Consider the following 56,171-nt stretch of genomic DNA (forward strand, 5'->3'; position numbering starts at 1 on the left):
CTTCTCAGCGCCGATGGTAGTTAGGGGCTGTCCCCTTGTGAGAGTAGGACGTCGCTAGGCAAATGAAAAGAGCACCTGTTAAGGTGCTCTTTTTTGTTTGTTTTTTCCTCATTTTCACTTCATTCATAGGTTTGAGAAATAAAAAATGGGGGAAAATTATAATACTTGTTCATTGCAACGTCATATATACTTATGTATAATTAAAGTCAAATATAGTCAAAGTCAGATTGGGGGGAGGAGTAATGAGAAATATTTCGGATATCATTGAGAATTATTTGAAGCAGGTTTTAGAACTGAGTGAAAGAGAACTCGTTGAGATAAAACGCAGCGAAATTGCCGATAAATTCCAATGTGTACCATCCCAGATTAATTATGTCATCAATACAAGATTTACAATTGAAAAGGGTTATGTTGTTGAAAGCAAAAGGGGCGGCGGCGGATATATTCGAATAATGAAGGTTCAATCTTATGATCATGCTCATTTAATTGAACAAATACTATCTTTAATTCAAGGCAGGTTAACACAGAATAGTGCGGAAGATGTGATATTTCGTCTTGTGGAAGAGGAAATTATTACCAAAAGGGAAGCGAAAATTATGCTCAGTGTTATTGATCGATCTGTATTATATATTGATCTTCCTTATAGGGACGAACTCCGTGCAAGAATGTTAAGAGCGATGTTAACGACTTTAAAATATAAATAAAACAGCGAGCTGGAGAGGTGAAAACATGATATGCCAGGAATGTAATCAAAGGCCTGCAACGCTGCACTTTACAAAAATAGTAAATGCTGAAAAGGCTGAGTATCATTTATGCGAGAAATGTGCGCAGGAAAAGGGCGATATGTTCATGCTTAGCGGCCCAGCGGGTTTTTCCATTAATAATTTATTAGCTGGCTTATTGAATATGGATCCTACAGTGCAAAAAAAAGAACAGGATACATTCCAAGAGGAAAAGGTTTTGCAATGTGATCAATGCTCTATGACCTTTCAACAATTTATAAAAATAGGAAGATTTGGCTGTGCGCATTGTTACAAAGCTTTTGAGGAACAGCTTAAGCCAATAATTAGAAGACTGCACAGCGGAAACTCATCTCACATTGGGAAAATTCCGGCAAGAATTGGCGGCAGCCTGCATTTGAAAAAAAATATTGAGGAATTAAAGTATCAGTTAAAGGACTCAATTTCTAAAGAGGAGTTTGAAAGGGCCGCAGAAATAAGAGATGAGATACGATTGCTGGAAAGCCAATTAAATACAAATCTTGGGGGAGGGAAATAGCTTGTCTTTAGAACGTTTTATTAACCAAGCTGTCAGCTCCTGGATGAGTGCGGAAGGTCCAGATTCAGACATTATCTTAAGTTCGAGAATTAGGTTAGCACGTAATATTAGCCAATTTAAGTTTCCAATCCTTTTTTCTAATGACGAGGCCAAGTCAGTCATTCATAAGATAAAAGAAAGAGTAGATGACACATCTTTTACAAGGCTTGGAAATATGGAGCTATTGTTAATGGATGAACTTCAGCCGCTTCAAAAAAGAGTTCTCATGGAAAAACATCTTATTAGCCCATATTTAGCAGAAAACTCATCTTATGGTGCTTGTTTGCTCTCTGAAAATGAGGAATTGAGTATTATGATTAATGAAGAGGACCACATTCGAATTCAATGCTTATTCCCAGGTTTTCAACTTTTAGAGGCGCTGGAAGTGGCTAATGAGATTGATGATTGGCTGGAGGAGAAGGTCGATTATGCCTTTGATGAAAATATCGGTTATTTAACAAGCTGTCCGACGAATGTAGGGACTGGGTTACGAGCTTCAGTAATGATGCACCTGCCTGGACTTGTTTTAACCCAGCAAATTAATCGGATTATCCCGGCAATTAATCAATTGGGATTAGTTGTTAGAGGGATATATGGTGAAGGCAGCGAAGCTTTAGGAAACATCTTTCAGGTATCGAACCAGCTGACACTTGGAAAATCAGAAATAGATATAGTTGAGGATTTAAAGAGTGTAGTGAGTCAGCTTATTTCACAGGAAAGATCGGCAAGGGAAGCATTAGAGAAAACTTCAAACATACAATTAGAAGATAGAGTGTTTCGCTCTTTCGGGATCTTGTCCAATTCACGTATTATTGAATCAAAAGAAGCGGCAAGATGCTTATCAGATGTGCGTTTAGGTATTGATATGGGGTACTTAAGCAATATTTCAAAGAATATTTTAAATGAGCTTATGATTTTAACGCAGCCTGGATTTCTTCAACAATATGCCGGAGGGCCATTAAGACCTCATGAGCGGGATATCCGAAGGGCTTCCTTAATAAGAGAAAGATTAAAAATGGAGAATCAATAGATAGGAGGATACTGATATGATGTTCGGTCGCTTTACAGAAAGAGCCCAGAAGGTTTTGGCTTTAGCACAAGAGGAGGCCATTCGTTTAGGTCATAATAATATTGGTACAGAACATATTCTTCTAGGTCTTGTGCGAGAAGGGGATGGAATTGCAGCTAAAGCCCTTTATGCACTTGGACTTGGCTCGGATAAAATTCAAAACGAAGTGGAGAATTTAATTGGCAGGGGGCAGGAGACAACCCAAACGCCGCATTATACACCTAGAGCTAAAAAAGTAATTGAACTTTCAATGGATGAAGCGAGGAAATTAGGCCACTCCTATGTAGGGACTGAGCATATCCTCCTTGGGCTTATTCGTGAAGGTGAGGGAGTAGCTGCAAGAGTGCTTAATAACCTTGGGGTTAGTCTTAATAAAGCACGCCAGCAAGTCCTTCAGTTATTAGGAAGCAATGAATCAGGAAATCACCAGGGCGGATCATCAGCTAATGCTAATACACCTACGCTTGATGGGCTAGCAAGAGATTTAACAGCAATTGCTAAAGAAGGAAGCCTTGATCCTGTAATAGGCCGCAGTAAAGAGATTCAGCGTGTAATAGAGGTGTTGAGCCGCCGGACAAAGAATAATCCTGTGTTAATTGGTGAGCCTGGTGTTGGGAAAACAGCAATAGCAGAAGGACTGGCACAGCAAATTATTAATAATGAGGTCCCAGAGACTCTTCGTGATAAAAGGGTTATGACTCTTGATATGGGAACGGTTGTTGCTGGTACGAAATACCGAGGTGAATTTGAGGATCGTCTGAAAAAGGTAATGGATGAAATCAGGCAAGCAGGTAATATTATCTTATTTATTGACGAGTTGCACACATTAATTGGTGCAGGCGGAGCAGAGGGAGCAATTGATGCATCAAATATTTTAAAACCTTCACTTGCCCGTGGCGAATTGCAATGTATTGGGGCCACAACACTTGATGAATATCGTAAATATATTGAAAAAGATGCAGCATTAGAAAGACGTTTTCAGCCAATTACCGTTGATGAACCGACAGCTGATGAGTCTATACAAATTTTGCAGGGATTAAGAGACCGTTATGAAGCTCATCACCGAGTAACGATCACTGATGCAGCTATTGATGCGGCTGTTAAACTGTCTGATCGCTATATTTCTGATCGATTCCTGCCAGATAAGGCGATTGATCTTATCGATGAAGCAGGTTCGAAAGTGCGCCTTCGCTCTTACACGACACCGCCTAATCTAAAGGAACTAGAAGTAAAGCTAGAGGATGTTCGTAAAGAAAAGGATGCTGCGGTACAAAGCCAAGAATTTGAAAAAGCTGCCTCATTAAGAGATACGGAACAGCGCCTTCGTGAACAGCTTGAGGAGACAAAAAAATCTTGGAAAGAAAAACAAGGGAAAGAGAATAGTGAAGTAACTGTTGAAGATATCGCTAGTGTTGTTTCTAGCTGGACGGGTATCCCTGTTTCTAAACTAGCAGAAACAGAAACACAGAAGCTTCTAAATTTAGAAGAGATTCTTCATTCAAGATTGATTGGTCAAGAAGAAGCGGTGAAAGCAATCTCCAAAGCAGTTCGCCGAGCACGTGCTGGGTTAAAGGATCCAAAACGTCCGATTGGCTCATTTGTTTTCCTAGGTCCAACTGGGGTCGGAAAAACAGAGCTTGCACGAGCATTAGCAGAAGCGATGTTTGGTGATGAAGATGCAATGATCCGTATAGATATGTCTGAATACATGGAGAAGCACTCTACTTCAAGATTAGTAGGCTCTCCTCCTGGATATGTGGGATATGAAGAAGGCGGACAGTTAACTGAAAAGGTTCGAAGAAAGCCATATTCAGTTGTTCTGCTAGATGAAATTGAAAAGGCACATCCAGACGTTTTCAACATCCTTTTACAAGTATTAGAGGATGGACGCTTAACGGATTCGAAAGGAAGAACTGTCGACTTCCGTAATACGGTTTTAATTATGACTTCTAATGTTGGAGCAGAGGCTTTAAAACGCAACAAATATGTCGGATTCAATATTCAAGATGGCGAACAGGATTACAAGGATATGAAATCCAAGGTAATGGAGGAAATGAAAAAGGCGTTTCGTCCAGAGTTCGTCAATCGTATTGATGAAATTATTGTCTTCCATGCACTAGAGAGGAAGCATTTAAAAGAAATCGTTACATTAATGTCTGATCAATTGACTAAACGGTTAAAAGAGCAGGATATCGATATTGAATTAACAGATGCTGCGAAGGAGAAAATTTCTGTCGAAGGCTATGACCCTGAGTATGGAGCAAGACCGCTTCGCAGAGCGATTCAAAAACATATCGAGGATCGTTTGTCAGAAGAGCTGCTTAAAGGAACGGTACTAACAGGTCAAAAGGTTGTTATTGATGTCCGTGATGGAGAGTTTGTTGTAGAAACAGGGGGATCGGCTAACATTACGGCTACTTTACAAAAATAATGAATGAGATAAAAGAAGAAGGTGCACGTGGATAATCGTGTACCTTCTTTGTAATCGTCAAGGAAATCATATAATCGGATGTTGCGAGATGATTTTGTAACGAGTTAGCTATGATGAACTTCACAATGAACACTTCAGCATCATAAAAATCGCACGAGTAGCTCATAGGAGGAGCACCTAACCCTCTCCAAGTTACAAGTCAATCCTCCGAGAAAGGTAAACCTCTCCGTAAGGTTTGGGCCTGCCTTGTGCTTGTCGGGGGTGCCAAGGTGCTAGCGCAATTGTTCTTACTATGTGCGAAACAGCGTATAATATAATTCTGGGTATATTTCCAATGAAGAATTAGAACTAATAAGGTAAAGGATTGATTAGAGAGGGAGAATAAGGTTATGGCCAAAAGAAAAACAAAGTTTATGTGCCAGGAATGCGGGTATGAGTCACCAAAGTGGATGGGGAAATGTCCAGGCTGTGGCGAGTGGAATAAAATGGTCGAAGAAGTAGAGAAGCCTGCTGCCTCAAGAAGGGGAGCATTTGCCCATTCCGCAGGATCAACTGTACTCTCAAAGGCGACACCAATTAACTCTATTGAGACAGTAAGTGAGCCAAGGATCTATACAGATTTAAATGAACTTAATCGTGTGCTCGGAGGCGGAGTAGTTAGAGGGTCTCTTGTGCTGATCGGCGGTGATCCTGGAATCGGTAAATCTACGCTGCTCCTGCAGGTTTCATCTCAACTTGCTAATAAAAACCACTCTGTTTTGTATATATCTGGGGAAGAATCGATGCGTCAAACAAAATTAAGAGCGGATCGTTTAGGTGTTTCTTCAGATAATTTATTAGTCTACTCGGAGACAAGTCTTGAAGAAATCAGCAGGACGATCGATCAAGTGAATCCAAGCTTTGTAATTATTGATTCAATTCAAACAATCTTTCATCCAGAGGTTACTTCAGCACCTGGAAGTGTTTCTCAAGTAAGGGAGTGCACGGCTGAATTAATGAGAATTGGGAAGACAAAAGGAATTGCCATTTTCATAGTCGGGCATGTTACAAAGGAAGGCTCCATTGCCGGACCAAGATTATTAGAGCATATGGTAGATACTGTGCTTTATTTTGAGGGAGAACGCCATCATACATATCGTATTTTGCGAGCGGTAAAAAACAGATTTGGATCTACAAATGAAATGGGAATTTTTGAAATGAAGGAGTTTGGACTGGAAGAGGTAGAAAACCCGTCTGAAATATTCCTAGAAGAAAGATCCCAAGGTGCAGCAGGATCAACTGTTGTTGCATCAATGGAAGGAACACGTCCTGTTTTAGTGGAAATACAGGCGCTTATTTCCCCAACCAGTTTTGGGAACCCAAGAAGGATGGCAACGGGGATTGATCATAACCGTGTGCCGCTGCTAATGGCTGTACTGGAAAAAAGGGTTGGGATGCTCTTGCAGAACCAGGATGCTTATTTAAAGGTAGCTGGTGGAGTGAAGCTAGATGAGCCAGCCATCGATTTAGCCATTGCAGTCAGCATCGCATCCAGTTTTCGTGATAAGCCAACAAGGCCAACTGATTGTATCATTGGAGAAGTCGGATTAACTGGTGAAGTTAGAAGGGTATCAAGAATAGAGCAAAGGGTTCAAGAAGCAGCTAAGCTTGGCTTTGAAAGAGTTATTTTACCATCTAATAATCTTGGTGGCTGGAAGGGGCCAAAAGGTGTAGAACTTATAGGGGTAGGTTCTGTTAGTGAAGCACTAAAAGCAACATTAGGAGGATAAAGGATGGATATGAAAAAGCTTGGTGAAAAAACGATGAGTGATATCCTGCAGTTTATGGCTCCTGGGACGCCGATAAGAGAAGGAATTGATAATGTCCTTCGTGCAAACACCGGGGGATTAATCATTCTTGGGAATAAAGAAAAAATGACAAATATAGTTGATGGAGGATTTCAGATAAATTCTCCATTTTCGCCAAGCTATTTGTATGAATTAGCTAAAATGGATGGGGCAATTGTTCTGAATGAGGAAGGGAATAAGATATTAATTGCAAATGCTCAACTGGCACCCGATCCTAGCATCTCTTCCACTGAAACAGGGATGCGCCATCGGACTGCTGAAAGGGTTGCGAAACAAACAGGATCCCTTGTAATCGCTATTTCCCAGCGCAGAAATGTCATTACTCTTTATAAAGGGCATTTTCGTTATGCATTAAGGGATATTGGGGTAATTTTATCAAAAGCAAATGTTGCTCTCCAAACGCTAGAGAAATATAAGGTTGTATTAGAACAGAATATTGCTAATTTAAGTGTACTTGAGTTTGAAGAGCTGGTTACTTATTGTGATATCATCAATGTATTTCACAGTATTGAAATGGTATTGAGGATAAAGACTGAATTACTAGCTTATTTAAATGAATTGGGGATCGAAGGAAGGCTGATCCGTTTACAGATGAATGAGATTTTGCTGGATATTGAAAGAGAAGCAGAATTAATTATTAAGGACTATGCCTATTCTAAGGATGTACAAACGGGTGAACTATTTGATAAATTACAGGAATTATCTACTGGAAAAATCCTAGAGGATACCGTTATTTTGAAATTGCTAGGGTATAACGGATATATTCATACGGACGAATATAAATGCCCTCGCGGCTATCGTATACTTTCAAAAGTCCCGCGGCTGCCGCCAGTCATAATTGAGAATTTAATTGTTTATTTTAGTGAATTGCCTGCGATTGTTGCTGCCTCTGTAGAGGAATTGGACGAAGTAGAGGGAATCGGTGAGGTAAGGGCAAGGAAAATTAAAGAAGGCTTAAAATTAATTAAAAATCAGCTTTTTGCAGATCGGCAGTTATAAAGTGACTATTGAACTATAATAATCAGTGTGATACAATGTCTGTTTGTTTTATTTGACACTAGATTGCGAATGGTGCTACCCTTAGGCTGTGGCATTATCTATTTCGCTTATTTTATTTTAATATAATTTTATTTTTCGAGGAAATTTCCCTTTTCTTTAGGTTTCAATTTTTGGAATTTGTTAATAATGATTAAAAGGAGGTGAAGGAATGTTAAAACGTATTGTTCAAGCATGCTTCCTTATTATTGGGGTAACGCTTGGGATATTTTTGATTCCTGATTTATTAAGACTACTATCACTTGATAACATTACCATGTTAAATAATCCTTATATGTCCGCGGTGTTAGGTGCAATTATCTTTTATCTTATTTCTTTTTGGGCGGTTGATTATGTTGTTAACTTTGTAAAATGGGTAGAGGAATCGCTTGTAAGGGTACCGATAACCGATATTATTTTTGGAAGCATCGGCCTAGTATTTGGGCTGATTGTTGCCTTTTTGATTGGCTATGCATTAAATGCTATAGAAGTTCCTATTTTAAATACAGTTGCACCAATTGTGCTAACACTAATATTTGGTTATTTAGGGTTTCAGGTTGGTTTTAAAAAACGTGATGAGCTTCTTAATTTGTTCTCTAATCGAAAGAAAAAAGCAACCGAGGAGGAGCCTGAGGCACCTGCTAAGAATATCTTGAAAATATTAGACACAAGTGTCATTATTGATGGAAGAATTGCAGATATTTGCCAGACAGGATTCCTAGAGGGAACGATTGTTATCCCACAATTTGTCCTTGAAGAATTGCAGCATATTGCTGATTCATCTGATGTGTTAAAGCGCAATAGAGGACGAAGAGGGTTAGACATTTTGAATCGCATTCAAAAAGAGCTTGCCATAAAAGTAGAAATTTATGAAGGCGATTTTGAAGAGATTCAAGAAGTGGACAGTAAGCTTGTCAAGCTTGCAAAGATAACAAATGGTGTGGTCGTAACGAATGACTTTAACTTAAATAAAGTTTGTGAATTCCAAGGGGTCGCCGTCTTAAATATTAATGATTTGGCTAATGCTGTGAAGCCTGTCGTTCTTCCGGGAGAAGAGATGAAGGTTCAGGTCATTAAGGATGGGAAGGAACAAAATCAGGGTATTGCCTACCTAGATGATGGAACGATGATTGTTGTAGAAGATGGACGGGATTATATCGGCAAGCATATTGACGTTTTAGTAACAAGTGTCCTGCAAACCTCAGCTGGACGGATGATTTTTGCGAAGCCGAAACTATTAGAAAAGGCATTATAGAGAGATAGGGGTTTGTTTTTCATGGCTTATCAAGTCATTATACCTGCAGCCGGTCAAGGTAAGAGAATGGTCGCAGGGAAAAATAAAATTTTGCTAGAGGTTAACGGGTTACCTGTCTTTATTCATACTTTAAATGTTTTTCAGAAGGATGAATCTTGTAAGGGAATATTTCTTGCGATAAATCCGGAAGAGGAAAAGGCATTGAAAGAGATCCTTGACGAAAATCATATTACGAAGGTAGTTGCTTTTGTCCCAGGAGGAAAAGAAAGGCAGTATAGCATATATAATGTGTTAAAGCATGTAAGGCAAGAAGGGATCATCCTTGTCCATGATGCAGCACGGCCATTTATTGATAAGGAACTCATTCTTCCTTTAGTAGAAGCCGCCAATAAGAATGGAGCTGCCATTTTAGCAGTTCCTGTAAAGGATACCATAAAAAAAGCTGCTGGAAATATCGTTGCTGAAACGGTCGAACGTACGAGCTTGTGGGCTGTTCAAACCCCGCAGGCTTTTCGTTTTTCCATTTTGATGGATGCATATAAAAAAGCAGAGCAAGATAATTTTCTTGGAACGGATGATGCAAGTTTAGTAGAGCGTCTTGGCCAGGAAATTGTGATTGTGAAAGGAAATTATGACAATATTAAGCTGACGACGCCTGAAGACATGTATTTTGCCGAAGCGATCATCAGAAAAAGACAAGAGCGGCTGTAAAACTTTAGATAAAGGAGCAAATCAAATGTTTCGAATAGGACAAGGCTTTGATGTGCATCAATTAACAGAAGGACGTCCCCTAATCATTGGCGGAATTGAGATTCCATATGAAAAAGGCCTATTAGGCCATTCTGATGCGGATGTTTTATTGCATACAGTAGCTGATGCATGCTTAGGTGCAATCGGAGAAGGGGACATCGGCAGGCATTTTCCAGATACAGATCAAGCGTTTAAGGATGCGGACTCTGCAAAATTATTAGAGCACGTTTGGAAGCTTGTAAAAGAAAAGGGCTATGAGCTAGTTAATGCGGATTGTACAATCATTGCTCAGATGCCGAAAATGGCTCCCTATATTGAGCCAATGAGAGAACGGATCGCGCAATTACTAGAAACAGATAAAGAGAATATTAATGTGAAGGCAACGACAACTGAGAAGCTGGGTTTTGCTGGCCGAGGAGAAGGAATTGCTTCACAGGTAGCCGTGTTACTGCAAAAAAGAAAATAAAATGCCTCTTTATCACAGAAATTTAGGGTGCTAAAATAGAGGGTAGCTAGAAGATTATTTAGGAGGCAACAGTATTATGTCAAACGATATTCGCGTACGTTATGCCCCGAGTCCAACTGGACATTTACATATCGGTAATGCTCGTACGGCATTATTCAACTATTTATTTGCTCGTAATAAAGGCGGGAAATTTATTATCCGTATTGAAGATACTGATAAGAAGCGCAATATTGAAGGTGGAGAAGAAAGCCAGCTAAAATATCTGCAGTGGCTTGGCATTGATTGGGATGAAAGTGTTGATAAGGAAGGTGCATTCGGTCCGTATCGCCAATCAGAAAGAAATGATATTTATGAGAAATACTATAATGAGCTTCTTGATAAAGGGCACGCTTATAAATGCTACTGTACGGAAGAGGAAATTGAGGCAGAGCGTGAAGCACAGGTAGAAAAAGGCGAAACACCTGCTTATTCCGGAAAATGCCGTCATTTAACACCAGATGAACGAGCCAAATTAGAAGCGGAAGGCAGACAGCCAAGTATTCGTTTCTTAGTTCCAAAAGGAAAAGTGTTTACTTTTACTGATATGGTCAAAGGAAATGTTTCTTTTGAAGCAGATGGTATTGGCGACCATGTAATTGTGAAAAAGGATGGAACACCGACATATAACTTTGCGGTAACAATAGATGATCACTTAATGGAGATCTCCCATGTTTTAAGAGGGGATGACCATATTTCCAATACGCCGAAGCAATTAATGATTTATGAAGCACTTGGCTGGGAAGCTCCAACATTCGGCCACATGACATTGATTGTGAATGAAAGCCGTAAAAAGCTAAGTAAGCGTGACGAGTCTATCATTCAATTTATTGAGCAGTATGAAGAGCTTGGGTATTTACCGGAAGCGCTTTTTAACTTTATTGCCCTTCTTGGATGGTCACCATCAGGTGAAGAGGAGCTTTTCACAAAAGAAGAATTTATTAATATCTTTGATGCGGACCGATTATCTAAATCACCAGCTCTTTTTGATAAACAGAAGCTGACATGGATGAATAATCAGTATGTGAAAAAGTTAGATATCGATCGCCTTGTTTCGATCGCCTTGCCGCATCTTGTGAAGGCAGGCCGAGTAAGTGAGAAACGAACAGAAGCAGAAGAACAATGGGTGCGAGGCTTGATTGCACTATATCAAGAAAAGATGAGCTATGGAGCTGAAATTGTTGAATTAACCGAAATTTTCTTTGCTGAAGAGACTGTTTTGGATGAAGAGGCGAAAGCGGTTATTAATGAAGAACAGGTGCCTGAGCTGCTTGCTGCTTTCTTAAATGAAATCGAACAGTTAAATGATTTTAAGGCGGAAGAAATTAAAGCTGCAATGAAAGCTGTACAAAAGGCGACTGGTCATAAAGGAAAGAAACTCTTTATGCCGATACGTGTAGCAATCACTGGGCAGACACATGGACCAGATCTTCCTCAAGCTATTGAGCTTTTTGGGAAAGAAAAAGTAAAAACTAGATTAATGAGCATTTTGGGTTAACATATTGCTTAAAATGTAATATAGTAATAAGTAATTCAATAAATGAAAGTGTAGAAGAGGAAAAGTAAGGATCATGATGCTTTTTAGAGAGAACCATCACCGGCTGAAAGTGGTTTAAGCCCCTCATTGTTCTGAAGTGCCCCTCTGAGTCTTGTTTCGAACATTCAAGCTGCCTAAGCGTAAGCGAGGGGCTAGGCTTCTTTAAGTAGAAATGAGCGGAACTCCATCCGTTAACAGGTTAAAGTTGAGACTAGTATAGTCTAAACAGAGTGGAACCGCGCATAAAGCGTCTCTGTCCTATGTGACAGAGGCGCTTTTTATTTTTTTAAATAAGAAGTGTAACTTTGGGTTTATCAAACTTTGGGTCTCTTCCCTGCGATAAATCAAGCATGAACGCGCTATCACTCATCGTGTTTCTTAAATTTCAGTCATTAAAAGGCGACTGTCTGGTCCAGACACGCATAAGGTGGAATGCTATTTTGCTTATTGCCACACAGTAAGTACAGCTAAACAAAAGAGGGGCAAGGAGCAGATAGAATTGGGATCCATCCAGTTTGACGGCATGACCAAGACGTTTTGGCATTTCTTTTTAGGAAATATAAAATTTCCCGGAAAATATTATTTGAATAAAACTATTTTGATGATAATTATTATGAATCTAAAGGGAGGGGAGTTAGGATGTTTAAGAGGATGAAGGAAGATATTGAGGTTGTATTTGAACAGGATCCCGCAGCGAGGAGTTATTTGGAAGTAATATTAACGTATTCTGGACTTCATGCTATCTGGGCACATCGCATCGCTCACGCTCTGTTCAAAAGAAAGCTTTTCTTCCTAGCGAGAGCCATCTCACAAATCAGTCGTTTTTTTACGGGAATTGAAATTCATCCGGGTGCAAAAATAGGCAGGAGATTTTTCATTGACCATGGCATGGGTGTGGTAATCGGGGAAACGTGTGAGATTGGTGACAATGTCACCGTTTTTCAAGGGGTAACACTAGGAGGGACTGGAAAGGAAAAGGGCAAACGCCATCCGACAATTAAAGATAATGCCCTTATTGCAACTGGGGCCAAGGTACTTGGTTCCATAACAATTGGAGAAAATTCAAAGGTAGGTGCTGGTTCTGTAGTCCTACATGAAGTACCCCCTAATTCAACAGTTGTCGGCATTCCTGGCCGAGTGAAAGTTCAGGATGGGGTAAAAATAAGTAAAGACTTAAATCATTGTGATCTGCCTGATCCGATTGCTGATCGGTTTAAAGAAATGGAAAATGAGCTAGCTTCATTAAAAAGCGAAATCGAAAGTTTAAGGAAAGAAAGGAGTCAAGTTAATGACCATTCATATTTATAATACGTTAACAAGAAAGAAAGAGCCTTTTATCCCTTTAGAAGAAGGGAAGGTAAAAATGTATGTGTGCGGGCCGACCGTATATAATTATATTCATATAGGAAATGCCCGTCCGCCAATTGTATTTGATACAGTTAGAAGGTATTTTGAATATAGGGGATATGATATTAAATACATTTCCAACTTTACGGATGTTGATGATAAATTAATCCGCGCTGCAAGAGAGCTTGGCGAAGATGTGCCCACGATTGCTGAGCGTTTTATCGATGCTTTTTTCGAAGATGTTTCCGCACTAGGCTGCAAACGTGCTGATGCCCATCCGAGGGTAACAGAAAGTATGGACATTATTATTGAGTTTATAGAAACTTTGATTGAAAAGGGATTTGCCTATGAATCTGAAGGGGATGTGTATTTCCATACTCGTAAATTCGATGGTTATGGCAAGCTATCTCATCAATCAATCGACGAACTCCGATCTGGTGCACGTATTGCCGTAGGGGAGAAAAAAGATGATGCGCTTGATTTTGCTCTTTGGAAGGCAGCGAAAGAGGGCGAGATTTATTGGGATAGTCCATGGGGCAAAGGGAGACCTGGCTGGCATATAGAATGCTCGGCAATGGCAAAGAAATATTTAGGCGAAACCATTGATATTCATGCAGGTGGGCAGGATTTGGCATTCCCGCATCATGAGAATGAAATTGCGCAATCAGAAGCAGTAAATGGGAAGACGTTTGCTCGTTACTGGATGCATAATGGATATATCAATATTGATAATGAAAAAATGTCAAAGTCACTTGGTAATTTCGTGCTAGTACATGACATTATCAAAAATCATGATCCACAGGTACTTAGATTCTTTATGCTATCCGTTCATTACCGTAATCCGATTAATTATAGTGAAGAATTATTAGAGAGTACAAAAGCATCCTTGGAACGAATTAAAACATCTTACCAGAATTTAAAACATCGACAAGAAGCGAGTGCGAATCTTACAGACAACAATGAAGAGTGGATAGTGAAAATCGATTCTTTACATGAAGAATTCATTAAGGCTATGGATGATGATTTTAATACCGCGAATGGAATTTCCGTTTTGTTTGAGCTTTCAAAATTAGCTAATTATTATTTGATGGAGAAAAATACGTCAGTCCAAGTAATAGCTGCTTTTACAAAGGAATTTGAAGAGCTTTTCCACGTTCTAGGTCTTTCATTAGATTTCCCGAAAGAAGAATTGTTGGATGAGGAAATAGATCAAATGATTGAACAGCGCAATCAAGCAAGGAAGGAACGAAATTTCCAATTAGCCGATGAAATTCGTGAGAAGCTGAAGGAAATGAATATCATTCTAGAAGATACACCGCAAGGGATTCGATGGAAAAGAGGCTAAACGAATGCTTCACTATGATAATAAAATTGATGAAAAACAGCTAAACAGTCTCGCCCTAGCTTATATGGGCGATGCTGTTTTTGAGATATATGTACGCAGGCATCTGCTTCAAAATGGAAAGGTTCGGCCAAATCAGCTTCATAGGGAAGCAACCCATTATGTGTCAGCAAAAGCACAATCACAAATTGTTCATCAATTTATCGATTCTGGCTTTCTGACGGAAGAAGAATTGGCTGTTGTTAAAAGAGGAAGAAATGCCAAATCAGGTACAGTTCCAAAAAATACGGATGTTCAAACATATAGGTACAGTACTGCTTTTGAATCGCTTATAGGCAATTTATACTTATCGGATCAACAAGAGAGGCTCGAGGAAATAATTGTGGCTGCTTTTCAAATGGTCGAAGATAAGGAAGGAGGAACAGTGAAATGAACGAAGATATCATTATGGGGAAAAACCCCGTTATTGAAGCGCTTAAATCAGGCAGAGATATTAATAAAATCTTAATTGCTGAAGGTTCTCAAGGCGGACAAATGCAGCAAGTAATCGGATTAGCAAAAGCATCAAATGTGTTTGTTCAATTTGTTCCAAAGAAAAAACTAGATCAGATAGCAGAAGGAAATCATCAGGGAGTTATCGCGCAAGTCGCCGCTTATCAATATGCAGAACTTGACGATTTGTTTCATGCAGCTGAAAAGAAAAATGAAGCCCCGTTCTTTTTATTATTGGATGAAATTGAGGACCCGCATAATTTAGGGTCAATTATGAGAACCGCTGATGCGGTAGGAGCTCACGGAATAATTATTCCCAAAAGAAGAGCTGTCGGTTTAACTGCTACAGTTGCAAAGGCATCTACAGGGGCAATTGAGCATATTCCTGTAGTCCGGGTGACAAATATGGCAAGGACAATTGATGAACTAAAAGAAAAAGGTGTATGGATTGCCGGAACAGATGCGAAGGGCCGAGAGGATTACCGGCAGTTTGATGGAACATTGCCCTTAGGCTTAGTGATAGGCAGTGAAGGCAAAGGGATGGGGCGCCTCATTCGTGATAAATGTGACTTTCTTATCCATTTACCAATGTCAGGACATGTAACCTCCTTGAATGCATCTGTTGCTGCAGCACTCCTCATGTATGAGGTCCACAGGAAACGACACCCTCTAGAGGGATAAAGATGAACATCCTAATTGTCGATGGATATAATGTGATTGGTGCTTGGCCAGAGTTAAGAGCACTTAAAGACAAGGATTTATCTGCAGCAAGAGATCGTTTAATAGAGAAAATGGCTGAATACCGAGCATATTCCGGTTATCGGGTGATCGTTGTTTTTGACGCCCATTTTGTGAAGGGCACAGAAAAACAGTATAAAAATCATAATGTAGAAGTAATCTTTACGAGAACCAATGAAACAGCGGATGAACGGATTGAAAAATTAGCAATCAGCCTCAACAATATAAAAACACAAATTCATGTAGCTACTTCAGATTATACGGAACAATGGGCTATATTTGGCCAAGGGGCACTGCGGAAATCATCAAGAGAATTATTAAATGAAATGAACAATATTGAAAATAGAATAGATAAAAAGGTAAAAAAAATACAAGAGGAAAGACCTTTCTCTAGAATACCGCTTAGCAATGAGGTATCAGAAATTTTTGAAAAATGGCGCAGAGGAAAGCCGTGAATGGTTGACGCTGGAAAAACGCCTGCTGTATAATATTTCTATCTATGTTTGTGCGGTCGGAGGGATCTGAGTGGATACTGACTTAAAGGCAATCGACGAAAGTGATTTAGAGTATTTACAGCTTGAAGACGAAGAATTGGTTGATTTAGTTCATCGTGGAGAAAGTGAAGCATTAGATTATTTGATTCATAAGTATCGTAATTTCGTTCGTGCAAAAGCAAGATCCTATTTTTTGATTGGTGCAGATAAAGAAGATATTGTTCAAGAAGGAATGATTGGCTTATATAAGGCGATTCGAGATTTCAAAGAGGACAAGCTTTCCTCGTTTAAAGCCTTTGCTGAGCTATGTATTACTAGACAAATTATTACAGCTATCAAAACAGCCACCCGGCAAAAACATATCCCGCTGAATTCCTACGTATCATTGGACAAGCCGATTTATGACGAGGAATCGGATCGGACATTAATGGATGTCATTTCTGGAGCGAAGGTTATGGATCCTGAAGAATTAATAATTAATCAGGAGGAGTTCGATCATATTGAGGTGAAAATGGCGGAGCTTTTGAGTGATTTGGAAAGAAAGGTACTTGCGCTTTATTTAGATGGCCAATCCTATCAAGAAATCTCAGAGGAGCTCAACCGTCACGTGAAATCAATTGATAATGCCCTTCAGCGAGTAAAGCGAAAGCTTGAGCGATATCTGGAGGTTCGCGAAATTTCTTTGTAACCTACTGAGCGTTGCTTTCTACTCTTTCTTCCAGTTTTCGCTGTTATTGACATCAATTATCGTCCGTGTTAAAGTTTTAAGGACGTAGAAGTATTTAGTAGGTGGAATAAATGAGGAAAAAAGTGGTACTAGCATGTGCCGAGTGCGGTTCTCGAAATTATTCAACGATGAATAACAAAGAAACTGAACGTTTAGAACTTAAAAAATTTTGTAAAACATGCAATAATCATACTACCCATCGCGAAACAAAATAAGGTTTATAGATAAAATTTTAAAGGATATTTTTCTTGGAGCTGGGGGTTACGACATGCAACGCATCTTGAAGTTTTTCCGTGATGTTGGCCGTGAAATGAGAAAGGTCAGCTGGCCAAAACGTAAAGAATTGACAAGCTATACAGTGACGGTTCTTGCAACAGTTGTGTTCTTTGCTGTGTTCTTTGCTGTAATTGATTTAGGTATTTCTGAACTGATTCGTTTAATTCTTGAATAACCCCTCTATGTCCATGGTATAATGGAGAATAACAGAGGAAACATTTGCAAAGCCCGGAAACGGGTTTTTTCATTTGGAAAAAAATACTCTACAATTAAAAACCCAAAATATATGATTACAGGGAGGGAAGGACGAACGAGTCCTCTTGAATGGAAAAGAATTGGTATGTTGTTCATACGTACTCAGGTTATGAAAACAAGGTAAAAGCTAACTTAGAGAAGCGTGTAGAATCAATGGCGATGCAAGATAAAATCTTTCGGGTGATTGTACCAGAAGAAGAAGAAACAGATTTCAAAAACGGAAAGAAAAAGGTTGTTAAACGAAAGGTATTCCCTGGATACGTATTAGTAGAAATCGTTATGACTGATGACTCTTGGTATGTAGTCCGTAATACGCCAGGTGTAACAGGGTTCGTTGGCTCTGCTGGATCTGGATCTAAACCGACTCCATTATTACCAGAAGAAGTTAATGTTATTTTGAAACGCATGGGTGTTGAAGAAAAACGTGTAGATATCGATTTTGAGCTTGGAGAAATGGTACAAGTGAAAGAAGGTCCATTCGCTAATTTTACAGGCTCGATTGAGGATATTGACAAAGATAAAGCGAAGATTAAAGTATTAGTAAATATGTTTGGCCGTGATACTCCAGTGGAACTAGATTTTTCACAGATTGAAAAATTATAAAAAAATTCAGAGGAAAGCTTCGAAATATTGAATGTTTTTTCTCTAACTTTAAAAAGTTATCCTTGCCTATTTGAAAAAAACTTGAAATCATCTTTAAAAAGTGGTAACATTTCAAAGGTCAGTATGTCTCGGACAATGAGACCGGACAAATTGCTAGAGTTCTTTATCTTTATATAAAGACTATAAGTTGAGTGGGAGGGAATTTCCCTATTACCACATCACGGACTTTAAGGAGGTGTGTCTCGTGGCTAAAAAAGTAATCAAACTTGTTAAATTGCAAATTCCAGCAGGTAAAGCAAACCCTGCACCGCCAGTTGGACCTGCACTAGGTCAAGCAGGTGTGAATATCATGGGATTCTGTAAGGAATTTAACGCTCGTACAGCTGAACAAGCTGGTTTAATCATTCCTGTTGAAATTACGGTTTTTGAAGACCGTTCATTTACATTTATTACGAAAACTCCTCCTGCTGCAGTTCTTCTTAAGAAAGCGGCTGGAATTGAGTCTGGTTCTGGTGAACCAAACCGTAATAAAGTAGCAACAGTCAAGCGTGACAAGGTACGCGAGATTGCTGAAACAAAAATGCCTGACCTAAACGCTGCAAGTGTTGAAGCTGCAATGCGTATGGTTGAAGGTACTGCTCGCAGCATGGGTATCGTTATCGAAGACTAATCCATGATGCTGTTCAACGGGGTTGCGTTGCTGAATTAGGTTTCACACGCAACCTTTTGTACGTCTATCTCAGACATATTTAGAGAGCGTCTGTACGTTTTATGATGTCTAGCTACGGCGCCTAGCCCCTCGAGGTCATAAGTCAATCTGACTAGAAGGTTAAAGAATAACCTTCCAGCCAGCTCGCCTTATGCTTGTCGGGGCTGAACAAGGCGCCTCCGCTTTTCGTCGTGGGAGGTTATTCCGCTAAAACCACAATCTAGGAGGAAATGAAAATGGCTAAAAAAGGTAAGAAGTATTTAGAAGCTAGCAAGCTTGTAGATAGCATGAAAGCTTATCCGATTGGAGAAGCTATTGAACTTGCGAAGAAAACAAATTTCGCTAAATTTGATGCAACTGTAGAAGTGGCATTCCGTTTAGGAGTAGACCCTAAGAAAGCTGACCAGCAAATCCGTGGAGCTGTTGTGCTTCCAAACGGTACTGGTAAAACTCAGCGCGTCCTTGTTTTTGCTAAAGGCGAAAAAGCGAAGGAAGCAGAAGCTGCAGGAGCAGATTTCGTAGGTGATGCTGACTACATCAACAAAATCCAACAAGGATGGTTTGACTTCGATGTAATCGTTGCTACACCAGATATGATGGGTGAAGTTGGTAAACTTGGACGTGTATTAGGACCAAAAGGCTTAATGCCAAACCCTAAAACAGGTACAGTTACATTTGATGTAGAAAAAGCAGTTAATGAAATTAAAGCTGGTAAAGTTGAATACCGTGTTGACAAAGCTGGTAACATCCACGTGCCAATCGGTAAAGTTTCATTTGAAAACGAAAAGCTTGTTGAAAACTTCAACACTATTTTTGATACTATGATGAAAGTTAAGCCTGCTGCTGCAAAAGGTACTTACATGAAGAACGTATCTGTTACTTCAACTATGGGACCTGGTGTAAAAGTAGACCCTTCAACTGTAACAGTAAAATAATAACAATTGACAAACAAATATACATTTAGTAATATGTATTTTGTTGTGAAAATAAAATAACATTTTTACCGTAGACAGCAGGCGCATTCATGCTTAATATCCTGCCGAGGTATTACGATAAAGTTAATTGATTTATTAACTATTGTATACTTCCTCCATGTCTGCAAAGGTGTGGAGGTTTTTTATGGACGGTTTAAATGTAGAATTTCTACAGGAGGTGTAAAGATGAGCAGTGCTATCGAACAAAAGAAACAGATCGTAGAAGAAATTGCTGATAAATTCAAAGCAAGTGTATCAACGATTGTAGTTGATTATCGTGGTCTTACTGTTGCGGAAGTAACTGAACTTCGTAAGCAACTTCGTGAAGCTGGTGTAGAATTCAAAGTATACAAGAATTCATTAACACGCCGTGCGGCTGAATTTGCTGAGCTTACAGGCTTAAATGAAGTGTTAACTGGTCCTAATGCGGTTGCATTCAGTACTGAAGATGTAGTTGCTCCAGCAAAAATCATTAATGATTTTGCGAAAAAACATGAAGCGCTTGAAATTAAAGCGGGTGTAATTGAAGGTAATGTTGCTTCAGTGGATGAAGTGAAGGCTCTTGCAGAACTTCCATCACGCGAAGGTTTACTTTCTATGCTACTCAGCGTTCTTCAAGCACCAATCCGCAATCTTGCTCTTGCTGCAAAAGCTGTTGCAGATCAGAAAGAAGAACAAGGCGCGTAAGTTAAGGTTAGCGTTAAACTAATAGAATCAAACCAAATATAAGGAGGAAATTTTATCATGACTAAAGAACAAATCATTGAAGCAGTTAAAAACATGACTGTTTTAGAATTAAACGACTTAGTAAAAGCTATCGAAGAAGAATTTGGTGTAACTGCTGCAGCTCCTGTAGCTGTTATGGGCGGAGCTGCTGCTGGCGCTGTTGAAGAAAAAACTGATTTTGATGTAATCCTTGCTTCTGCAGGCGATCAAAAAATCAAAGTTATCAAAGTTGTACGTGAAATCACTGGTCTTGGACTTAAAGAAGCAAAAGAACTTGTTGATAACACTCCAAAACCACTTAAAGAAGGCGCTTCTAAAGAAGAAGCTGAAGAAATCAAAGCTAAACTTGAAGAAGTTGGAGCTGGCGTTGAAGTTAAGTAATATAAATATTGAAAAGCCCGCTGTATAGCGGGCTTTTTTTGACCCGAAACAATGAAATGTCTTTTCGTGAATGAGAAGGTTGAAAACCTCTTTAGCTATCTACAATACTTTCTCCGTCGGAGGTGACTTTGTCTTGTCTGAACACTATTATTCCAAAACACAAAATGTTGAAAGTGACCCGAAATTCTGGAGTTTCACTCTTAATAATTATTCGTTCCGATTCAAAACAGATAATGGGGTATTCTCCAAAAAGGAAGTTGACTTTGGATCTAGACTGCTAATAGAAACATTCACAGAGCCGGCTATAGAAGGGAATATTCTTGATGTCGGCTGTGGATATGGACCGATTGGGTTATCTGTGGCGAAGCAAATGAAGGATCGACTTGTGCATATGATTGATGTAAATGAACGGGCGCTTTCACTTGCAGGGGAGAATGCGAAATTAAATGAAATTGAAAATGTTTGTATTTATGAAAGTGATCGGCTAGTGAATGTCAAGGGAAATCGATTTGCAGCAATTCTAACAAATCCGCCGATCCGCGCTGGAAAAAAGGTCGTTCATGATATCTTTGAACAAAGCTTTGATTGTCTGCTTCCTGGTGGAGAGCTTTGGGTTGTTATTCAAAAAAAACAGGGAGCTCCATCAGCGATTGAAAAAATGTCCGAAATGTACGGAGAAGTAGAGACGGTTGCGAAGAAAAAAGGATACTTTATTATAAAAGCAAAAAAAGATTGACTTGACTTTTTCCGTATGATAGTATTGTAAAATGCCAACATATTATATTCCGATTAATTACTAAAATGCACAAAAGTTGTATAAAAATGGTATTAATGGGAATGATAACAAAATAATTGTCGTAATGTGGAAATGTGGTTTTTTAGTTAAAACCCTTTTTCTTTTTGTCTAATCGAAAAGTGGTGAGCTTCCTACAGTTAGTATGTCTAACTCTAGTGCTTAGGGACTTCCATTTTTCTAATAATAACGCTTGATTTGAGGGGTGAATCAGTTGACAGGTCAACTAGTTCAGTATGGACGACACCGCCAACGTAGAAGTTACGCACGAATCAGTGAAGTTTTAGAATTACCAAATCTAATCGAAATCCAAACCTCTTCCTATCAATGGTTTCTTGATGAGGGTTTACGCGAAATGTTCCATGACATTTCTCCGATTGAAGACTTTACTGGTAATTTGTCGCTTGAATTTATTGATTACAGCCTTGGCGAACCAAAATATTCCGTTCCGGAATCGAAAGAAAGAGATGTTACATATTCTGCACCTTTACGTGTGAAAGTGCGTCTTGTAAACAAAGAAACAGGCGAAGTTAAAGACCAGGATGTCTTTATGGGTGACTTCCCGCTTATGACAGAAACAGGTACATTTGTGATTAATGGAGCTGAGCGTGTTATCGTTTCACAGCTTGTCCGTTCTCCAAGTGTATACTTTAGTGGAAAACTAGATAAAAACGGGAAAAAAGGCTATACGGCAACTGTAATCCCGAACCGCGGCGCTTGGCTTGAGTATGAAACAGATGCCAAGGATGTCGTATACGTTAGAATAGATCGTACTCGGAAACTGCCCGTTACGGTTCTTTTGCGTGCGCTTGGGTTCGGATCTGATCAAGAAATCATTGATTTGATTGGAGATAATGAGTACATCCGCAATACACTTGAAAAAGACAATACCGAAGGCACTGAAAAGGCGCTATTAGAAATTTATGAGCGTCTTCGTCCTGGGGAACCCCCAACAGTTGAGAATGCAAAGAGCTTATTGGTATCAAGGTTCTTTGATCCAAAACGCTACGATTTAGCGAATGTTGGTAGATATAAGATTAATAAAAAGCTTCATATTAAAAATAGATTGTTTGGTCAACGCCTTGCAGAAACACTTGTTGACCCTGAAACTGGGGAAATAGTTGCAGAAAAGGGCGTTGCCCTTGACCGCCGTACATTAGATCGGATTCTGCCTTATTTAGAAAAGAATATCGGCTTTAAATCTGTGAGTCTTGTAGGTGGTGTTCTGGAGGAAGATATTACACTCCAGTCGATTAAAATTTATGCACCAAATGAAGATGGCGAAAAGATTATTAATGTAATTGGCAATGCTTATGTGGAAGAGGCTGTGAAAAACATCTCTCCAGCTGACATTATTGCATCAATTAGTTATTTCTTTAACCTTCTGCATTCTGTTGGTCTTACAGATGATATTGATCACCTAGGAAATCGCCGTTTACGTTCTGTTGGAGAATTGCTTCAGAATCAGTTCCGTATCGGTCTTTCTAGAATGGAACGTGTCGTTCGTGAAAGAATGTCCATCCAGGATACAAATACGATTACTCCACAGCAGCTGATTAATATTCGTCCTGTCATTGCGTCGATTAAAGAATTCTTTGGCAGTTCGCAGTTATCTCAGTTCATGGATCAAACAAACCCGCTTGCAGAGCTGACGCATAAACGCCGACTTTCTGCTCTTGGACCTGGTGGTTTAACGCGTGAAAGAGCTGGTATGGAAGTTCGAGACGTACACTACTCCCACTATGGCCGTATGTGTCCAATCGAAACACCAGAGGGTCCGAACATTGGATTGATCAACTCATTATCATCATTTGCAAAAGTAAACCGATTTGGGTTTATTGAAACACCGTTCCGCAGAATTGATCCTGAAACAGGAAAAGTGACTAGCCGCATTGATTATCTGACTGCAGATGAAGAGGATAATTATGTTGTTGCGCAAGCGAACGTTCGTCTTGATGATGATGGTTCCTTCCTTGACGAGGAAGTTGTTGCTCGTTTCAGAGGGGAGAATACAGTTGTTGCCCGTGATCGCGTTGACTATATGGATGTTTCACCTAAGCAGGTTGTATCCGCTGCAACAGCATGTATTCCGTTCTTAGAAAATGATGACTCCAACCGTGCGTTAATGGGAGCAAACATGCAACGTCAGGCTGTTCCGTTAATGCAGCCACAAGCCCCGCGTGTTGGAACGGGAATGGAATATGTTTCAGGGAAAGATTCCGGTGCTGCAGTTATTTGTAAGCATGAGGGAATTGTTGAACATGTAGAAGCTCGTGAAGTATGGGTTCGCAGAATTAACACAATCGATGGCCAAGAAGTAAAAGGCGATCTCGATAAATATAAATTACTCAAGTTCATCCGTTCAAATCAGGGAACTTGCTATAATCAACGCCCAATCGTGGCAGTTGGCAACCGTGTAACAAAGGGTGAGATACTTGCCGATGGACCGTCAATGGAGCTTGGAGAATTAGCCCTTGGCCGCAATGTTCTAGTTGCCTTTATGACATGGGATGGTTATAACTACGAGGATGCAATCATCATGAGTGAGCGCCTTGTAAAAGATGATGTGTATACTTCTATTCATATTGAGGAATATGAATCAGAATCACGTGATACAAAGCTTGGACCAGAAGAAATTACCCGTGATATCCCAAATGTTGGGGAAGATGCCCTGCGTAACTTGGATGAGCGTGGAATTATTCGTACGGGTGCTGAAGTGAAGGATGGAGACCTTCTAGTTGGTAAAGTTACACCTAAGGGAGTAACAGAACTGACTGCTGAGGAAAGACTCCTACATGCAATCTTTGGTGAAAAGGCACGTGAAGTACGTGATACTTCACTTCGTGTACCTCATGGCGGCGGCGGTATCGTTCTAGACGTAAAAGTCTTCAACAGAGAAGATGGGGATGAACTTCCACCGGGAGTCAACCAATTAGTTCGTGTTTATATTGTTCAAAAGCGTAAAATCTCTGAAGGAGATAAGATGGCTGGACGACACGGGAACAAAGGGGTTATCTCACGGATTTTACCAGAAGAAGATATGCCTTATATGCCGGATGGCACACCTGTTGACATCATGTTAAATCCACTAGGAGTTCCATCTCGTATGAATATTGGGCAGGTGCTTGAGCTTCATCTTGGAATGGCTGCTAGAGCGCTTGGTATTCATGTAGCTTCACCGGTTTTTGATGGAGCGAGCGAGGAAGATGTTTGGGAAACGATTGAAGAAGCTGGAATGGCACGTGATGCGAAAACAGTTCTATATGATGGACGTTCAGGAGAACCGTTTGATAACCGCGTATCGGTTGGGGTTATGTATATGATCAAACTGGCACACATGGTTGATGACAAACTTCACGCCCGTTCAACTGGACCATACTCACTTGTAACTCAGCAGCCGTTGGGCGGTAAAGCACAATTTGGCGGACAGCGTTTTGGTGAGATGGAGGTATGGGCATTAGAGGCTTATGGTGCTGCATATACACTACAAGAAATATTAACCGTTAAATCGGATGATGTTGTTGGACGTGTAAAAACATACGAATCCATTGTTAAGGGCGAAAACGTCCCTGAACCGGGAGTACCAGAATCATTTAAGGTACTTATTAAAGAGCTTCAAAGTTTAGGAATGGATGTAAAAATTCTTTCCGGTGATGAAGAAGAAATTGAAATGCGTGATACGGAGGATGACGAAGAAGTACAGCAAGCTGAATCTTTAGCGATTGCTCCGGAACCACAAAATATTGAACAAGAGGAAGTTGTTACAAAGGAATAACTTCTAAGAAACAGTAACCAATCGCTTTATGCTCCTTCGGCCCCGTTTACAAGAAGTGACGGTGGCCCGAAGGATAATATAGTTGCACCCTGTTTGCTACATATGGGCAATAAGGGAAGAGCCCGGAGATCAAAAGGGAGGTAGGCCCCTTGCTAGATGTAAACAATTTTGAGTATATGAAAATCGGTCTAGCTTCACCAGATAAGATTCGTTCATGGTCACATGGTGAAGTAAAAAAACCGGAAACAATTAATTACCGTACATTAAAACCAGAAAAAGATGGTTTATTCTGTGAGCGTATTTTTGGTCCTACGAAGGATTGGGAATGTCATTGCGGAAAATATAAGAGAGTTCGCTATAAAGGTGTAGTTTGTGACCGATGCGGTGTTGAAGTAACTCGTGCAAAAGTCCGTCGTGAAAGAATGGGACACATCGAGCTAGCTGCTCCGGTATCTCATATTTGGTATTTTAAAGGAATTCCGAGTCGTATGGGACTTGTTCTTGATATGTCTCCTCGTGCGCTTGAAGAAGTTATTTATTTTGCGTCTTATGTAGTAACTGAGCCTGGTGATACGGCACTTGAGAAAAAACAGTTATTATCAGAAAAAGAATACCGTGCATATCGCGAAAAGTACGGGAATAAATTCCAAGCATCAATGGGTGCGGAGTCAATTAAAAAACTCCTTTCGGATATTGACCTTGATAAAGAAGTTGATATCTTAAAAGAAGAATTAAGAACAGCTCAAGGACAACGAAGAACACGTGCGATTAAGCGATTAGAAGTACTAGAGGCATTCCGTGGGTCAGGCAATGAACCATCTTGGATGATTCTAGATGTTCTTCCGGTAATTCCTCCAGAATTGCGTCCAATGGTACAGCTTGATGGCGGCCGTTTCGCAACTTCAGATCTTAATGACCTTTACCGTCGAGTGATCAACAGAAATAATCGTTTGAAACGGTTATTAGATCTTGGCGCACCAAGCATTATCGTACAAAACGAAAAGAGAATGCTTCAAGAAGCGGTCGATGCATTAATCGATAACGGACGCCGAGGACGCCCAGTTACTGGTCCAGGTAACCGTCCGTTAAAATCTCTATCACATATGCTAAAAGGTAAGCAAGGTCGTTTCCGTCAAAATCTTTTAGGGAAACGTGTTGACTATTCTGGCCGTTCAGTTATTGTTGTCGGACCGAATTTAAAGATGTATCAATGTGGTCTTCCTAAAGAAATGGCATTGGAGTTATTTAAGCCATTCGTTATGAAAGAATTAGTTGAAAAGGGTCTATCACATAATATTAAATCTGCAAAACGTAAAATTGAAAGAGTACAGCCTGAAGTATGGGACGTTCTTGAAAGTGTCATTAAAGAGCATCCAGTTCTTCTGAATCGTGCACCAACACTTCACAGACTTGGTATTCAGGCGTTTGAGCCAACAATTGTTGAAGGGCGTGCGATCCGTCTGCATCCGCTTGTGTGTACAGCATACAACGCAGACTTTGACGGAGATCAAATGGCTGTTCACGTACCACTTTCATCTGAAGCACAAGCAGAAGCTAGACTACTAATGCTTGCGGCTCAAAATATCTTGAACCCGAAAGATGGAAAACCGGTTGTTACTCCTTCTCAGGATATGGTATTAGGTAACTATTACTTAACGTTGGAAAGAGATGGAGCAGTTGGGGAAGGGATGATTTTTAAAGATATAAATGAGGCGTTGCTTGCCTACCAAAATGGGTATGTGCATTTGCATACACGTGTAGCTGTTCACGCTGGATCTTTAAAAAATCCAACCTTTACTGAAGAGGAAAACAAAAAGCTATTAATATCAACGGTTGGGAAATTAATTTTTAACGAGATTTTACCAACATCATTCCCTTATATTAATGAACCTACAAGGCAAAATCTTGAGGTGGAAACACCGAAGCAATATTTTGTTGAGCAAGGAACGGATGTTCTTTCTGTTATTCGTGAAATGCCGCTTGTAGATCCATTTAAGAAGAAAATCCTTGGGAATATTATTGCAGAAGTATTCAAGCGATATAAAATTACGGAAACGTCCAAAATGCTTGACCGTATGAAAGACCTTGGATTCAAATACTCCACTAAAGCCGGGATTACAGTTGGTGTAGCAGATATCGTTGTACTTGGTGAGAAGGAACAAATCATTCATGATGCACAGAATAAAGTTGATAACGTTATGAAGCAATTCAGACGCGGCCTTATCACCGAAGATGAGCGTTATGATCGTGTTATTTCTATCTGGAGTGCAGCGAAAGATGTCATTCAAGAAAGACTAATGAAATCACTTGATAAGTCGAACCCAATCTTTATGATGAGTGACTCTGGTGCCCGTGGTAACGCATCAAACTTTACTCAGTTAGCAGGTATGCGCGGACTGATGGCCAACCCGGCTGGACGAATTATCGAGTTGCCGATCAAATCAAGTTTCCGTGAAGGATTAACAGTATTAGAATACTTTATTTCTACTCACGGTGCTCGTAAAGGTCTTGCGGATACCGCATTGAAAACGGCTGACTCAGGTTACTTAACGCGTCGTCTTGTTGATGTAGCACAAGATGTCATTGTCCGTGAAGATGATTGCGGAACAGATCGCGGCTTAAAAATTAGCTCGTTGAAGGATGGAACTGAAGTGATTGAGACGCTAGAGGAACGTCTAGTCGGACGTTATGCTAGAAAATCAATTAAACATCCTGAAACGAACGAAGTGATTGTGCCTGAGAATGGTCTAATTACTGAAGATCTTGCTGAAGCAGTTATTAAAGCGGGTATTGAAGAAGTTTGGATTCGATCAGCGTTTACATGTAATACACGTCACGGTGTTTGTAAGAAATGTTACGGCCGTAACCTAGCAACTGGTCAAGAAGTAGAGGTAGGAGAAGCTGTAGGTATTATCGCTGCTCAATCTATCGGGGAACCAGGTACACAGTTAACGATGCGTACCTTCCATACTGGTGGAGTTGCAGGGGACGATATTACTCAAGGTTTACCGCGTATTCAAGAGATTTTTGAAGCGCGTAACCCTAAGGGCGTCGCGGTTATTACTGAAATTGAAGGTGTAGTCGTTGGTATAAACGAGGGCCGCGATCGACAACAGGAAATTGTCGTTCAAGGTGAAGTGGAATCACGAACGTATACAGCGCCTTACACTTCTAGACTAAAAGTAGCTGTAAATGATCATGTAGAACGTGGACAGGAACTAACGGAAGGTTCTATTGACCCGAAAGAGTTAATAAGAATAAAAGATGTAACAGCAGTACAAGAATACCTGTTACGTGAAGTGCAAAAAGTTTACCGTATGCAAGGGGTAGAAATTGGCGACAAGCACGTTGAGGTTATGGTTCGTCAAATGCTTCGTAAAGTACGTGTCATTGATGCGGCAGAAACAGACGTACTTCCTGGTACATTGCTGGATATCCATCAATTTACTGATGCGAACGAAAAAGCCCTACTTGCTGGGAAGTTACCAGCAACAGGCCGTCCTGTACTGCTCGGTATTACAAAAGCATCTCTTGAAACAGACTCATTCTTATCTGCGGCATCCTTCCAAGAAACAACAAGAGTTCTTACAGATGCAGCGATTAAAGGAAAACGTGATGAACTGCTTGGCTTAAAGGAAAATGTTATTATCGGAAAATTAGTTCCTGCTGGAACAGGTATGCAGCGTTATAGACGTGCTGAACCATACACAAATGAAGAAGCAACTGAGGATGCTGTAACAGTAGAATAGAATCCTTATTAGGTGCTAGCTGGCTTGACCAGCTAGCACCTAAATTTTCCGGCTATTTTTTAAAATAAAATCGGATTGTTTGTTGACATAGGAGTTTTAAGGTGGTAATATAGCAAAGGTGCTCCTATTAACCGAATACTTTGGAGGATATCATACATGTCTTATGAAAAAGTATTGCAGGCAAAAGATGTTGTAATAGGAACAAAGCAAACGGTGAAAGCACTAAAACTAGGAACAGTAAACGAAGTTGTAGTTGCTAGAGATGCTGATCATAAGGTCATAGCAAAAATAGTGAGTGCAGCAGAGGAGACAATGGTTCCTATCCTGTATGTCGATTCGATGAAAAAGCTTGGGAAGGCATGCGGTATAGATGTGGGTGCGGCAGCTATTGCAATAATTAATTAAAAACTGTTTTTGTAGATGGTATCTGCGAAGACTTTGTTTTTTGCAACAAAATGAACCACCTGGATGTGTGGGCTTAACAAAAATGAAGGGAGGACAATTACATGCCTACTATTAACCAATTAGTGCGTAAACCTCGTAAAACTAAAGAGGAAAAGTCAAAATCACCAGCACTAAATAAAGGCTATAACAGCTTTAAAAAAGCACAAACTAATGTATCTTCACCACAAAAACGCGGTGTGTGTACTCGTGTTGGTACAATGACACCGAAAAAACCTAACTCAGCGTTACGTAAATATGCGCGTGTTCGTTTATCTAACGGAATCGAGGTTAATGCTTACATTCCTGGTATCGGACACAACCTACAAGAACACAGCGTTGTGTTAATTCGTGGCGGACGTGTGAAAGACTTACCGGGGGTACGTTATCACATCGTACGCGGAGCATTAGATACAGCTGGTGTTGCAAACCGTATGCAAGGCCGTTCTAAATACGGTGCGAAGAGACCAAAAGCACCTAAGAAATAATTAAACAAAAATATTATTGAAAAGAATTTCCGAAAGGAGGAAATAACATGCCACGTAAAGGTCCTGTAGCAAAAAGAGATGTATTGCCGGATCCGATTTATAATTCAAAGCTTGTTAGCCGTCTAATCAACAAAATGATGATTGATGGTAAAAGAGGTAAATCACAAGCTATTTTATATTCTGCGTTTGAAATTATTAGTGAGCGAGCTGGCAAAGAGCCGATGGAAGTATTTGATCAAGCACTTAAGAACATCATGCCAGTACTTGAAGTTAAAGCTCGCCGTGTAGGTGGATCAAACTATCAAGTACCAGTAGAGGTGCGTCCTGATCGTCGTACAACACTTGGTCTTCGCTGGTTAGTAAACTATGCTCGTCTCCGCGGTGAGAAAACGATGGAAGAGCGTTTAGCTAACGAAATCCTTGATGCAGCTAATAATACTGGTGCATCTGTTAAGAAACGTGAAGATACACATAAAATGGCAGAAGCGAACAAAGCGTTTGCTCACTACCGCTGGTAAAATTAGAAGTATAAATAAAATAACACTCATACTAGGAAGGAGAAAGACCCAATGGCAAGAGAGTTCTCCTTGAAAAATACTCGTAATATCGGCATCATGGCTCACATCGATGCCGGTAAGACAACAACAACGGAGCGTGTACTTTACTACACTGGTAAAATCCATAAAATTGGTGAAACGCATGAAGGTGCTTCACAAATGGACTGGATGGAGCAAGAGCAAGAACGTGGAATTACAATCACTTCTGCTGCAACAACTGCTCAATGGAAAGGCCACCGTGTTAACATTATTGATACACCAGGGCACGTAGACTTCACAGTTGAAGTAGAACGTTCACTTCGTGTACTTGATGGTGCTGTGGCTGTACTTGATGCTCAATCTGGTGTTGAACCACAAACAGAAACAGTTTGGCGTCAGGCTACAACATATGGAGTTCCACGTGTTGTGTTCGTTAACAAAATGGACAAACTTGGTGCAGACTTCTTATACTCTTTGAAAACACTCCATGATCGTTTACAAGCTAATGCAGCTGCTATTCAGTTACCAATCGGTGCTGAAGACCAATTCGAAGGTATTATTGACCTTATCGAAATGAGAGCTACATTCTACGGAAACGATTTAGGCACTGATATTGAAGAGCGTGAAATCCCTGCAGAATACATGGATCAAGCTGAAGAATACCGTGAAAAGTTAATTGAAGCGGTAGCTGAACTTGATGAGAATTTAATGGAAAAGTATCTTGGTGGAGAAGAAATCTCTAACGAAGAGTTGAAAGCAGCTATTCGTAAAGGTACTGTAAACGTTGAATTCTACCCAGTAATCTGTGGTTCTGCTTTCAAAAACAAAGGTGTTCAAAAAATGCTTGACGCAGTTATCGATTATCTTCCATCGCCGCTTGATGTACCTGCAATTAAAGGTACTCTGCCAGATAGTGATGAAGAAATTGAACGTCATTCAAGTGACGAAGAGCCGTTCGCAGCTCTAGCGTTCAAAGTTATGACAGACCCTTATGTTGGTAAGCTTACATTCTTCCGTGTTTACTCTGGAACATTGAACTCAGGTTCATATGTACAAAACTCTACGAAAGGTAAACGTGAACGTGTAGGACGTATCCTGCAAATGCACGCTAACTCTCGTGAAGAGATTTCAACAGTATATGCTGGAGATATCGCTGCAGCTGTAGGTCTTAAAGATACTACAACTGGAGATAGTCTATGTGATGAAAAGAATCTTGTTATTCTTGAGTCAATGGAATTCCCAGAGCCAGTTATTCAATTATCTATCGAACCTAAATCAAAGGCTGACCAAGATAAGATGACTACTGCTCTACAAAAATTACAAGAAGAAGATCCGACATTCCGTGCGCATACCGATCAGGAAACTGGTCAGGTAATCATCGCTGGTATGGGTGAACTTCACCTTGATATCCTTGTTGACCGTATGAAACGTGAATTCAAAGTGGAAGCTAACGTTGGTGCACCACAGGTTGCATATCGCGAAACTTTCCGTGGTTCTGCATCAGTTGAGGGTAAATTTGCTCGTCAATCTGGTGGTCGTGGACAATTCGGACACGTTTGGATCGAGTTCTCTCCAAACGAAGAAGGAAAAGGCTTTGAATTCGAAAACGGCATCGTTGGTGGGGTTGTACCTCGTGAATACATCCCAGCTGTTCAAGCAGGTCTTGAAGATGCGCTTGACAGAGGAGTTCTTGCTGGTTATCCGCTAGTTGATATTAAGGCAAGACTGTTTGATGGTTCATACCATGATGTTGACTCATCAGAAATGGCGTTTAAAATTGCGGCTTCTATGGCTCTTAAAAATGCCGCTTCTAAATGTAAACCGGTCATTCTTGAACCAGTAATGCGCGTTGAAGTAATTATCCCTGAGGAGTACTTAGGAGATATTATGGGTAACGTAACTTCTCGCCGTGGACGTGTAGAAGGTATGGACGCTCGCGGAAACGCACAAGTAGTCCGTGCAATGGTTCCACTTTCTGAAATGTTTGGTTATGCAACTTCATTGCGTTCAAGCACGCAAGGTCGTGGGGTATTCTCAATGCACTTCGATCACTATGAAGAAGTACCAAAATCAATTTCAGAAGAAATCATCAAAAAAAATAAAGGTGAATAATTGATTTTACCTTATTAATCAAGTATAACTACTTATGTAGGCTAATGAGCTGCAAAAAGAATAATCTTTTTGCAGCTCACCCAAATACTTAACTTTTATAATTTAAAGGAGGATTTTCCTAATGGCAAAAGCTAAATTCGACCGTTCAAAACCCCATGTTAACATTGGTACAATCGGACACGTTGACCATGGTAAAACTACATTAACAGCTGCAATCACTACTGTACTTGCAAAAGCAGGTGGCGGTGAAGCACGCGGTTATGATCAAATTGACAACGCTCCTGAAGAAAAAGAGCGTGGAATTACAATCTCTACTTCTCACGTTGAGTATGAAACTGCTAACCGTCACTATGCACACGTTGACTGCCCAGGACACGCTGACTATGTTAAAAACATGATCACTGGTGCTGCTCAAATGGACGGCGGTATCCTAGTAGTATCTGCTGCTGATGGTCCAATGCCACAAACTCGTGAGCACATTCTTCTTTCTCGTCAAGTAGGTGTTCCTTACCTTGTTGTATTCATGAACAAATGTGACATGGTAGATGATGAAGAACTTCTTGAATTAGTTGAAATGGAAATTCGTGATCTATTATCAGAATATGAATTCCCTGGCGATGACATTCCAGTTGTTAAAGGTTCAGCTCTTAAAGCTCTTGAAGGCGAAGCTGAATGGGAAGAAAAAATCGTTGAACTTATGGCTGCTGTTGATGAGTACGTTCCAAACCCAGCACGTGATACTGAAAAGCCATTCATGATGCCAGTTGAGGATGTATTCTCAATCACTGGTCGTGGAACAGTTGCTACTGGACGTGTTGAGCGTGGAGTAGTTAAAGTTGGGGATGTTATCGAAATCACTGGTTTCACTGAAGAGCCAAAATCTACAACTGTAACTGGTGTAGAAATGTTCCGTAAATTACTTGACTATGCAGAAGCTGGTGACAACATTGGTGCTCTTCTTCGTGGTGTTGCACGTGAAGAAATCCAACGTGGCCAAGTGCTTGCAAAGCCAGGTACTATTAAGCCTCACACAACTTTCAAAGCTGAAGTTTATGTTTTATCAAAAGAAGAAGGTGGACGTCACACTCCATTCTTCACAAACTACCGTCCTCAGTTCTACTTCCGTACAACTGATGTAACTGGTATTTGTAACCTTCCTGAAGGCGTAGAAATGGTTATGCCTGGTGACAACATTGAAATGCACGTTGAGCTTATCGCTCCAATCGCTATCGAAGAAGGAACTAAGTTCTCAATTCGTGAAGGTGGACGTACAGTAGGCGCTGGCGTTGTTGCTACAATCGTTGAATAATTAAATTTTTAAAAACCAGATGGGTGACGATCCATCTGGTTTTTTTATTGAAAAGTATTAGACTATTTCGTGTTTCTTCTATAGTAATAAGATATTTTAGGAACAATGTTATTTGTTTGTATGAAATAATTGGTTTGTGCGGTTGAGGCTTGAAAAAGTCCATTGATGCCGCTATAATAATACAAGTGTGCAAAACAAAAAGAAATTATATGAAGCTATTGCATTTCATGAATAATTTCTGTATAATAGACAATGTTGGTCTTTGACTGCGATGATGTGAAAGGTTGCTGACACACCCGGCCGCTTTGCCATGGCGAGTGTGTGGGAAATTTTCACTGAGAATGTCTATTTGAAAATAGGCGAAAAGGAGGGAAAATAATGGCAAAACAAAAAATTCGTATTCGTTTAAAAGCGTATGATCACAGAATCCTTGATCAATCTGCTGAAAAGATTGTAGAGACTGCAAAACGTTCTGGTGCGGCTGTATCTGGTCCGATTCCATTACCAACTGAGAAGTCTATTTATACAATCCTTCGTGCGGTTCATAAATATAAAGATTCTCGTGAGCAATTCGAAATGCGTACGCATAAACGTCTAATCGACATCATTAACCCAACACCACAAACGGTTGATTCGCTAATGCGTTTAGACTTACCGTCTGGTGTAGATATCGAAATTAAACTTTAATGAATAAATTTTACTAACAATCTAGGAGGTGTGACTGATATGACCAAAGGAATCTTAGGAAGAAAGATTGGTATGACTCAAGTGTTTGCTGAAAACGGTGAACTTATCCCGGTAACAGTTGTTGAGGCAGCTTCTAACGTTGTTCTTCAAAAGAAATCAGTAGAAACTGATGGCTATGAAGCAATTCAAGTTGGTTTTGAAGATAAACGTGAAAAGCTATCTAACAAGCCTGAAAAAGGACATGTTGCAAAAGCTAACACTGCTCCTAAGCGCTTCGTTCGTGAATTACGTGGAGTGAATTTAGGAGATTATGAAGTTGGTCAAGAAGTCAAAGTTGATATTTTTGCAGCAGGTGAAACTGTTGATGTAACAGGAATTTCAAAAGGTAAAGGTTTCCAAGGTGCTATTAAGCGTCACGGACAATCTCGCGGACCAATGGCTCACGGTTCACGTTACCACCGTCGCCCAGGTTCAATGGGTCCTGTAGCTCCAAACCGCGTATTCAAAGGTAAATTATTACCAGGACGCATGGGCGGAGACCAAGTTACTGTTCAAAACCTTGAAATCGTAAAAGTTGACGTTGAACGTAATCTTTTACTTATTAAAGGTAATGTACCAGGTGCGAAAAAAGCAATGCTAAAAATTAAAAGTGCGGTAAAAGCATAGTATTAAGTCGGAAAGGAGGAATAAAGAATGCCGAAAGTAGCATTATACAGCCAAGCTGGATCAAAGGTTGGAGAAATCGAACTTAATGATACAGTGTTTGGAATTGAGCCTAACAACCATGTTTTATTTGAAGCAGTTGTTATGCAAAGAGCTTCTTTACGTCAAGGAACTCATAAAACTAAAATTCGTTCTGAAGTAGCAGGCGGTGGACGTAAGCCATGGCGCCAAAAAGGAACAGGCCGTGCGCGTCAAGGTTCTATCCGTTCTCCACAATGGCGCGGAGGTGGAACTGTATTTGGTCCTGTACCACGCAGCTACAGCTACAAATTACCTAAAAAGGTACGTCGCTTAGCTATTAAATCTGCTTTATCTTCTAAGGTATTAGATGAAAATGTATTAGTATTAGAAAGCCTTGCTTTCGAAACTCCAAAAACAAAAGACTTTAAGGGTGTACTTAAAGGACTTTCAATTGATACAAAAGCATTAATCGTAACTGCAGACCTAGATGAAAATGTAGCATTATCTGCTCGTAACATCCCAGGTGTAACAGTTGTGACTGCTTCTGGAATCAGCGTATTGGATGTTCTAAATCATGATAAGTTAATCATGACGAAGGCAGCGGTTGAAAAAGTAGAGGAGGTGCTTGCATAATGGATGCACGCGATATCATTAAGCGCCCCGTAATCACTGAACGTTCTACTGATCTTATGGCTGAAAAGAAATATACGTTTGAAGTTGATGTTAAAGCGAATAAAACACAAGTTAAGGATGCTATTGAAGCAATTTTTGGCGTGAAAGTTGAAAAAGTTAACATCATGAATTACCAAGGTAAATTCAAGCGTATGGGTAAATTCGGCGGCTATACAAACAAACGTCGTAAAGCAATTGTAAAATTAACAACTGACAGTCAAGAAATCGAGTTTTTCGAAGCTTAATACATTGACGAGAAAAGGAGGGAAACGAAATGGCGATTAAAAAGTATAAACCTACCACAAACGGTCGACGTAATATGACTTCATCTGACTTTGCTGAAATTACTACAAGCACTCCAGAAAAGTCATTACTTGCTCCTTTACACCGTAAAGGCGGCCGTAATAACCAAGGTAAGTTAACAGTTCGTCATCAAGGTGGCGGTCATAAGCGTCAATACCGTTTAATCGATTTTAAACGTAACAAAGATGGCATTCCAGGACGCGTTGCTACAATTGAGTATGATCCAAACCGTTCAGCAAACATTGCATTAATTAATTATGTTGACGGAGAAAAGCGTTACATCCTTGCACCTAAGAATTTAGAAGTAGGCATGGAAGTAATGTCTGGACCGGAAGCAGATATTAAAGTGGGTAATGCACTTCCACTTGCAAACATCCCAGTGGGTACAGTTATTCACAATATTGAATTAAAACCTGGTAAAGGTGGACAGTTAGTACGTTCAGCAGGTACTTCTGCACAAGTTCTTGGTAAAGAAGGAAAATACGTACTTGTTCGTCTAAACTCTGGTGAGGTTCGCATGATTCTTGCAACTTGCCGTGCAACTATTGGTCAAGTTGGTAATGAACAACACGAACTTATTAACATTGGTAAAGCAGGACGTTCACGCTGGTTAGGTAAGCGCCCAACTGTTCGTGGTTCTGTAATGAACCCTAACGATCACCCACACGGTGGTGGGGAAGGACGTTCACCAATCGGACGTAAATCACCAATGACTCCATGGGGTAAACCAACTCTTGGATACAAAACTCGTAAGAAAAACAACAAATCAGATAAATTTATCGTGCGTCGCCGCAAAAAATAACGGGATTGAACTACGGTTCCAGATTCGGGCCGTAGAACAATCGCGAAGGGAGGTTCAATCATGGGTCGCAGCTTAAAAAAAGGACCTTTTGTTGATGAACATTTAATGACAAAGATCGAAAAGCTAAATGAAACTGAGGGCAAACAAGTTGTAAAAACTTGGTCTCGCCGTTCTACGATCTTCCCGCAATTCATCGGACACACAATTGCTGTTTACGATGGTCGTAAACATGTGCCTGTATACGTTACTGAAGACATGGTAGGCCACAAGCTTGGAGAATTCGCTCCAACACGTGCATACAAAGGCCATGGCAATGATGATAAGAAAACAAGACGTTAATGAGAGGAGGGCATTCATATGCAAGCTAAAGCTGTTGCAAGAACAGTTCGTATTGCTCCTCGTAAAGCTCGTTTAGTCGTAGATTTAATTCGAGGTAAGCAAGTAGGTGAAGCAGTAGCGATTTTAAACTTAACGCCAAAAGCTGCTTCTCCAATCGTAGAGAAGGTTTTAAAATCTGCATTAGCCAACGCTGAGCACAACTACGAAATGGACGTTAATAATTTAGTAGTTTCTCAAGCATTTGTTGACGAAGGACCAACATTAAAACGTTTCCGTCCTCGTGCACAAGGCCGTGCAAGCCAAATCAACAAACGTACTAGTCATATTACTATCGTTTTATCAGAAAAGAAGGAGGGGTAATCAGTGGGTCAAAAAGTAAATCCAGTCGGTTTGCGTATCGGAGTTATCCGTGATTGGGAATCTAAATGGTACGCAGGCAAAGACTATGCTGATCTTTTACACGAAGACCTTAAAGTGCGTGAGTACATCACAAAGCGTCTAAATGATGCTTCTGTTTCTAAAGTGGAAATCGAACGTGCTGCAAATCGTCTTAATATCACTATTCATACTGCAAAGCCAGGAATGGTTATCGGTAAAGGTGGTACTGAGGTTGAAGCACTTCGTAAGGCGCTTAACTCACTTACTGGCAAACGTGTACACATCAATATTCTTGAAATCAAAAAAGCTGACATTGACGCGAAATTAGTAGCGGAAAACATTGCTCGTCAATTAGAAAACCGTGTTTCTTTCCGTCGTGCTCAAAAACAAACGATTCAACGTGCAATGCGTGCTGGTGCTAAAGGTATCAAAACAATGGTATCTGGCCGTCTAGGCGGTGCTGATATCGCACGTTCTGAAAGCTATAGCGAAGGAACAGTTCCACTTCATACTCTTCGTGCTGATATCGATTATGCTACAGCTGAAGCTGATACAACTTACGGTAAATTAGGCGTAAAAGTATGGATCTATCGTGGAGAGGTCCTTCCTACTAAGAAGAAAACTGGGGAAGGAGGCAAATAATATGTTATTGCCAAAGCGCGTAAAATATCGTCGTCAACATCGTGGGAAAATGCGCGGTCAAGCAAAGGGCGGTACTGAAGTAACATTTGGTGAATTCGGTCTACAAGCTACAGAAGCTTCTTGGATTACGAACCGTCAAATCGAATCTGCTCGTATTGCGATGACTCGTTACATGAAACGTGGCGGTAAAGTTTGGATTAAGATATTCCCGCATAAGCCATATACTGCAAAGCCTCTTGAAGTCCGAATGGGTTCCGGTAAGGGTGCTCCTGAAGGATGGGTAGCAGTTGTTAAACCTGGTAAAGTAATGTTTGAAATCGCAGGTGTTTCTGAAGAGATCGCTCGTGAAGCTTTACGTCTTGCAGCACACAAACTTCCAGTTAAGTGTAAGTTTGTAAAACGAGAAGAAATTGGTGGTGAATCAAATGAAAGCTAATGATATTCGTGACCTTACCACTGCCGAAATTGAACAAAAAGTCAAATCATTAAAAGAAGAGTTATTCAATCTTCGCTTTCAATTGGCGACAGGACAGCTTGAAAATACAGCTCGTATTCGTGAAGTACGTAAGTCGATTGCTCGTATGAAAACTGTTATTCGTGAAAGAGAAATTGGTTTTACAAAGTGATATTGAGAGGAGGTTCGCACAATGAGTGAACGCAACCAACGCAAAGTTTACACTGGGCGTGTTGTTTCAGATAAGATGGATAAGACCGTTACTGTCTTAGTTGAAACATACAAAAAACACCCTTTATACGGTAAACGCGTTAAGTACTCTAAAAAATTCAAAGCTCATGATGAGCAAAATCTTGCGAAAACTGGCGATATCGTCCGTATTATGGAAACTCGTCCGCTTTCAGCTACAAAACGCTTCCGTCTTGTAGAAGTGGTAGAAAAAGCAGTTATTATCTAATTGTTCGGAAAAACCCTAATTCCGAAGGGAGGTTACACTCATGATTCAACAAGAATCACGTTTGAAAGTTGCTGACAACTCTGGTGCTCGTGAAGTACTTACAATCAAAGTTCTTGGTGGCTCTGGCCGCAAGACAGCTAATATCGGTGATATTATCGTTTGTACAGTGAAACAAGCAACACCAGGTGGCGTTGTTAAAAAAGGTGATGTTGTTAAAGCAGTAGTTGTTCGTACAAAGAGCGGTGTACGCCGTAATGACGGTACTTATATTCGTTTTGATGAAAACGCATGTGTAATTATTCGTGATGACAAGGGCCCTCGTGGAACTCGTATCTTCGGACCAGTTGCTCGTGAACTACGCGATAGCAATTTCATGAAAATCGTTTCTTTAGCTCCAGAAGTATTATAATACTAACTAAATTGCCTTTAAGGAGGTGCTTACTGATGCATGTGAAAAAAGGTGACAAAGTTATGATCATCTCTGGTAAAGATAAAGGCAAAACGGGCGTTATTCTTGCAGCGTTCCCTAAACAAGATCGTGTTCTTGTTGAAGGAGTTAACATTGTCAAGAAACACTCTAAGCCTTCACAAGTGAATCCGCAGGGCGGAATCATTAACCAAGAGGCTCCTATTCATGTATCAAACGTTATGCCTGTCGACCCTAAGTCTGGTAAACCAACTCGTGTAGGCTATAAAACGGTTGATGGCAAAAAAGTACGTGTAGCAACAAAATCCGGTGAAGTTCTAGATAAATAGTTTAAAGAAGAAGGGAGGTACAATGAATGAACCGCCTAAAAGAAAAATATACAAAAGAAATTACTCCTGCTCTAATGAGCAAGTTTAACTATAAATCAGTAATGCAAGTGCCTGTAATTGATAAAATTGTTATTAATATGGGTGTTGGTGATGCTGTTCAAAACTCAAAAGTACTTGATAATGCGGTGGAAGAATTAGCATTAATTACTGGACAAAAGCCAGTAGTAACTCGTGCGAAAAACTCTATCGCTGGTTTCCGTCTTCGTGAGGGTATGCCTATCGGTGCGAAAGTTACTCTTCGTGGAGAGCGTATGTATGAGTTCTTCGACAAATTAATCTCTGTATCTCTTCCGCGTGTTCGTGACTTCCGTGGTATTTCTAAGAAGTCATTTGACGGCCGTGGAAACTATACTCTAGGTGTAAAAGAGCAATTAATCTTCCCTGAGATTGATTACGATAAAGTAAGCAAAGTTCGTGGTATGGATATCGTTATCGTAACTACAGCTAATACTGATGAAGAAGCTCGTGAACTTTTAACTCAATTCGGAATGCCATTCCAAAAGTAATCGCTAAATAGAGGGAGGCGAAAACGTGGCTAAAAAGTCAATGATTGCGAAACAAAAACGCACGCCTAAACATAAGGTACAAGAATACACACGCTGCGAACGTTGCGGACGTCCACATTCTGTATACCGTAAATTTAAGCTTTGTCGTATTTGTTTCCGTGAATTAGCATATAAAGGTCAAATTCCTGGCGTGAAAAAAGCTAGCTGGTAAAACCCAAGTGTGGGAAGGAGGTAAAAACAATGGTCATGACAGATCCAATTGCAGACTTGCTTACTCGCATCCGTAATGCGAATATGGTTCGTCACGAAAAATTAGAAGTTCCTGCTTCTAATATTAAAAAAGAAGTTGCAGAAATCCTTAAGCGTGAAGGTTTCGTGCGTGATGTTGAGTTTATCGAAGACAATAAGCAAGGTATTATCCGCATTTTCTTAAAATACGGTTCAAACAACGAGCGCGTAATTACTGGTCTTAAACGTATCAGTAAACCTGGTCTTCGTGTATACGCAAAAGCTGACGAAGTACCACGTGTACTTAACGGCCTTGGAATCGCACTAGTTTCTACTTCTCAAGGAGTTCTTACAGATAAAGAAGCTCGCGCTAAACAAGTTGGCGGAGAAGTACTAGCATACGTTTGGTAATAGAGTTTCTTAATGAATGGAGGTGCAATAAATGTCTCGTATAGGTAAAAAACCGATTGAAATTCCAACTGGCGTTACAATCACTAATGATAAAAACACGGTTACTGTTAAAGGACCAAAGGGTGAACTTACTCGTTCATTCCATCCTGATATGATGATTCAATTAGAGGAGAACGTATTAACTGTTTCTCGTCCAACTGATTCAAAAGAACACCGTACAATTCATGGTACAACTCGTGCATTATTATCGAACATGGTTGAAGGTGTTTCTAAAGGCTTTGAAAAAGGTCTTGAGCTTATTGGTGTCGGTTACCGTGCTCAAAAACAAGGTAAGAAGCTTATCCTTAATGTGGGTTACTCTCATCCTGTTGAAATGGAACCTGAAGAAGGTATTGAGGTTGAAGTACCATCAAATACGAAAATTATCGTTAAAGGAATCAGCAAAGAACGTGTTGGTGCTTTAGCAGCTAATATTCGTGACGTTCGTCCTCCAGAGCCTTACAAAGGAAAAGGTATCCGCTATGAAGGCGAATATGTGCGTCGTAAAGAAGGTAAAACTGGTAAGTAATGCCGCATAAGTAAACGAAAGGAGTGACTTAAATGATTACGAAGGCTGACAAAAATGCAGTTCGTAAGAAAAGACATGGCCGTGTACGTGCTAAACTTTCTGGAACTGAAGCTCGTCCTCGTTTAAATGTGTTCCGCTCTAATAAGCATATCTATGCTCAATTAGTTGATGATGTTAAGGGAGTAACTTTAGCAAGTGCTTCTACATTAGATAAAGAAATTAATCTAGAATCTACAGGAAACGTTGATGCAGCAGTTAAGGTCGGAGAATTGGTTGCAAAACGTGGAGTAGAAAAAGGTATTAAATCTATCGTTTTTGATCGCGGAGGATACCTTTATCATGGTCGTGTAAAAGCATTAGCTGATGCGGCACGTGAAAACGGATTAGAATTTTAATAGATAAAGGAGGGACACAAAAACATGCGTCGTATTGATCCAAACAAACTTGAACTTGAAGAACGCGTAGTTACTGTAAATCGTGTAGCGAAGGTTGTTAAAGGTGGACGTCGTTTCCGTTTCTCTGCTCTTGTAGTAGTAGGCGATAAAAACGGTCATGTCGGCTTTGGTACTGGTAAAGCACAAGAAGTACCTGAAGCAATTCGTAAAGCGATTGAAGATGCGAAGAAAAACTTAATCGAAGTACCGATGGTTGGAACATCAATTCCTCACCAAGTTATTGGAAACTTTGGTGCTGGTGAAGTTCTTTTAAAGCCTGCATATGAAGGTACTGGTGTTATTGCTGGTGGACCAGTTCGTGCGGTTCTAGAATTAGCTGGTGTTGGTGATATTCTTTCTAAATCTTTAGGAACAAACACACCAATCAACATGGTTCGTGCAACACTGAACGGTTTGCAACAATTAAAACGTGCTGAGGACGTAGCTAAATTACGTGGAAAATCAGTAGAAGAACTGTTAGGATAAGGAGGGAAATCAAATGGCGAATAAACTAGAAATTACCCTCACTCGCAGCGTGATTGGTCGCCCGCAAGACCAACGCGAAACAGTTAAAGCTCTTGGTTTACGCAAAATGCACCAAACAGTTGAGCATCAAGATAATCCTGCTATTCGCGGAATGATCAACAAAGTTGCTCACCTTGTTACGGTAAAAGAAAACTAAATTTCACTCTTCTACAAAATAAGGAGGTGCCAACATGAAACTTCATGAATTAAAGCCTGCAGAGGGTTCACGTCAAGAACGTAAGCGCAAGGGCCGAGGAATCGGTTCTGGTAACGGTAAAACTGCTGGTAAAGGTCATAAAGGTCAAAACGCTCGTTCAGGTGGCGGTGTTCGTCCTGGTTTTGAGGGTGGTCAAACACCTTTATTCAGACGTTTACCAAAACGTGGTTTCACGAATGTTAACCGTAAAGAATACGCAGTAGTGAACCTTGATGCACTAAACCGTTTTGAAGATGGAACTGAAGTAACTCCAGTTCTTCTTGTCGAAACAGGGGTAGTAAGTAATGAAAAAGCAGGAATTAAAATTCTTGCTAAAGGCAAAGTTGAGAAAAAGCTTACAGTTAAAGCTCATAAATTCTCCTCTGCTGCAAAGGAAGCGATTGAAGCTGCCGGCGGTCAAACTGAGGTGATTTAATGTTTCAGACTATCTCCAATTTTATGCGCGTGGGTGATATAAGAAGAAAGATCATATACACCCTTTTAATGCTGGTCGTATTTCGCATCGGTACTTTCATACCAGTACCAGGTGTGAATGCCGGCCTTTTACAAGCCCAGGATGAATTAAATGCATTCGGTCTTTTAAATACTTTTGGCGGTGGTGCGCTTCTTAACTTCTCGATACTTGCGATGGGGATTATGCCATATATTACGGCATCAATCATCATTCAGTTGCTGCAAATGGACGTTGTGCCAAAGTTTACTGAATGGTCAAAGCAGGGAGAAGTTGGACGCCGTAAATTAGCTCAGTTTACCCGCTACTTTACTATCGTGCTTGGTTTCATCCAAGCTCTTGGTATGTCTTATGGTTTTAATAACCTTGCGAATGGTCAGTTGATTGAAAACCCAGGAATTGGTTCTTATCTTCTTATTGCAACAGTATTAACTGCTGGAACTGCATTTCTATTGTGGTTAGGGGAGCAAATTACTGAAAAGGGCGTTGGAAATGGAATTTCCATTATCATCTTTGCTGGTATCGTTGCTGGTATACCATCTGTTGTTAACCAGATTTACGCACAGCAATTTGAAAATGCGGGAGAACAAATATTCCTTCGTATCGTTACAGTATTATTAATCCTTCTTGCGGTAGTTGCTATTGTTGTTGGAACAATTTTTATCCAACAGGCGTTAAGAAAGATTCCAATTCAGTACGCTAAGCGTGTCACAGCTGGAAGAAATCCAGTTGGCGGGCAAAACACTCACTTGCCATTAAAAGTTAATGCAGCTGGTGTTATTCCAGTTATCTTTGCGATTTCATTCATCATTACTCCGAGAACTGTTGCTGGATTCTTTGAGCAAAATGATGTCACTTTATGGATTCAAAGAGTATTTGATTATACGACTCCGGTCGGAATGATCATCTACAGTGCATTAATTATTGCTTTTACTTATTTCTATGCTTTCATTCAAGTGAATCCAGAACAAGTTTCAGATAACTTGAAAAAGCAGGGCGGGTATATTCCAGGCATAAGACCAGGAAAAAGCACGCAGGAATATTTAACGCGCGTTTTATATCGTTTAACATTTGTAGGTTCACTCTTCCTTACAGCTATAGCCATTTTGCCGATGCTGTTTATCAACATCGCAGGATTGCCGGACTCAGCTCAAATAGGAGGTACAAGTTTGCTCATCGTTGTCGGTGTTGCACTAGATACGATGAAACAACTTGAATCACAGCTTGTTAAACGTCATTATAAAGGGTTTATCAAATAATTTGGTTTTTAGGGGACATGTATAAGGTTCCCTATAAGCCAATTAGATTTAAGGGGGAATTCATATGAATTTAGTATTAATGGGGCTCCCCGGTGCCGGTAAAGGTACACAAGCCGAGAAGATAGTCGACAAGTATGGCATCCCTCATATTTCAACAGGTGATATGTTTCGTGCAGCTATTAAGGATGAAACGGAACTAGGCCTGAAAGCAAAATCTTTCATGGATAAAGGCGAGCTTGTTCCTGATGAAGTGACAATCGGTATTGTTCGTGAACGATTAAGCAAGGATGACTGTGAGAGAGGTTTCTTGCTTGATGGATTTCCAAGAACGGTTCCTCAAGCAGATGCACTTGAAAATATCCTTGCTGAATTGAATAAAAAAATTAATTTTGTCATTAATATTGATGTGGATCAAGATATTCTTATGGAGCGCTTAACTGGCCGCCGAATCTGTAAAGATTGTGGCGCTACCTATCATCTCGTATTTAATCCGCCTGCAAAGGCTGATGAATGTGATCGCTGTGGCGGGGAACTGTATCAGCGTGCAGACGATAATGAGGCAACGGTTAAGACACGGCTTGATGTGAATATCAAACAAACAAAGCCTTTGCTTGATTTCTATGAAGCAAAAGGGTATTTACGCAATATTGATGGCCAGCAGGATATCGATAAAGTATTTACTGATCTGGATCGTTTACTCGGGGGCTTGCATGAATGATTATTTGCAAAACGCCGCGTGAAATTGAGATCATGCGTGAGGCCGGCAAAATTGTAGCATTGACTCACCAAGAACTGAAAAAACATATTGCTCCTGGAATAACAACAAAAGAATTGGATCATATTGCTGATACATTTATTCGCAAAGCGAATGCAATTCCTTCGTTTAAAGGCTATAATGGCTTCTCTGGCAGCATTTGTACTTCAGTAAATAATGAACTTGTTCATGGCATACCTGGTAATCGGGTGTTGAGAGACGGCGATATTATCAGCGTAGATATTGGTGCTAAATATAACGGTTATCATGGTGACTCTGCTTGGACATATCCTGTAGGTACAATTGATGATGAAACGAAGCGTTTGCTAGACGTTACAGAAGAATCATTATTTATCGGCCTTAAGGAAGCAAAGCCAGGCGAGCGTCTATCGAACATCTCACATGCTATTCAAACATATGCGGAACAAAATGGTTTTTCCATTGTACGCGAGTATGTTGGTCATGGCGTAGGTCAGGATTTACATGAGGACCCTCAAATTCCTCATTATGGTCCCCCAAACAAAGGTCCACGACTTAAACCGGGTATGGTACTTGCTGTTGAACCAATGGTGAATGCAGGAAGCCGATATGTGAAAACATTGACTGACAACTGGACAGTCGTAACAATTGACGGGAAAATGTGTGCTCATTTTGAACATACGATTGCAATTACTGAAAATGGATATGAGATACTTACAATTGCTTAATTGTTCGTATTTAAATATATCATTTCGATTTTGTTCCGTTTCTGTGCTATAATCATAAGGTTGTTAGTTTCAAATATATTTCTCGAAAAATCCGGCGTGTAATGATGGAAAGCAAGCTTTGCTTTTGCAAAGATAAATGGGTTCGTATTTGAATAAAGAAAGGAGACTGTTTGATGGCGAAAGACGATGTAATTGAAATTGAAGGCACAGTGGTTGATACTTTGCCAAATGCCATGTTTAAAGTAGAATTAGAAAATGGTCATACGGTGTTGGCTCATGTTTCTGGTAAGATCCGTATGCATTTTATTCGTATTTTACCAGGAGATAAAGTTACTGTGGAGCTTTCTCCATATGATTTAACTCGCGGAAGAATCACTTATCGTTTTAAATAACCATTGCACTCCGTACTATTAAGGAGGTTAGGATAATGAAAGTAAGACCATCTGTTAAACCGATCTGCGAAAAGTGCAAAGTTATCCGCAGACGTGGAAAAGTTATGGTTATCTGTGAAAACCCTAAACATAAACAAAAACAAGGTTAATAACAAGGAGGTGCGCTAATTTATGGCACGTATTGCTGGTGTAGATATTCCACGTGAAAAACGTGTAGTAATCTCATTAACTTACATCTATGGGATTGGTAAAAATACTGCTCAGAAAGTATTAGCAGAAGCTGGTGTTTCTGAAGACACTCGTGTTCGTGATTTAACTGAAGATGAGTTAAATAAAATCCGTGAAGTCATCGATAAGCTAAAAGTTGAAGGTGACCTTCGTCGTGAAGTTTCACTTAACATTAAGCGTTTAATGGAGATCGGAAGCTATCGTGGTCTACGTCATCGCCGTGGTTTACCGGTTCGCGGACAAAACACTAAAAATAACGCTCGCACACGCAAAGGTCCTCGTAAGACTGTAGCGAACAAGAAGAAATAATCGGTAAAGGAGGTACTTTAAATGGCACGCAAAACTAATACACGTAAACGTCGTGTGAAAAAGAATATTGAACAAGGTGTTGCACACATTCGTTCTACTTTTAATAACACAATTGTAACTATTACTGATGCTCATGGGAATGCACTTTCTTGGTCAAGTGCTGGTGCGCTAGGATTCAAAGGTTCACGTAAATCTACTCCTTTCGCAGCTCAAATGGCAGCAGAAACTGCAGCGAAGTCATCTATGGAACACGGAATGAAATCTCTTGAAGTAACTGTTAAGGGACCTGGTGCAGGACGTGAAGCGGCAATTCGTGCGCTACAAGCTGCTGGTCTTGAAGTAACTGCTATCAGAGACGTGACTCCAGTTCCACATAATGGATGTCGCCCACCAAAACGCCGCCGTGTTTAATTTTTCTGTATAGAATTTGTATCCTTGTCTATAATGGGATATGATGTAAATGTTTTTTAATTATACAGGATTATTATTCCAGTTGTTGTGCACAAAACGGGAACGTATACATGGGGGAATTTCGGTTAGAATGCTAGCCGGGGTTTCGACGTTTTGAAGGAGGGTATATTTTCATGATCGAAATAGAAAAACCAAAAATCGAAACGGTTGAGATCAGCGATGATGCCAAGTACGGGAAGTTCGTCGTAGAGCCGCTTGAGCGTGGATATGGTACTACTTTGGGTAACTCCTTACGTCGTATCCTTTTATCCTCACTCCCAGGTGCCGCAGTCACATCGATTCAAATTGATGGGGTACTTCATGAGTTCTCAACAATTGAAGGCGTCGTAGAAGATGTAACATCTATCATTTTAAACATTAAGAAACTTGCACTAAAAATTTACTCTGATGAAGAGAAAACTCTTGAAATTGATGTAAAGGGTGAAGGCGTAGTTCATGCTGCTGACATTACACATGACAGTGATGTAGAAATCCTTAATTCAGATTTACACATTGCTACATTAGGTGCTAATGGTCATTTACGCATGCGTCTAACTGCTAGAAGAGGCCGTGGTTACACGCCAGCTGTTCAGAACAAAAGGGAAGATCAGCCGATTGGTGTTATTCCTATCGATTCTATTTATACACCAGTTTCACGTGTGTCTTATCAGGTTGAAAATACACGTGTAGGCCAAATGACTAACTATGATAAGTTAACATTCGATGTTTGGACTGATGGAAGTACAGGTCCACAAGATGCTGTTGCACTTGGTGCGAAAGTCTTAACTGAGCATTTGAATATCTTTGTTGGTTTAACTGATGAAGCTCAAAATGCAGAAATCATGGTTGAAAAAGAAGAAGATCAAAAAGAAAAAGTACTTGAGATGACGATTGAAGAACTAGATCTTTCTGTTCGTTCATATAACTGTTTAAAACGTGCTGGCATCAATACCGTTCAAGAATTAGCTAATAAAACGGAAGAAGATATGATGAAGGTACGTAACTTAGGCAGAAAGTCTCTTGAGGAAGTTAAACACAAACTAGAAGAGCTTGGATTAGGCTTACGTAAAGATGATTGATTAGTTAACGCTTGTTAACTGTCATAAAACTTTAAGCTTACAGGCTAAAGAATGACTTCAACAAAGGAGGGAAACTTTCATGGGATACAGAAAGTTAGGACGTACTAGCTCTCAACGTAAAGCTATGCTACGTGACTTAGCAACAGATTTAATCATCAATGAGCGTATTGAAACAACTGAAGCTCGTGCGAAAGAACTTCGTTCAGTTGTTGAAAAAATGATCACTCTTGGAAAACGTGGCGATTTGCATGCTCGTCGTCAAGCAGCTGCATTCGTACGTAATGAGGTAGCTAACGCTGAAACAAAGCAAGATGCAGTTCAAAAATTATTCAGCGATATCGCTTCTCGTTATGAAGAACGTCAAGGTGGATATACTCGTATTATGAAACTTGGACCTCGTCGCGGTGACGGTGCACCAATGGTAATTATCGAGTTAGTTTAATTTCTATTTGGATGAAGGGCAGGACAGTTTGTTCTTTGCCCTTTTTCTGTAATAGATCAAACTTCTGTAAGGAAGTAGCCAAAGTGAGTGTTACGATGGGCATGATTCGTTCATACAAACTATAAGTGTATGATGTTTTGCATAAGCATAGCATTAGCGCTATCTAACTTCATGTCGCGTCTAGCTCTTCTTGCACCTTTCCAATTATATTTTGTCTTAACGCTGAGCAGGTGGTGTCCTGTTTTATCGGAAAGGTGCGGGCTTTTTTATATTGAAACGTTGTAATGGGCTTAAATAGGGGCAGTATTGACATGTTATAAGCTCGAATTAGCAGATTTAGAAAAGAGCGCTTTTCTTGTTTGTAATGGTCCTTTTATAGGTTTTCGTTAATAAATTTTACTGTCAATGCTATTGAAGCTCGCCAAAAATGGCGGGTTTTTTATTTATAAATTTCTTTTGATTGGCTTAGAGAACAGTTTAGAATAGAGAGATGAGAAAGTTGAGAGGAGGAGCTGCTTTGAATAAGAAAAAGTTAGTTCAATTAGAAAATGTCTCATTTCAGTATCCTTTAGAAACAGGGTTTGCGCTAAGAAATGTTTCTTTTGATATATATGAAGGGGAATGGCTTGCGTTAGTCGGTCATAATGGTTCTGGTAAATCAACCCTTGCCAAACTTTTAAATGGGTTGCAATTTCCTCAAGAAGGTACTATTAAGGTGAATGGAATGCTTCTTTCGGAGGAAACAGTGTGGGAGACAAGAAAAAAGATCGGTATGGTCTTTCAAAATCCTGATAATCAATTTGTTGGAACAACTGTTCAGGATGATGTGGCTTTTGGTTTAGAAAATAACGGAATTGATCGAGAAGAAATGGTAGAAAGAGTCAAGTACTCGCTGGAAAAGGTTAAAATGGCTCAATTTCTTGATCAAGAGCCGCACCATCTATCCGGTGGCCAGAAGCAAAGAGTAGCTATTGCTGGTGTCATCGCACTTAGACCTTCGATTATTATTTTGGATGAAGCAACCTCCATGCTTGATCCAAGAGGAAGAGAAGAGGTTTTGGAAACGGTTAGAGAGTTAAAAGAGAATCACCATATGACGGTCATTTCGATTACTCATGATTTAGAAGAGGCAGTAAAAGCGGATCGAATCATAGTGATGAATAAAGGAGAGCTTTATCGCGAGGGCAGTCCTGAAGATATCTTTCAAATGGATGAGGAGCTTGTTCAACTTGGTTTGGATATTCCTTTCCCTGTTAAAATGAGCAAGCTTTTAAAGGAACAAGGGGTTTCACTATCTAGGCATTTTTTATCAGAAGAAGAGTTGGTGGAAGAGTTATGGACATCTCACTACAAAAAGTAGAATATCGATATCAAGCTAATACACCTTTTGAACGCCTAGCCATTATAGATGTGTCCATTGATATTCCATCAGGAACCTTTCTTGCAATTATTGGTCATACAGGCTCGGGGAAATCTACGGTGCTGCAGCATTTGAATGCCCTATTAAAGCCGACAGCTGGCAAGGTAGTTATTGGGGATAAAGAAGTTACTGCAGATAAAAAGCAAAAAAACTTAAAGGACATACGGCAGAAAGTAGGGATCGTTTTTCAGTTTCCAGAGCATCAATTATTTGAAGAAACGGTAGAAAAGGATATTTGCTTCGGACCGATGAATTTTGGTGTTTCGATGGAAGAAGCACAGCGAAGGGCTAAGGTAGCAATTAAACAAGTGGGTCTCTCTGAAGAAATATTGAGCAAATCTCCGTTTGACTTATCTGGTGGTCAAATGCGCAGAGTAGCCATTGCAGGGGTGCTGGCAATGGAACCAGATGTCATTGTATTGGACGAGCCTACTGCAGGGCTTGATCCACGCGGAAGAAAGGAAATTATGGATATGTTCCATGCTCTTCATAAGGAGAGAGAGCTCTCGACTGTTCTAGTCACACATAGTATGGAGGATGCATCAAAATATGCGGACCATATTGTTATTATGCAAAAAGGTGAAGTGTATAAAAAAGGAACGCCAGAGGAAATTTTTTCATCTCCTGAAGGATTGATGCAGCTTGGACTAGATGTGCCTGAAGTCGTACGATTCCAAAAAAAAATTGAAGAAACTTTTCATATAAAGTTCTCACAAACTTGTTTAACTGCGGAGTTGCTTACTGAGGAAATTGCTTTGTTATTAAAGGGTGGTGAGCAGAAATGATGGAGAAGATGATTTTTGGCCGTTATGTTCCTGCTCATTCTCTGATTCACCGGATGGACCCGCGCTCAAAGCTAATGATTATCTTTTTATTTGTTTGTATTGTTTTTATTGCAAATAATAGCCTAACATATGGATTATTAGCCATTTATACATTGGGAATGATTTCTTTATCAAAAGTGCCATTTCGGTTTATTATATCGGGACTGAAGCCCGTTCTTTGGCTCGTTCTCTTTACATTGCTTTTGCATTTGTTTTTAACTAAGGAAGGAGAGCTTTTATTTCAAGCTGGCTGGTTCTCCATCTATGAAGAAGGTTTACGGCAGGGGATCTTCATTTCTTTACGATTCTTCCTTCTTATATTGATGACATCCATTCTTACATTGACGACGACGCCGATTGAAATAACAGATGGACTAGAGAGCCTACTGCATCCGTTAAATAAAGTGAAATTCCCTGTACATGAGCTTGCTCTCATGATGTCCATCTCGCTCCGATTTATACCGACTTTGATGCAAGAGACAGATAAGATCATGAAGGCACAGACGGCAAGAGGAGTCGATTTCTCAAGCGGTCCGATTAAAGACAGAGTGAAGGCGATTATTCCCCTTTTGATTCCGCTATTTGTCAATTCCTTTAAAAGGGCAGAGGAGCTTGCTACAGCAATGGAAGCAAGGGGCTATAGAGGCGGAGAAGGAAGAACGAAGTACAGGCAGCTTAGCTGGGGGCTTAAAGATACTTCGATGCTCATATTCCTTGGTATTCTAACAGCGTTATTAGTCTTATTTCGAACATAATGGAGCAATGTGATGCAAAGATATAAATGTATTATTTCTTATGATGGAACACAGTTTGCAGGGTATCAAGTACAGCCAAGTAAGCGGACGGTGCAAGGTGAAATAGAGAAGGCGCTTAGTAAGCTTCATAAGGGCATAGACGTCAAGGTCAGTGCATCCGGCAGAACGGATGCTGGCGTCCATGCAAGGGGACAAGTGATCCATTTTGACTCCCCTCTTTTGATTCCATTGGCCAAGTGGGAGGTTGCTTTAAATACACTGTTACCGGATGATATCGCTATTATTCGTACAGAATTGGCTGCCGATGACTTTCATGCCCGTTTTGATGCAAAAGGGAAGGAATATCGCTATTTCATCCATCGCTCTGCACAGCGGAATCCGTTTAAACGCCATTATGCTTATCAGTATCCATATTCTTTAGATGTAAAGAAAATAAATAAGGCGGTCCCTTTCTTGATCGGAGAATATGACTTTACAAGCTTTTGCTCAGTGAAAACAGATGTAGTTGATAAGGTGCGTGAAATACGTAAGATAGAAGTGCTTGAAGAGGAAGATATGCTGATTTTTCGTTTCGTCGGAAATGGTTTTTTGTATAACATGGTTCGTATTTTAGCAGGGACTCTTTTAGGGGTGGGAGCTGGTGATATTTCTCCTGAAACTATACCAGTTATACTTGAAAAAAAGGATCGCGCCTATGCAGGGAAAACCGCGCCAGCACAAGGTTTGTATTTATGGGAAGTGCATTATTGAAGTAAAAATAGATGCAGTTTTAAAAAAAACATTAAAACAACTAAACCTGGCGTAACATTTTATTGACAATAGTCGATGAAAAGTGTATCATAGCAAAGGTATTGTTATTAAAACCACGATAAGCCCCGGAACTTATTGTGTCTAAGATAAATGAAACCAAATGAATGAATAATGGAAATTTTAGGAGGGAAAATTGATGCGTACAACGTTTATGGCGAATGCAAACAATATCGAGCGTAAATGGTACGTAGTTGATGCTGAAGGCAAAACTTTAGGTCGTCTTGCTAGTGAAGTTGCATCAATCCTACGTGGTAAACATAAACCAACTTATACACCACATGTTGACACTGGTGATCATGTAATTATTCTTAATGCTTCAAAAATCCACTTAACTGGTAAAAAGCTTACTGACAAGATCTACTACCGTCACAGCTTACATCCAGGTGGTTTAAAAACTAGAACTGCTAATGAAATGCGTACAAACTACCCTGAGAGAATGTTAGAGCTTGCTATTAAAGGCATGCTTCCAAAGAATTCTCTTGGCCGTCAAATGTTCAAGAAATTACACGTATATGCTGGCGCTGAACATAAGCACCAAGCACAACAACCTGAAGTTTACGAACTTCGTGGATAATTAATAGGGGAGGTTATTAACTTGGCACAGGTTCAATATATTGGTACTGGTCGTCGTAAGAGCTCCGTTGCACGAGTTCGTTTAGTTCCAGGCGATGGTCAAATTATTATCAACGGTCGTGAAATTGAAGATTATATCCCATTTGCAGCATTACGCGCAGTTGTAAATCAACCGCTTGTAGCTACTGAAACACAAGGCAGCTATAATGTACATGTAAATGTGAATGGTGGAGGATATACTGGTCAAGCTGGCGCAATCCGCCACGGTATCGCTCGTGCGTTACTTCAAGCTGATCCAAACTACCGTCCAACATTAAAGGCTGCAGGTCTATTAACACGTGACGCTCGTATGAAAGAACGTAAAAAATACGGTCTTAAAGGCGCTCGTCGTGCACCTCAGTTCTCAAAACGTTAATATCAACTTTTCAAAGGCTCTCAACCAATTTGGTTGGGGGTCTTTTTTTATTTAAAAATACTTATAACCATAGTTTGGACAAATAAATTATCACAGACAACATTTTATTACAAATTACAGATATTACAAATATTTTAAAATGCTAAAAGCATAAATAAAGGTTTTGTACACGTGAAAAGGTGGTACACACTTATTAAGGTTACAACGAGTTAACCTAATCAAGTCAAATGAGAAGGGGGTATATTCAATGGAACTTTTAAAAGTGGCTGAAAATACCTCAGCTTCTATTCTTAGTACAAGTGAGACATAGTGTTGTTGGAAGCTGAATTTACTTTTTCTTTTATGTAATGAGAGTCAAACGGTAAAAGGTACGATTCAAATTAAAGGAGGAAAATAAAATGGCTAACAATAATGATAACAAAATGAGTATGGAAGAAAGAGGACGTAAAGGCGGACAAGCTACCGCAGAAAAACATGATAAAGACTTTTATCAGGAGATTGGACAAAAGGGCGGGGAAGCAACAGCGGAGAATCATGATAAAGATTTTTATCAGGAAATTGGACAAAAGGGTGGAGAAGCCACAGCTGAAAATCATGATAAAGAGTTTTATCAAGAGATCGGACGGAAAGGCGGGGAAGCCACGGCTGAGAATCACGATAAAGAATTTTATCAAGAGATCGGCCGAAAAGGCGGAGAAGCCACAGCTGAAAATCATGATAAAGAGTTTTATCAAGAAATCGGTCAAAAAGGCGGAAAATCACGCGACAATGATTAACCCTTTAACAGAGAAGCTTGCACAAATAGTGCAAGCTTCTTTTTTCGAAACAATAATTAGCGAAGGGAGAGAACATATACTGACAGAGAGTTCATTTTTTTGTAAGGAAAAATTAAAAGGTGGGAAAGATTCCCCACCTAAAAACTATGGATACTACTTGCTTTTGTTTCCAATATGGCTAACCGAATTAGTTTTATTTTGATCTCCTTACTTAGTGAAAGCCACTCATACGGATAAATCTTCATTTCACTTCCTCCTCCTAATTATTCAGCCTTTATAGAAGTTTGAGTTTTCTGTTATGTTATTTCTCTTCCCCCTAAGCTTATTGATTTAACAAACTTTTCATCTTCAAGTTTGTGGAATTTTCTACATTTTTTTCAATAAAAATGTTGTTTGGAATAAAACAATGATAGGAACACCTGCCTTTGCCGAATATTCCTTTATTAATAATCACGCGCAATTTCCTTTAGTATTAGGGTTTAAAATAGTGTCCTAGTTCGAAAAGTGCGCATCAAGATTGACTGGGTTCTTTAAAATAAAAAATTGGCAAATGAAAGCTTATTGCTTTTTGTATTTCTCTCCTTTCGCCGATAAAGACTATCTACAAGGAGTGAGACTTCATGAATGTAATTACAACTTTTGCAGAAAAGAAAAGAGAAAAACAAATTAAATATGAAAAATCCATTTTAAAGGAAATTTCTATAAAGTCATTAAAGGAAAAAGTGCAGCACCATTTCGGCTCCTCAAGATTTGCATCTGGATTGATCATGAATGCAGGAATTGAAGAGGCATGCTATGATGTGGCAATTGAAGCGTATTTATTAGGTGCCCATTTTAGCCGATTTGGATTATATGGCGAACCAGCTGAAGCTGTAAGGAATCGTTGCCGGTATGAGATTCAGCATTTTTCAGATACACTTTACAACTTCCTCTTATATTGGGGTCATGGGGAAGAAGGAATAATGAGTGAATCCCTCTACTATTTATGTGAGGAATATGTAAACAGCTGGTGGATGGAAGGGTTTCACAAGGGTCAAAGAAGACATAAGCTTCGCCTTCACTAAAATCGCTTGAATTTTGTATTCTTCCTAGTTCTATCTTTTTACCTTGTCCCATATATTTAAATGGAGGACGAGCGGGAGGTTGACAGGGAGTATGAAAAAGATAAAAGCTGCGGCATTCGCCATTGGACTTATCGTCCTATTTTTAATTTTACAATATGATTTTTCAGAAGAGGATTCTTGGGAATCATGGCATTTGCCGTTAACCGGAAAGATTATTTTACTTGATCCAGGGCATGGCGGTCCAGATGGCGGGGCGGGGGATAAGGGTGCGCTTGAGAAGGAAATCGCTCTTGACGTAACATTAAAGGTCAGAGATTATCTTCAAGAACA

70 protein-coding genes and 2 other annotated features (1 of these 72 running past the window's edge) are annotated in these 56,171 nt (G+C 39.9%); all 70 genes read left to right on the forward strand.

Annotation, left to right across the window (positions count from 1 at the left end; translation table 11 throughout):
- Positions 1-242: 242 nt before the first annotated feature.
- A complete protein-coding gene (locus ASU02_RS20545; RefSeq protein ID WP_057767148.1) occupies positions 243-704 on the forward strand; it encodes a CtsR family transcriptional regulator in 462 nt (153 codons plus the stop codon).
- 25 nt (positions 705-729) lie between these two features.
- Entirely contained in the window at positions 730-1,278 is a 549-nt protein-coding gene (locus ASU02_RS20550; protein WP_057767150.1) for a UvrB/UvrC motif-containing protein, read from the forward strand.
- A gap of 1 nt (position 1,279) precedes the next feature.
- The gene (locus ASU02_RS20555; protein WP_057767152.1) at positions 1,280-2,347 is read left to right on the forward strand and encodes a protein arginine kinase; all 1,068 of its coding nucleotides are present in this window, start codon (positions 1,280-1,282) and stop codon (positions 2,345-2,347) included.
- 16 nt (positions 2,348-2,363) lie between these two features.
- On the forward strand, positions 2,364-4,817 hold the full coding sequence (gene clpC, locus ASU02_RS20560) for an ATP-dependent protease ATP-binding subunit ClpC (RefSeq protein WP_057767154.1): 2,454 nt from the start codon (positions 2,364-2,366) through the stop codon (positions 4,815-4,817).
- Between the two features lie 389 nt (positions 4,818-5,206).
- Positions 5,207-6,586 carry a DNA repair protein RadA gene (radA, locus tag ASU02_RS20565; RefSeq protein WP_057767155.1) on the forward strand — a complete coding sequence of 460 codons (1,380 nt, stop codon included), beginning with the start codon at positions 5,207-5,209 and terminating at the stop codon, positions 6,584-6,586.
- A gap of 3 nt (positions 6,587-6,589) precedes the next feature.
- A complete protein-coding gene (gene disA / locus ASU02_RS20570; protein ID WP_057767157.1) occupies positions 6,590-7,663 on the forward strand; it encodes a DNA integrity scanning diadenylate cyclase DisA in 1,074 nt (357 codons plus the stop codon).
- A gap of 208 nt (positions 7,664-7,871) precedes the next feature.
- Positions 7,872-8,954 carry a PIN/TRAM domain-containing protein gene (locus tag ASU02_RS20575; protein WP_057767159.1) on the forward strand — a complete coding sequence of 361 codons (1,083 nt, stop codon included), beginning with the start codon at positions 7,872-7,874 and terminating at the stop codon, positions 8,952-8,954.
- Positions 8,955-8,975: 21 nt separating this feature from the next.
- Positions 8,976-9,665 (forward strand): 2-C-methyl-D-erythritol 4-phosphate cytidylyltransferase, encoded by a 690-nt coding sequence (gene ispD / locus ASU02_RS20580; protein WP_057767161.1) that lies wholly within the window; start codon positions 8,976-8,978, stop codon positions 9,663-9,665.
- Between the two features lie 25 nt (positions 9,666-9,690).
- On the forward strand, positions 9,691-10,170 hold the full coding sequence (gene ispF / locus ASU02_RS20585) for a 2-C-methyl-D-erythritol 2,4-cyclodiphosphate synthase (protein WP_057767163.1): 480 nt from the start codon (positions 9,691-9,693) through the stop codon (positions 10,168-10,170).
- Between the two features lie 76 nt (positions 10,171-10,246).
- Positions 10,247-11,704 carry a glutamate--tRNA ligase gene (gene gltX, locus ASU02_RS20590; protein ID WP_057767165.1) on the forward strand — a complete coding sequence of 486 codons (1,458 nt, stop codon included), beginning with the start codon at positions 10,247-10,249 and terminating at the stop codon, positions 11,702-11,704.
- 42 nt (positions 11,705-11,746) lie between these two features.
- Positions 11,747-12,001: a binding site (T-box leader), on the forward strand.
- Between the two features lie 381 nt (positions 12,002-12,382).
- Entirely contained in the window at positions 12,383-13,051 is a 669-nt protein-coding gene (gene cysE / locus ASU02_RS20595) for a serine O-acetyltransferase (protein ID WP_057767167.1), read from the forward strand.
- A complete protein-coding gene (cysS, locus tag ASU02_RS20600) occupies positions 13,032-14,435 on the forward strand; it encodes a cysteine--tRNA ligase (RefSeq protein ID WP_057767169.1) in 1,404 nt (467 codons plus the stop codon). The genes cysE and cysS overlap by 20 nt, the downstream gene beginning before the upstream one ends.
- 4 nt (positions 14,436-14,439) lie before the next feature.
- The gene (locus ASU02_RS20605; RefSeq protein WP_057767171.1) at positions 14,440-14,865 is read left to right on the forward strand and encodes a Mini-ribonuclease 3; all 426 of its coding nucleotides are present in this window, start codon (positions 14,440-14,442) and stop codon (positions 14,863-14,865) included.
- Entirely contained in the window at positions 14,862-15,605 is a 744-nt protein-coding gene (gene rlmB, locus ASU02_RS20610; protein ID WP_057767173.1) for a 23S rRNA (guanosine(2251)-2'-O)-methyltransferase RlmB, read from the forward strand. The genes ASU02_RS20605 and rlmB overlap by 4 nt, the downstream gene beginning before the upstream one ends.
- Before the next feature lie 2 nt (positions 15,606-15,607).
- Positions 15,608-16,117: an NYN domain-containing protein gene (locus tag ASU02_RS20615; RefSeq protein ID WP_057767175.1), complete on the forward strand. Its 510-nt coding sequence runs from the start codon at positions 15,608-15,610 to the stop codon at positions 16,115-16,117.
- A gap of 70 nt (positions 16,118-16,187) precedes the next feature.
- Positions 16,188-16,844 carry an RNA polymerase sporulation sigma factor SigH gene (gene sigH / locus ASU02_RS20620; protein ID WP_165571567.1) on the forward strand — a complete coding sequence of 219 codons (657 nt, stop codon included), beginning with the start codon at positions 16,188-16,190 and terminating at the stop codon, positions 16,842-16,844.
- A 110-nt stretch (positions 16,845-16,954) separates the two neighbouring features.
- Positions 16,955-17,098, forward strand: a complete 144-nt coding sequence (gene rpmG / locus ASU02_RS26070; protein WP_082631877.1) for a 50S ribosomal protein L33 — start codon at positions 16,955-16,957, stop codon at positions 17,096-17,098.
- 53 nt (positions 17,099-17,151) lie between these two features.
- On the forward strand, positions 17,152-17,334 hold the full coding sequence (secE, locus tag ASU02_RS20625) for a preprotein translocase subunit SecE (protein WP_057767177.1): 183 nt from the start codon (positions 17,152-17,154) through the stop codon (positions 17,332-17,334).
- A gap of 149 nt (positions 17,335-17,483) precedes the next feature.
- Positions 17,484-18,017, forward strand: coding sequence for a transcription termination/antitermination protein NusG (nusG, locus tag ASU02_RS20630; protein WP_057767179.1), 534 nt, complete (start codon positions 17,484-17,486; stop codon positions 18,015-18,017).
- A gap of 244 nt (positions 18,018-18,261) precedes the next feature.
- Positions 18,262-18,687, forward strand: coding sequence for a 50S ribosomal protein L11 (gene rplK / locus ASU02_RS20635; protein ID WP_009336545.1), 426 nt, complete (start codon positions 18,262-18,264; stop codon positions 18,685-18,687).
- A gap of 275 nt (positions 18,688-18,962) precedes the next feature.
- Positions 18,963-19,661, forward strand: a complete 699-nt coding sequence (gene rplA / locus ASU02_RS20640; RefSeq protein ID WP_057767182.1) for a 50S ribosomal protein L1 — start codon at positions 18,963-18,965, stop codon at positions 19,659-19,661.
- Between the two features lie 50 nt (positions 19,662-19,711).
- Positions 19,712-19,854: a sequence feature (ribosomal protein L10 leader region), on the forward strand.
- 32 nt (positions 19,855-19,886) lie between these two features.
- The gene (gene rplJ / locus ASU02_RS20645; RefSeq protein ID WP_057767183.1) at positions 19,887-20,387 is read left to right on the forward strand and encodes a 50S ribosomal protein L10; all 501 of its coding nucleotides are present in this window, start codon (positions 19,887-19,889) and stop codon (positions 20,385-20,387) included.
- A 57-nt stretch (positions 20,388-20,444) separates the two neighbouring features.
- Complete coding sequence (gene rplL / locus ASU02_RS20650) at positions 20,445-20,807, forward strand: 50S ribosomal protein L7/L12 (RefSeq protein ID WP_057767185.1); 363 nt, start codon at positions 20,445-20,447, stop codon at positions 20,805-20,807.
- Between the two features lie 133 nt (positions 20,808-20,940).
- Positions 20,941-21,543, forward strand: coding sequence for a class I SAM-dependent methyltransferase (locus ASU02_RS20655; RefSeq protein ID WP_057767187.1), 603 nt, complete (start codon positions 20,941-20,943; stop codon positions 21,541-21,543).
- 271 nt (positions 21,544-21,814) lie between these two features.
- Positions 21,815-25,375 carry a DNA-directed RNA polymerase subunit beta gene (gene rpoB / locus ASU02_RS20660; protein ID WP_057767189.1) on the forward strand — a complete coding sequence of 1,187 codons (3,561 nt, stop codon included), beginning with the start codon at positions 21,815-21,817 and terminating at the stop codon, positions 25,373-25,375.
- Positions 25,376-25,524: 149 nt separating this feature from the next.
- Positions 25,525-29,124, forward strand: coding sequence for a DNA-directed RNA polymerase subunit beta' (rpoC, locus tag ASU02_RS20665; protein ID WP_057767191.1), 3,600 nt, complete (start codon positions 25,525-25,527; stop codon positions 29,122-29,124).
- A 156-nt stretch (positions 29,125-29,280) separates the two neighbouring features.
- Positions 29,281-29,529 (forward strand): 50S ribosomal protein L7ae-like protein, encoded by a 249-nt coding sequence (locus tag ASU02_RS20670; RefSeq protein ID WP_057767193.1) that lies wholly within the window; start codon positions 29,281-29,283, stop codon positions 29,527-29,529.
- Between the two features lie 101 nt (positions 29,530-29,630).
- Entirely contained in the window at positions 29,631-30,053 is a 423-nt protein-coding gene (gene rpsL, locus ASU02_RS20675) for a 30S ribosomal protein S12 (RefSeq protein ID WP_057767195.1), read from the forward strand.
- 47 nt (positions 30,054-30,100) lie between these two features.
- Positions 30,101-30,571 (forward strand): 30S ribosomal protein S7, encoded by a 471-nt coding sequence (rpsG, locus tag ASU02_RS20680; protein ID WP_057767197.1) that lies wholly within the window; start codon positions 30,101-30,103, stop codon positions 30,569-30,571.
- A gap of 51 nt (positions 30,572-30,622) precedes the next feature.
- Positions 30,623-32,701 (forward strand): elongation factor G, encoded by a 2,079-nt coding sequence (fusA, locus tag ASU02_RS20685; RefSeq protein WP_057767199.1) that lies wholly within the window; start codon positions 30,623-30,625, stop codon positions 32,699-32,701.
- A 121-nt stretch (positions 32,702-32,822) separates the two neighbouring features.
- Positions 32,823-34,010 (forward strand): elongation factor Tu, encoded by a 1,188-nt coding sequence (gene tuf, locus ASU02_RS20690; RefSeq protein ID WP_057767201.1) that lies wholly within the window; start codon positions 32,823-32,825, stop codon positions 34,008-34,010.
- A 378-nt stretch (positions 34,011-34,388) separates the two neighbouring features.
- Positions 34,389-34,697: a 30S ribosomal protein S10 gene (gene rpsJ, locus ASU02_RS20695; RefSeq protein ID WP_009791329.1), complete on the forward strand. Its 309-nt coding sequence runs from the start codon at positions 34,389-34,391 to the stop codon at positions 34,695-34,697.
- Between the two features lie 39 nt (positions 34,698-34,736).
- Entirely contained in the window at positions 34,737-35,363 is a 627-nt protein-coding gene (rplC, locus tag ASU02_RS20700) for a 50S ribosomal protein L3 (protein ID WP_053478265.1), read from the forward strand.
- 27 nt (positions 35,364-35,390) lie between these two features.
- Positions 35,391-36,014, forward strand: a complete 624-nt coding sequence (gene rplD, locus ASU02_RS20705) for a 50S ribosomal protein L4 (protein ID WP_057767202.1) — start codon at positions 35,391-35,393, stop codon at positions 36,012-36,014.
- Complete coding sequence (rplW, locus tag ASU02_RS20710; RefSeq protein WP_057767204.1) at positions 36,014-36,298, forward strand: 50S ribosomal protein L23; 285 nt, start codon at positions 36,014-36,016, stop codon at positions 36,296-36,298. The genes rplD and rplW overlap by 1 nt, the downstream gene beginning before the upstream one ends.
- A 29-nt stretch (positions 36,299-36,327) precedes the next feature.
- Positions 36,328-37,158: a 50S ribosomal protein L2 gene (gene rplB / locus ASU02_RS20715; protein WP_057767206.1), complete on the forward strand. Its 831-nt coding sequence runs from the start codon at positions 36,328-36,330 to the stop codon at positions 37,156-37,158.
- 60 nt (positions 37,159-37,218) lie between these two features.
- Positions 37,219-37,497 (forward strand): 30S ribosomal protein S19, encoded by a 279-nt coding sequence (rpsS, locus tag ASU02_RS20720; RefSeq protein ID WP_049635903.1) that lies wholly within the window; start codon positions 37,219-37,221, stop codon positions 37,495-37,497.
- 18 nt (positions 37,498-37,515) lie between these two features.
- A complete protein-coding gene (rplV, locus tag ASU02_RS20725; RefSeq protein WP_057767209.1) occupies positions 37,516-37,857 on the forward strand; it encodes a 50S ribosomal protein L22 in 342 nt (113 codons plus the stop codon).
- 3 nt (positions 37,858-37,860) lie between these two features.
- Complete coding sequence (gene rpsC, locus ASU02_RS20730; protein ID WP_053478260.1) at positions 37,861-38,517, forward strand: 30S ribosomal protein S3; 657 nt, start codon at positions 37,861-37,863, stop codon at positions 38,515-38,517.
- Position 38,518: 1 nt separating this feature from the next.
- On the forward strand, positions 38,519-38,953 hold the full coding sequence (gene rplP / locus ASU02_RS20735) for a 50S ribosomal protein L16 (protein ID WP_053478259.1): 435 nt from the start codon (positions 38,519-38,521) through the stop codon (positions 38,951-38,953).
- Positions 38,943-39,143 carry a 50S ribosomal protein L29 gene (rpmC, locus tag ASU02_RS20740; protein ID WP_053478258.1) on the forward strand — a complete coding sequence of 67 codons (201 nt, stop codon included), beginning with the start codon at positions 38,943-38,945 and terminating at the stop codon, positions 39,141-39,143. Before rplP ends, rpmC begins: the two co-directional genes overlap by 11 nt.
- 21 nt (positions 39,144-39,164) lie before the next feature.
- Positions 39,165-39,428: a 30S ribosomal protein S17 gene (rpsQ, locus tag ASU02_RS20745; protein ID WP_053478257.1), complete on the forward strand. Its 264-nt coding sequence runs from the start codon at positions 39,165-39,167 to the stop codon at positions 39,426-39,428.
- Between the two features lie 40 nt (positions 39,429-39,468).
- Entirely contained in the window at positions 39,469-39,837 is a 369-nt protein-coding gene (rplN, locus tag ASU02_RS20750) for a 50S ribosomal protein L14 (protein ID WP_057767210.1), read from the forward strand.
- 35 nt (positions 39,838-39,872) lie between these two features.
- Positions 39,873-40,184: a 50S ribosomal protein L24 gene (gene rplX, locus ASU02_RS20755; RefSeq protein WP_057767212.1), complete on the forward strand. Its 312-nt coding sequence runs from the start codon at positions 39,873-39,875 to the stop codon at positions 40,182-40,184.
- A gap of 26 nt (positions 40,185-40,210) precedes the next feature.
- Complete coding sequence (rplE, locus tag ASU02_RS20760) at positions 40,211-40,750, forward strand: 50S ribosomal protein L5 (protein ID WP_057767214.1); 540 nt, start codon at positions 40,211-40,213, stop codon at positions 40,748-40,750.
- A gap of 25 nt (positions 40,751-40,775) precedes the next feature.
- On the forward strand, positions 40,776-40,961 hold the full coding sequence (rpsN, locus tag ASU02_RS20765) for a 30S ribosomal protein S14 (RefSeq protein ID WP_009336593.1): 186 nt from the start codon (positions 40,776-40,778) through the stop codon (positions 40,959-40,961).
- Between the two features lie 29 nt (positions 40,962-40,990).
- Positions 40,991-41,389: a 30S ribosomal protein S8 gene (rpsH, locus tag ASU02_RS20770; RefSeq protein WP_053478253.1), complete on the forward strand. Its 399-nt coding sequence runs from the start codon at positions 40,991-40,993 to the stop codon at positions 41,387-41,389.
- A gap of 31 nt (positions 41,390-41,420) precedes the next feature.
- Complete coding sequence (gene rplF / locus ASU02_RS20775; protein WP_057767216.1) at positions 41,421-41,957, forward strand: 50S ribosomal protein L6; 537 nt, start codon at positions 41,421-41,423, stop codon at positions 41,955-41,957.
- Between the two features lie 32 nt (positions 41,958-41,989).
- Positions 41,990-42,352: a 50S ribosomal protein L18 gene (rplR, locus tag ASU02_RS20780; RefSeq protein WP_057767217.1), complete on the forward strand. Its 363-nt coding sequence runs from the start codon at positions 41,990-41,992 to the stop codon at positions 42,350-42,352.
- Positions 42,353-42,376: 24 nt separating this feature from the next.
- Positions 42,377-42,877 (forward strand): 30S ribosomal protein S5, encoded by a 501-nt coding sequence (gene rpsE, locus ASU02_RS20785; RefSeq protein WP_057767218.1) that lies wholly within the window; start codon positions 42,377-42,379, stop codon positions 42,875-42,877.
- Between the two features lie 13 nt (positions 42,878-42,890).
- The gene (gene rpmD, locus ASU02_RS20790) at positions 42,891-43,073 is read left to right on the forward strand and encodes a 50S ribosomal protein L30 (RefSeq protein WP_053478249.1); all 183 of its coding nucleotides are present in this window, start codon (positions 42,891-42,893) and stop codon (positions 43,071-43,073) included.
- Positions 43,074-43,107: 34 nt separating this feature from the next.
- The gene (gene rplO, locus ASU02_RS20795) at positions 43,108-43,548 is read left to right on the forward strand and encodes a 50S ribosomal protein L15 (protein WP_053478248.1); all 441 of its coding nucleotides are present in this window, start codon (positions 43,108-43,110) and stop codon (positions 43,546-43,548) included.
- Positions 43,548-44,843, forward strand: a complete 1,296-nt coding sequence (gene secY, locus ASU02_RS20800) for a preprotein translocase subunit SecY (RefSeq protein ID WP_057767220.1) — start codon at positions 43,548-43,550, stop codon at positions 44,841-44,843. The genes rplO and secY overlap by 1 nt, the downstream gene beginning before the upstream one ends.
- Before the next feature lie 64 nt (positions 44,844-44,907).
- Positions 44,908-45,561 (forward strand): adenylate kinase, encoded by a 654-nt coding sequence (locus ASU02_RS20805; protein WP_057767222.1) that lies wholly within the window; start codon positions 44,908-44,910, stop codon positions 45,559-45,561.
- A complete protein-coding gene (map, locus tag ASU02_RS20810; protein ID WP_057767224.1) occupies positions 45,558-46,304 on the forward strand; it encodes a type I methionyl aminopeptidase in 747 nt (248 codons plus the stop codon). The genes ASU02_RS20805 and map overlap by 4 nt, the downstream gene beginning before the upstream one ends.
- A gap of 173 nt (positions 46,305-46,477) precedes the next feature.
- Complete coding sequence (infA, locus tag ASU02_RS20815; RefSeq protein ID WP_009336604.1) at positions 46,478-46,696, forward strand: translation initiation factor IF-1; 219 nt, start codon at positions 46,478-46,480, stop codon at positions 46,694-46,696.
- A 35-nt stretch (positions 46,697-46,731) separates the two neighbouring features.
- Complete coding sequence (gene rpmJ / locus ASU02_RS20820; protein WP_000868344.1) at positions 46,732-46,845, forward strand: 50S ribosomal protein L36; 114 nt, start codon at positions 46,732-46,734, stop codon at positions 46,843-46,845.
- Positions 46,846-46,867: 22 nt separating this feature from the next.
- Complete coding sequence (gene rpsM / locus ASU02_RS20825; RefSeq protein ID WP_053478244.1) at positions 46,868-47,233, forward strand: 30S ribosomal protein S13; 366 nt, start codon at positions 46,868-46,870, stop codon at positions 47,231-47,233.
- A 21-nt stretch (positions 47,234-47,254) separates the two neighbouring features.
- Positions 47,255-47,644, forward strand: coding sequence for a 30S ribosomal protein S11 (gene rpsK / locus ASU02_RS20830; RefSeq protein ID WP_053478243.1), 390 nt, complete (start codon positions 47,255-47,257; stop codon positions 47,642-47,644).
- 173 nt (positions 47,645-47,817) lie between these two features.
- Positions 47,818-48,762: a DNA-directed RNA polymerase subunit alpha gene (locus ASU02_RS20835; protein ID WP_053478242.1), complete on the forward strand. Its 945-nt coding sequence runs from the start codon at positions 47,818-47,820 to the stop codon at positions 48,760-48,762.
- A gap of 79 nt (positions 48,763-48,841) precedes the next feature.
- The gene (gene rplQ, locus ASU02_RS20840; RefSeq protein WP_053478241.1) at positions 48,842-49,204 is read left to right on the forward strand and encodes a 50S ribosomal protein L17; all 363 of its coding nucleotides are present in this window, start codon (positions 48,842-48,844) and stop codon (positions 49,202-49,204) included.
- A gap of 517 nt (positions 49,205-49,721) precedes the next feature.
- Complete coding sequence (locus ASU02_RS20845; protein WP_232426308.1) at positions 49,722-50,564, forward strand: energy-coupling factor ABC transporter ATP-binding protein; 843 nt, start codon at positions 49,722-49,724, stop codon at positions 50,562-50,564.
- Entirely contained in the window at positions 50,540-51,409 is an 870-nt protein-coding gene (locus ASU02_RS20850) for an energy-coupling factor ABC transporter ATP-binding protein (RefSeq protein ID WP_057767228.1), read from the forward strand. Before ASU02_RS20845 ends, ASU02_RS20850 begins: the two co-directional genes overlap by 25 nt.
- Positions 51,406-52,203, forward strand: coding sequence for an energy-coupling factor transporter transmembrane component T family protein (locus tag ASU02_RS20855; protein ID WP_057767230.1), 798 nt, complete (start codon positions 51,406-51,408; stop codon positions 52,201-52,203). Before ASU02_RS20850 ends, ASU02_RS20855 begins: the two co-directional genes overlap by 4 nt.
- A 12-nt stretch (positions 52,204-52,215) precedes the next feature.
- Entirely contained in the window at positions 52,216-52,953 is a 738-nt protein-coding gene (gene truA / locus ASU02_RS20860) for a tRNA pseudouridine(38-40) synthase TruA (RefSeq protein WP_057767232.1), read from the forward strand.
- Positions 52,954-53,149: 196 nt separating this feature from the next.
- Complete coding sequence (rplM, locus tag ASU02_RS20865; protein WP_053478236.1) at positions 53,150-53,587, forward strand: 50S ribosomal protein L13; 438 nt, start codon at positions 53,150-53,152, stop codon at positions 53,585-53,587.
- Positions 53,588-53,608: 21 nt separating this feature from the next.
- Positions 53,609-54,001, forward strand: a complete 393-nt coding sequence (gene rpsI / locus ASU02_RS20870) for a 30S ribosomal protein S9 (RefSeq protein ID WP_057767233.1) — start codon at positions 53,609-53,611, stop codon at positions 53,999-54,001.
- Positions 54,002-54,399: 398 nt separating this feature from the next.
- Complete coding sequence (gene gsiB / locus ASU02_RS20875; protein ID WP_057767235.1) at positions 54,400-54,777, forward strand: glucose starvation-inducible protein GsiB; 378 nt, start codon at positions 54,400-54,402, stop codon at positions 54,775-54,777.
- Between the two features lie 620 nt (positions 54,778-55,397).
- Positions 55,398-55,841, forward strand: a complete 444-nt coding sequence (locus ASU02_RS20885) for a YbaK family protein (protein ID WP_057767239.1) — start codon at positions 55,398-55,400, stop codon at positions 55,839-55,841.
- A gap of 91 nt (positions 55,842-55,932) precedes the next feature.
- Positions 55,933-56,171 carry the 5' portion of an N-acetylmuramoyl-L-alanine amidase CwlD gene (cwlD, locus tag ASU02_RS20890; RefSeq protein WP_057767241.1) on the forward strand. 478 nt of this gene lie beyond the right edge of the window, so only the first 239 of its 717 coding nucleotides appear in the window; the start codon lies at positions 55,933-55,935; its stop codon lies beyond the right edge, outside the window.

Source organism: Cytobacillus praedii (assembly GCF_001439605.1).
Classification (GTDB): domain Bacteria; phylum Bacillota; class Bacilli; order Bacillales; family Cytobacillaceae; genus Cytobacillus; species Cytobacillus praedii.

Excerpts from the sequence above, each read along its gene's own strand:
- ASU02_RS20545 (WP_057767148.1), top strand. The coding sequence starts at position 243 with ATGAGAAATATTTCGGATATCATTGAGAATTATTTGAAGCAGGTTTTA.
- ASU02_RS20550 (WP_057767150.1), top strand. The coding sequence starts at position 730 with ATGATATGCCAGGAATGTAATCAAAGGCCTGCAACGCTGCACTTTACA.
- clpC (WP_057767154.1), top strand. The coding sequence starts at position 2,364 with ATGATGTTCGGTCGCTTTACAGAAAGAGCCCAGAAGGTTTTGGCTTTA.
- radA (WP_057767155.1), top strand. The coding sequence starts at position 5,207 with ATGGCCAAAAGAAAAACAAAGTTTATGTGCCAGGAATGCGGGTATGAG.
- disA (WP_057767157.1), top strand. The coding sequence starts at position 6,590 with ATGGATATGAAAAAGCTTGGTGAAAAAACGATGAGTGATATCCTGCAG.
- ASU02_RS20575 (WP_057767159.1), top strand. The coding sequence starts at position 7,872 with ATGTTAAAACGTATTGTTCAAGCATGCTTCCTTATTATTGGGGTAACG.
- ispD (WP_057767161.1), top strand. The coding sequence starts at position 8,976 with ATGGCTTATCAAGTCATTATACCTGCAGCCGGTCAAGGTAAGAGAATG.
- ispF (WP_057767163.1), top strand. The coding sequence starts at position 9,691 with ATGTTTCGAATAGGACAAGGCTTTGATGTGCATCAATTAACAGAAGGA.
- gltX (WP_057767165.1), top strand. The coding sequence starts at position 10,247 with ATGTCAAACGATATTCGCGTACGTTATGCCCCGAGTCCAACTGGACAT.
- cysE (WP_057767167.1), top strand. The coding sequence starts at position 12,383 with ATGTTTAAGAGGATGAAGGAAGATATTGAGGTTGTATTTGAACAGGAT.
- cysS (WP_057767169.1), top strand. The coding sequence starts at position 13,032 with ATGACCATTCATATTTATAATACGTTAACAAGAAAGAAAGAGCCTTTT.
- ASU02_RS20605 (WP_057767171.1), top strand. The coding sequence starts at position 14,440 with ATGCTTCACTATGATAATAAAATTGATGAAAAACAGCTAAACAGTCTC.
- rlmB (WP_057767173.1), top strand. The coding sequence starts at position 14,862 with ATGAACGAAGATATCATTATGGGGAAAAACCCCGTTATTGAAGCGCTT.
- ASU02_RS20615 (WP_057767175.1), top strand. The coding sequence starts at position 15,608 with ATGAACATCCTAATTGTCGATGGATATAATGTGATTGGTGCTTGGCCA.
- rpmG (WP_082631877.1), top strand. The coding sequence starts at position 16,955 with ATGAGGAAAAAAGTGGTACTAGCATGTGCCGAGTGCGGTTCTCGAAAT.
- secE (WP_057767177.1), top strand. The coding sequence starts at position 17,152 with ATGCAACGCATCTTGAAGTTTTTCCGTGATGTTGGCCGTGAAATGAGA.
- nusG (WP_057767179.1), top strand. The coding sequence starts at position 17,484 with ATGGAAAAGAATTGGTATGTTGTTCATACGTACTCAGGTTATGAAAAC.
- rplA (WP_057767182.1), top strand. The coding sequence starts at position 18,963 with ATGGCTAAAAAAGGTAAGAAGTATTTAGAAGCTAGCAAGCTTGTAGAT.
- rplJ (WP_057767183.1), top strand. The coding sequence starts at position 19,887 with ATGAGCAGTGCTATCGAACAAAAGAAACAGATCGTAGAAGAAATTGCT.
- rplL (WP_057767185.1), top strand. The coding sequence starts at position 20,445 with ATGACTAAAGAACAAATCATTGAAGCAGTTAAAAACATGACTGTTTTA.
- ASU02_RS20670 (WP_057767193.1), top strand. The coding sequence starts at position 29,281 with ATGTCTTATGAAAAAGTATTGCAGGCAAAAGATGTTGTAATAGGAACA.
- rpsL (WP_057767195.1), top strand. The coding sequence starts at position 29,631 with ATGCCTACTATTAACCAATTAGTGCGTAAACCTCGTAAAACTAAAGAG.
- rpsG (WP_057767197.1), top strand. The coding sequence starts at position 30,101 with ATGCCACGTAAAGGTCCTGTAGCAAAAAGAGATGTATTGCCGGATCCG.
- fusA (WP_057767199.1), top strand. The coding sequence starts at position 30,623 with ATGGCAAGAGAGTTCTCCTTGAAAAATACTCGTAATATCGGCATCATG.
- tuf (WP_057767201.1), top strand. The coding sequence starts at position 32,823 with ATGGCAAAAGCTAAATTCGACCGTTCAAAACCCCATGTTAACATTGGT.
- rpsJ (WP_009791329.1), top strand. The coding sequence starts at position 34,389 with ATGGCAAAACAAAAAATTCGTATTCGTTTAAAAGCGTATGATCACAGA.
- rplC (WP_053478265.1), top strand. The coding sequence starts at position 34,737 with ATGACCAAAGGAATCTTAGGAAGAAAGATTGGTATGACTCAAGTGTTT.
- rplD (WP_057767202.1), top strand. The coding sequence starts at position 35,391 with ATGCCGAAAGTAGCATTATACAGCCAAGCTGGATCAAAGGTTGGAGAA.
- rplW (WP_057767204.1), top strand. The coding sequence starts at position 36,014 with ATGGATGCACGCGATATCATTAAGCGCCCCGTAATCACTGAACGTTCT.
- rplB (WP_057767206.1), top strand. The coding sequence starts at position 36,328 with ATGGCGATTAAAAAGTATAAACCTACCACAAACGGTCGACGTAATATG.
- rpsS (WP_049635903.1), top strand. The coding sequence starts at position 37,219 with ATGGGTCGCAGCTTAAAAAAAGGACCTTTTGTTGATGAACATTTAATG.
- rplV (WP_057767209.1), top strand. The coding sequence starts at position 37,516 with ATGCAAGCTAAAGCTGTTGCAAGAACAGTTCGTATTGCTCCTCGTAAA.
- rplP (WP_053478259.1), top strand. The coding sequence starts at position 38,519 with ATGTTATTGCCAAAGCGCGTAAAATATCGTCGTCAACATCGTGGGAAA.
- rpmC (WP_053478258.1), top strand. The coding sequence starts at position 38,943 with ATGAAAGCTAATGATATTCGTGACCTTACCACTGCCGAAATTGAACAA.
- rpsQ (WP_053478257.1), top strand. The coding sequence starts at position 39,165 with ATGAGTGAACGCAACCAACGCAAAGTTTACACTGGGCGTGTTGTTTCA.
- rplN (WP_057767210.1), top strand. The coding sequence starts at position 39,469 with ATGATTCAACAAGAATCACGTTTGAAAGTTGCTGACAACTCTGGTGCT.
- rplX (WP_057767212.1), top strand. The coding sequence starts at position 39,873 with ATGCATGTGAAAAAAGGTGACAAAGTTATGATCATCTCTGGTAAAGAT.
- rplE (WP_057767214.1), top strand. The coding sequence starts at position 40,211 with ATGAACCGCCTAAAAGAAAAATATACAAAAGAAATTACTCCTGCTCTA.
- rpsH (WP_053478253.1), top strand. The coding sequence starts at position 40,991 with ATGGTCATGACAGATCCAATTGCAGACTTGCTTACTCGCATCCGTAAT.
- rplF (WP_057767216.1), top strand. The coding sequence starts at position 41,421 with ATGTCTCGTATAGGTAAAAAACCGATTGAAATTCCAACTGGCGTTACA.
- rplR (WP_057767217.1), top strand. The coding sequence starts at position 41,990 with ATGATTACGAAGGCTGACAAAAATGCAGTTCGTAAGAAAAGACATGGC.
- rpsE (WP_057767218.1), top strand. The coding sequence starts at position 42,377 with ATGCGTCGTATTGATCCAAACAAACTTGAACTTGAAGAACGCGTAGTT.
- rpmD (WP_053478249.1), top strand. The coding sequence starts at position 42,891 with ATGGCGAATAAACTAGAAATTACCCTCACTCGCAGCGTGATTGGTCGC.
- rplO (WP_053478248.1), top strand. The coding sequence starts at position 43,108 with ATGAAACTTCATGAATTAAAGCCTGCAGAGGGTTCACGTCAAGAACGT.
- secY (WP_057767220.1), top strand. The coding sequence starts at position 43,548 with ATGTTTCAGACTATCTCCAATTTTATGCGCGTGGGTGATATAAGAAGA.
- ASU02_RS20805 (WP_057767222.1), top strand. The coding sequence starts at position 44,908 with ATGAATTTAGTATTAATGGGGCTCCCCGGTGCCGGTAAAGGTACACAA.
- map (WP_057767224.1), top strand. The coding sequence starts at position 45,558 with ATGATTATTTGCAAAACGCCGCGTGAAATTGAGATCATGCGTGAGGCC.
- infA (WP_009336604.1), top strand. The coding sequence starts at position 46,478 with ATGGCGAAAGACGATGTAATTGAAATTGAAGGCACAGTGGTTGATACT.
- rpmJ (WP_000868344.1), top strand. The coding sequence starts at position 46,732 with ATGAAAGTAAGACCATCTGTTAAACCGATCTGCGAAAAGTGCAAAGTT.
- rpsM (WP_053478244.1), top strand. The coding sequence starts at position 46,868 with ATGGCACGTATTGCTGGTGTAGATATTCCACGTGAAAAACGTGTAGTA.
- rpsK (WP_053478243.1), top strand. The coding sequence starts at position 47,255 with ATGGCACGCAAAACTAATACACGTAAACGTCGTGTGAAAAAGAATATT.
- ASU02_RS20835 (WP_053478242.1), top strand. The coding sequence starts at position 47,818 with ATGATCGAAATAGAAAAACCAAAAATCGAAACGGTTGAGATCAGCGAT.
- rplQ (WP_053478241.1), top strand. The coding sequence starts at position 48,842 with ATGGGATACAGAAAGTTAGGACGTACTAGCTCTCAACGTAAAGCTATG.
- ASU02_RS20850 (WP_057767228.1), top strand. The coding sequence starts at position 50,540 with ATGGACATCTCACTACAAAAAGTAGAATATCGATATCAAGCTAATACA.
- ASU02_RS20855 (WP_057767230.1), top strand. The coding sequence starts at position 51,406 with ATGATGGAGAAGATGATTTTTGGCCGTTATGTTCCTGCTCATTCTCTG.
- truA (WP_057767232.1), top strand. The coding sequence starts at position 52,216 with ATGCAAAGATATAAATGTATTATTTCTTATGATGGAACACAGTTTGCA.
- rplM (WP_053478236.1), top strand. The coding sequence starts at position 53,150 with ATGCGTACAACGTTTATGGCGAATGCAAACAATATCGAGCGTAAATGG.
- gsiB (WP_057767235.1), top strand. The coding sequence starts at position 54,400 with ATGGCTAACAATAATGATAACAAAATGAGTATGGAAGAAAGAGGACGT.
- ASU02_RS20885 (WP_057767239.1), top strand. The coding sequence starts at position 55,398 with ATGAATGTAATTACAACTTTTGCAGAAAAGAAAAGAGAAAAACAAATT.